Here is a 57,671-nt window from a genome sequence, read left to right on the forward strand (position 1 = left end):
AAGACCACATCACGCATTGAACATGCGCCCGCCAGTGCTTGAAACCTTATTAGAGAAAACGAAAATTACTGGTACTGAAATTGGGGGCTAGACAAGAGGTTCAAAAAGGGTCGCTCAAGAACAAACAATGAAAAATCGCTTGCGATATTCCAACGGCTGCACTCCGGACATTGCTGCCGCTCGTAACGTCAAGCCCTCAGTGAGACGTTTTTGCCTCAGCAACGGATCTATTCCTTTGGGACTATCGTGACTGAACACTCTTCATTTGTGTCGAGGCCAGCCCCTCGGCACTGCGGCTCGGTCAAGTTAAAGAAGAATACGTCCGACCCCTTGCCCCAAGGTCGGATATTCCTCTCAAACGGCTCTGATCCGTTCAGCATCACATTGGCAAGAAAAGCTCCTGTATGTTCTTGCAAGTGTTCTGGCCCCACAACGATATAGCGGGGCAGATTGGCCTGTTTGCGTAGAATTCTGGCTGAGAATGTTATCTTGCCTTGAGCCACGTATTCAACCCCCGTTTTGGTCTGCATATCTGCGTTAGCCTTCATAATGCTTACTTGCTAAGGCGCAGTCAATTGACCGGTCATGGGCTCGGAGATACCGTTCGGCGCTGACTTTTGCGTCCTTGCCCGCAAATAGATTCTTGTGCGCCTTTAACGCCTCTTTTGCGAATACCATCAAGGCTTTGACGCAGGCGGACTGCACAGGCTGGGTCGAAAACGGGCGACCTGGAGTGGATTAGGCCGGTGGGCGCTTCAAACCAATGGGAATGTAGGGCGCGGGACGTTTTTGTAGTCCAAGGACGCGTAATTCAGCGTGCAGAGAGCGCCACTATCGCAGACGATAATACGCCCGGCAATCGGGGTGAATGCAGCGCGGAAATGCTGCATGGATTTTAGTGCGACGACGGACTTCGATGCGGGATCGATTCCAAAGGTTTCAAATTGTCGCAAATCCAGCATCTGGTGCGCGATACTGACGATCAGAATATCGATCCCCGCGACGTTAAGGACGGCTGTGAGTCCAAAGCTACGCTCTAACCCACCCAGGATCGGACCGTTGCCGACAACGTGGCCATCTCCGGTCCATTTAACGGTGCCGGTCACGCTGAGTGGACCACCTCCATAGGTCGGCGCCGTCGCGCCACCGATGGAAATCGTGATCTCAGAACCTACCGCCAAGCCTTGAAGGGCCATTGCTGCCTTTGCGTCGATCAGCGGACCGAAACAGGCCTTTGTCACGCCGGCATCAAGCAAGGCTGCCAAAAGGTTCGTAGCATCGCCGTAAGCCCCGGACCCGGGATTATCGGCATAGTCGGCAATGATAAGCGGACCTGTTTCGCCGTTCCAGTTCACAGCAACGTCAGCGGCCTCAGAAACTGTCAGGTAGCTATTCAAAGATTCGTGCCGTCTTTCCCAGATGTCATCGGCCAATTCCTCGGCGATAGTCTGATGTGCGGCGAAATCCCCCTCGCAGGTGATCAGGACGGTCGGGCCTACCTCGGCAATATCGGCGCAGGGGAATGCGCCATTGATGCTGATCGCAAAAACGCTTTTGCGCGTCTCATAGGCGCGGGCAAGGGCGTGGCGGCCAATCATTGGCCCCAGGTCGGTGCGCCCGCCACTGGCCTCTTCCAGCATCGGGCGGTGCGCGCGCAGGGTCCTGGGCCGAATATCTCCCGTCATCGCGCGCTGCAACAACTCGGCCGCGCGGCGTCCGGTGGTGCGGATATCGACATGTGGGTATGTGGTGAAAGATACGAGGATTTGCGCCAGGTCGCACATCGCCGTGGTGACATTGGCATGCGGGTCTAGCGTAACTGCGATGGGTAGGTCTGGACCGATAACAGCCCGCAAACGACGTAATATCTCGCCTTCACCATCCTCGCAGAAATCGGTGACCATTGCGCCGTGCAATATCAGGAACACGCCATCCCACTGTGCGTCAGCGGCGGCGATCAGGGGCGCAGTCAATGTATCGAAGGCCTCGCGTGTCACAGGGCCGCCCGGGCCTGCAGCGGCACTCAGGACATGGGTGATCTCCCAGTCATAATCGCGCCCCGTATCCAGCAATCCGGCCAGTTCGGTATTCTTGTCGCCACGCATCGTGATCGCCTGATCACCCTCCATAAAGTAACGGTTGCGAAAGCTTTGCACTGTCGTTGGATGGATATTGAACGTGTTGGTTTCATGCGAAATTTCGGCGCTAAGGACTTTGAAGCTCAAGTAAGTGACCCTTCAGATCGGATGGCGACAAGTGTCACTAAAGTCGCCACGGGCCAACAACGCTGGCGTTTCAGACATGCATAGGGACGTAGCACGCGCGCATCTGTCGGTAAAGGCGTACCCTGACTGCAGATCGGGTAGGCTTGGCGGAGTTGCCAGACCAATCGAACCAGCCTCGGCCAGATCGGTTCGAACTCAGTGCCATTGCTGGTTCGTCGGTCTCTTAGGTCGCTTCCTCATAGGTCGGTTCGAGACGAATTGTCAGCCATCAAATGACTTGCATCAAGGAGTTAGGCTAGGAGCTACTATTAGTATAACTTGATTGCCTATGCTTTCGGGCGAGGCATCTTGTACTATAGCTCGTCTCTGCTTGCGGAGTTTCAAAAACTGAGAGGTCCCGATGAGCGACGACCCATATGCGGCCCTTGGCCTGAAAAAATCAGCCACTGCTGAGGATATCAAGAAGGCCTATCGAAAGATCGCCCGGACAAGTCATCCCGACTTGAATCCCGACGATCCCAAGGCCGAGGCCAAGTTCAAGGCAGCGTCACACGCCTATGATCTGCTAAAAGACCCCGAGACCCGCGCCCGGTTTGACCGTGGCGAGATTGACGCAAGCGGGGCCGAGCAACAGGAGCGAAGATTCTACAAGGAATATGCCGAAGCACCGGGCAATCCATATCGCTCTGGCCAGCGGTTTGAAGACTTTGGCGAGGCTTCCGACATATTCGCAGAGTTTATGCGCCAGAAGGGGTACAGAGACCGCCAGGAATCTGGGCAGCGCTTCAATGTTCGGGGACAGGACCAACGCTACGCGCTCGAGATACCTTTTCTCGAAGCGGTCAACGGTGGGACGACACGGATCACGATGCCAAACGGCTCTGCCCTCCAAGTCAAAATTCCCAAAGGAAGCGACGACGGCCAGACGATCCGGCTGCGGGGTAAGGGAGAGCCAGGATATGGTGAAGGTCCGCCTGGTGACGCGCTGATCACTCTGTCCGTGCGCCCGCATTCCCTGTTTCGCCGGGAGGGTAATGATATTTTGATAACACTGCCTGTCACGCTTGATGAGGCCATTTTGGGCGCACAAGTCGAAACACCGACGATTGATGGGAGTGTCAAGCTGTCAATCCCGAAAGGAGCCAGCAGCGGTCAGATACTGCGTCTACGCGGCCGTGGCGTCAAATCCATCGGTACCAAATCGCGCGGCGATCAGAAAGTTGAACTGCGTATCGTCGCACCGCCCGAAATTGATGACGCGCTGGCCGAATTCATGGAAAACTGGCGCAAGACCAACGCTTATGATCCGCGCAAGGGGATGAAGATATGATCGACCTCTATTCCGAAGAAGACGCCATCGCCACTGTTGCGCGCCTAACCCACACGCAGTTGCTTTCTTTCGTCAAAGCCCGGATTGTGACACCAATGCAATCCGAAAGCGGCCCGGTTTATCGCCAGATAGACCTCGTGAGGATGGAGCTGCTCTGTGAATTGTCCGAGCAATTTGAACTTGATGACGACGCGCTTGGGGTTGTCATCTCGCTGATTGACCAGCTTCATGGGGTTCGGGCCGAACTACGAGCCTTTGTTGATGCGATTGCGAGCGAGCCAGCCGACGTGCGTGAAAGGATCAGCGAGGCTGTGCGGGCGACACGATCTACCGGATAGGTCAAATGGGGGCTCAAAACGGCCATGTGCAGCTTTACGTTCGTGGTGGCATAACTCGACGCTGATATCCGGCACTAAGCGCGCTCCAAATCGGTGGCTTGCCTCAATGCTTCCGAATTGATCGGCTTATGCACTGCCTTCATCAGTAAACCGATAAGACTGATTGCAGTGACGAAAACTTTGCCCGAACCCGCCCTCCTAAGCATCCTTAGCTCAGCTGGATAGAGCGCCGCCCTTCGAAGTTGGAGAGGATGACTTACATTAAAAACATAATACATTGAATTTTAACATTGAATTTCGTCGCAAAACTTTAAAGAGAGCCGTTTTCAAGAGTTGCGGCTCAATAGACCCACTCCCCAAATTCGAACTTAAAGCCATCGGCCGAAAATCTGGGAACGCATCTCAAACACTTGTGTCGGTCTTTGTGGTGGATGGTCGCAAATCTGCAAACTTAAAATACAAAACTCAGTTTATGTTGCAAGCGACTGAATGCAGAGCTTATCATACGGAGCAGCACTATGGATCCACTCCTCCAACCCTTCCAGATCAAGCATCTGACGCTGCGCAATCGTATCATTAGCACAGCACATGCACCGTCTTATCAAGAAGGCGGGCATCCGCGCGAAAGGTATCGCCTTTATCACGAAGAAAAAGCGAAGGGAGGCATTGGGCTGACAATCATTGGGGGCTCCACCAATATCGCACCTGACAGCCCTTCGGTGTTTGGCCAACTTTATGCGGGCGATGACAGTATCATCCCGTGGTTCAGGGAACTGACGGATGGGGTGCGGTCGCATGGCGCGGCTGTGATGTGTCAGATCACCCACATGGGGCGACGCACTGCGTGGGACGATGGGCATTGGCTGCCGGTCGCAGGGCCTTCGGGCGTGCGGGAACGGGCGCATCGATCCTTTCCCAAGGTGATGGAACCCGAAGACATCACCCGGATCATCGCGGACTTTTCGGATGCGGCAAAGCGGTGCCAGGATGGTGGCTTTGACGGGATCGAGTTGCTGTCGCATTCGCATCTTTTAGGGCAGTTTTTGTCCCCCTTGGTGAACAACAGGGACGACGATTATGGCGGTTCCTTAGACAACCGGATGCGACTGACATTACAGGTCATCGAGGCGGTGCGCGATGCCGTTGGCTCCGATTTTATCTTGGGTATGCGCGTGACAGGGGATGAACTGGCAAAGGGCGGTTTGGAGGCGGAAGAATGTGTTGAAATTGCACAGAAGATCGAGGCCACAGGTGCCGTCGACTTTCTGAATGTTCTGGCCGGTGCACCTTACGATGATCTAGGACTGGCAGGCTGGGTCGCCCCAATGGGGATGCCCGCTGCACCACATTTGACTATCGCCGGTCGCATCCGCAGTGTTGTTGATCTGCCGATCTTCCATGCTGGCGGTGTTGCCGATATAGCAACGGCCCGTCACGCGGTCGCGAATGGGCTCGTTGATCTGATCGGTATGACGCGTGCACATTTGGCGGATCCTTATCTGGCACAAAAGCTAAGCCGCGGGGACGAAGAGCGTATTCGCCCCTGTGTCGGCCTTGGCTATTGTGTGGACCGTGTCAATCAGGGCAAGGCGGCTGTGTGCGGCCACAATGCGGCGACGGGGCGCGAAGCAAAGATGCCTCATATAATTCAAAAGGCACCAGAAGCACGCAAGGTTGTAATTGTTGGCGGTGGGCCCGGTGGGTTGGAGGCTGCGCGCATCTGTGCCGAACGGGGCCACAACGTAGTGCTGTTTGAGGCCAGTGACCGCTTGGGTGGGCAGATCAACCTTGCGGCTAAAGGTATGACCCGTCGTCAGATTTGGGGAACTGCCGACTGGCTAATCAATGAGGTGACGTATCTGGGTGTCGTTCAGCGCCTGAACTACTATGCAGAACCGGATGATATCACAGCTGAAAATCCCGACGTTGTCATTATCGCTACGGGCGGTTGGCCGGAAGCGTTGGATGTTCCCGGCAATCATCTAACGACCTCTAGCTGGGATGTATTGAGCGGTGAGTCGCGCCTAAACGGAGATATCTTGTTGTTCGACGAGGTCGGTGAGCAATCGGCGCTGGTCTGCGCCGACGTCATGGCCCGCGCCAACTGCTCGGTTGTTCTTGTCACACCGGATCGTATGGTCGCCCATGAATTGGGGCCGACAAACTCAGCAGTCGTTTTGCGTGATCTCGCGAAGCAAGGCGTGGCGTTCGAGTGTTTTTTCGACCTTGTTTCTGTCGAGATGGATGGCAACCGCAAACACGTGACATTACGCCATGTGCTAACCGGTGAAACCATCAATCGTGTTGTCGATCATGTTGTCGTGGAACATGGGGTTACGCCAATGGACGAGCTTTATCATGCACTGAAGCCAGGTGCGCGCAACAACGGGCAATTGGATTACACAGCGATGATCGCGGGAACGATTCCTTTTACCAATACCAACCCGGCCGGATCCTATGATTTGGCGCGTCTGGGCGACGCGGTCTCGAGCCGCAACATACATGCAGCAGTGTATGATGCGCTTCGAATCTGCAAGGATATCTGAGCGAATTGGTCACTTTAGTAAGGTTTATCGACACCTTATTTTGAAAGACTAGAGCGGCATTCAAAAAACAGCTTTACCTTGTAACAGGTCTCGGTGTTTCTCAAATGCCAAAGCGATGTGGTTCATGAAAGTACGCACACGGGCGTTTGACATCATATCACGGTGCACCAAAACCCAAATCCAATCGTTTGGTTCAGCTTCGGCTGTGGGAATACGGCGGATACCGGGGGCGACATCGCCGATGAAGCAAGGCAGGGATGCAATACCCATGTGATCTTGTATGGCGGTTAGCTGCAGGACGTCAGAATACATATTTCCGCGCACGGGGATGGATGGAAATTTCTTCTTTTGCGGCCATTTTAAATGGTTTTCGGCGTCCCCCCAGCCCAGCCAATGGCAATCAAGTGGCTCGTTTACGGGATTGTGGCTTTTTAGATATTGATGGCTGGCATAGGCTGACCGGTAAATCTGAATAACGCGTTTACCGGCCAAAGAATGCGGGGGGTTATCAACATGGCGTATGGCGATATCGGCGTCTCGCGCGGCAAGATCCCTAACGCGGTAGGTCATGTTTATGTCAAGGTTAACATCGGGGTAAAGTTGCATGAATTCATGGATTGCAGGCATAAGCAGATGGGTCGCAAAGCCGATAGGCAGGGTTATGCGGATGTCCCCCTCTAGGCGCGCGTCTTTGCCTGTCAGGTCCAGTTCTATATCATTGAATTCGTCGTAGATGATATCTGCCGAACGGGTCAGGCGTTGCCCTGCCTCGGTCAGACGATAGCCACTTGGCAGGCGGTTGAACAGTTTTGTTCCCAGATCGTTTTCCAGCATCTTTAATCGTCTGGCGCAAGACGTGTGATGCATATCGAGTTTGTCTGCAGCTTTCTTCAAGCCGCCGGTTTTAACGACTGCACGAAATATTTTCAGATCATCCCAGTTCATTGATGTGTCTCGTTCAAGGGTCGCATATTTGCGCCGTATAAATGTGATTTTGCGAACTGTGCAGTAAAATTGCATTCACGTACAAGCCTGCCATCCAAATGCTCAACCGAAAGAAAAAGAAATGACACGTAAAATATCGACCATCGGCAAGATGATACCAAAGCTGTCTTTTACGCGGCTTGCGGGGGTACTTAGTGCCGCTATTATTGCGTTAACCCTTGTAACAACACCAGTTTCAGCTCAATCACGCGAAGCCACGGTTCTGTTAAAGGCTGACACTGTGATCGAGGTTTCTTACGGCTCAATCGAAGGTGGTAAAGAAATGCAGTTAATGGGGGATTACCTGCCGAAGATTATGCCGATTGTAGAATCGTACGGTGGCAAAATGCTGGGCAACTTTCAGGTAACAGCCGTTACCGGCGGGGAAATAACACCACAGATGGTTGCTATCTTTGAATGGCCCAGCTTGGAAGCTCGCAATGAAATGCACGCGGACGAGGCAGCCAAAGAACTGTTCCCGCTGCGTGAAGACGCGATGACATTTTTCAAGCAGGCGTTTTATACGGTTGACGAAGATACGCCACTGACATTCCATGAAGATAAAACATATGAGTTTTTCACAGCGTGGTTAACCTTTGCTGCCAAAGCGTCATTGCCAGCGTACTTCGTAATGTCGGATGCGCCCAAACAAAATTATGGCCCACCACGCTTTATCGCCACACTGAAGCCGTTGGAAGATGGGCCAAACGGTAGCTATGTTCTGAACCCGGATATGGCTGGCATTGTTGAGTGGAACAATACTGCTACTTACTACGGTCTAGTCAATGATCCCGGCTTTAAGCTGGCCGCACCTTTGTTGTCTGCATCTGTGTCCCGCTTGGATATGGTGCATACAAGGTTCGCGTTTCCGCAATAAGGGACGCAAACCATTTTTTTAATGTAGTAACAGCCATCACCCGACGTAGAACGGGTGGTGGTATTTTTGGCTCGGGTACATGGCCATCGCATCCGCCAGAAATCGAGCACAAAATGACCCTAAAATTTTAACTGGACAACAATTCAAAACACGCTTCCATAGTGCAGAAAGAAACGTTCACGGTCTTACTTGAAAGGGGGGGGGCATGTTTCCGATTATCGCGCTTTGGTCACACCCGCGGTCCATGTCGACGGCGATGGAGCGTATCATGCGTGAACGCGGCGATATGCAGTGTTTTCACGAACCTTTCATGTATGACTACTACGTCAATCATAACAATCGCATGATGCCGCATTTCGACATCAATGAGGACCATCCCGTTACCTATCAGGACGTCCGCGACATGCTGCTGGAACAGGCCGCCAAAAGCCCGGTCTTTTTAAAGGACATGAGCTACTATGTCTTTCCACATATTCTTTCAGACAAAGAGTTTTGAAAACACCTGACCAATTGTTTTCTGATCCGCGATCCAATTGCGTCCATTCAATCATACTTCAAGATCGACCCCGGCATGTTATGCGAAGAAATCGGGCTGGAAGCACAATGGCGCCACTTCGACGCCCTGTGCGAGGAGACCGGAGATGCACCGGTCGTCATGAACGCCGAGGACATCAGGCGCAATGTCAAAGATTATGTCAGAGCGTTTTGGGACGCGATTGGTTTAAGCGACATTCCCGAAGCTTTTGAATGGGGCACAAAACCACCGGAAGACTGGCAACAGGTCGGCGCATGGCACGGCGATGTGACGACATCACGATCTATTCGCCCGCTGGACAAGGACGAGAATGAAACGAAGAAGAAAACTTTTGCCGAATTGGCCCAAAAGGCACCTGATATGCAGCGCTATCTGGAACACCACCAGCCGTTTTACGACCGCCTGATGGAACATAGGATTAGGGCATAAACCCTTCGGGTGACGTCATCAAAACCTCTATCCCTGTTAAGGTGAGTTTTCATTGCAAGAGCCGTTCGAACGATTAAAACTGCCGGAAAGACCAAGAACACGCCATGCACCAGATTGTCGATTTAGGGAAATACCCGCTTGATCACCTAGGGATGAACGAAAACAACAAACAAATTTAAACACAAAGTCTAAGCCGTGAAAGTCATGACTTATAACATCCTCTGTGGCGGGCTTGCGAAGGTAAACGGTGAGGAGCGCCTCAACAGCATTCTGGAAACCGTCCAGGATTGCGCCCCAGACATACTCGCCCTTCAGGAAGCAAATCATTTTGAAAGCCCTGAACTTGCTAAAAGATTTTCCAAGGCACTTTTACTACCCTACTATGCCTTGGCTGAGGCTGCCATTTACGAAGACGGTGAGCGTTACAATGTCATCGTCTTTTCACGCTACCCAATCAGCAAGGTCTACCGGTTCCCGGATTGTCAGTTTCAATCTGCGGCAATCTCTGTGATGCTGGAAACACCCGTTGGAAAGATTTCGATCTGCAATGCGCATCTGCATGCCTTTTCAGAAACACACCGTGTTAAAGAACTTGGATGCATTCTGGCATACCAATGCGGATTTCAGGATCAACTTTTTGTCGGCGATATGAATGCTATCAGCCGAAGTGACACTTACGCGGATGATGCGACAGAGTTTGAATTGCACTACGAGGTGACAGACATGCTGAACCGCGAGTTTACGGATGTCTTTGCGGCTACGTCCGGACCAGATCAGTGGACACACCCAAGCCGTATTAAGGCAGATCACACCCGCAAGGTTTTTCGGCGGATCGACTATGTTTTTGCCTCGCCCAGCCTAAGTCGGCGCGTTGTTCGGGCGAAGGTAATCACCTCTGAAAAAGCCCACCGCGCATCAGATCATTTTCCTTTGATTGTCGAATTCGAATAAACGTGCTTTCCTGACAGCTGGCTTATTCCGACCAAGCTACAAAACGGATATCAATACCAGGAACAATACCAGAGGGCGGGTCGTAGAAATGGACGCAAGCGTAACTTTGATGGGCGTGAAAGGCGGACCGGCAATCCGCCCAGGCTCAAACATGCCAACATCAATATTGTTGCGAATGGGGGGCAAGACCATTCTGGTTGATGCCGGACTTGGCGTCACAAGGGGCATTTGCGATCAGGGCGTTACGCTTACCGACATTGATATGATCTTCATAACGCATCTTCATTCAGACCATTACCTTGAACTTGGTCCGTTTTTTCATACGGCCTGGGTTGCGGGGCTGGCACGAAAAATCCCGGTAATAGCGCCAGCCGGTTTGGCGGAATATTGGCACGGTTTCCTGAGCTCCATGCAGTTTGATATTGATTTGCGCATCACGGACGAGGGGCGATGCGACCTTGAAAGCCTTGCAAAGCTTCAAACGCTCAAGGAAGGCGTCATCCACAGTCATGACGGGCTAAAGGTAACTGCAATGCGAAATATCCACCCGCCTATTGCAGAGAGCTATGCCTTACGTTTTGAAGCATCTGGCAAAAGCGTTGTTCTTTCGGGGGACACAGCGTTCATGGACGGCATGATCGAATTTGCCGACTGCGCAGATCTGCTGGTGCACGAGGCAATGCTCCTGCCCGGTGTCGAAGCCCTTTGTGCGCGTATGACGAATGGTGACGAACGCCTGCGAGCGCATATCCTGCGCAGTCACACAAGTGCCGAGGACGTTGGCCGTATTGCCCGAAACGCGCGTGTTAAGCATTTGGCCCTGAACCATTTTGTGCCGGACGGCGACCCCGATTTTAAGGAGTCTCATTGGGAAAACGCCGTGCGCGAAAACTGGGATGGCCCACTTACGCTTGGCAAAGACAGCATCACTCTCGTTTTGTAACAGAGGCAAGAACACTCGGTCGCCGCCGCGTTCTCACTACCTTTTGCGTTAGCAGTTTCTGTCATCATTTACATTCTACTAGGAGCCGACGCGCTAAGAGACTCGCTGAGTGACGTTGCCAACTTTTCATAAGCACCGATATCCCGGCACAGCAGCGCCACACCAGCAGCGTTCTGACCCCTCACCTCTGAACCCGGCACTTAGCCCGCTCCAATTCGGTGTTTTAACCCACGGCTTGCGAATTGATCGGCTTATGCATTACCTACATCAGTGAAGCCACAAACTGATTGCAGTGACGAAAACTTTGCCCTAAACCGCCCGCCTAGGCACCCGTAGCTCAGCTGGATAGAGCGCTGCCCTCCGAAGTTGGAGACGATGTCTTGCTTTCAAAATCTAGTTGTCTGAATTATTTAGATAATTTCGATGCGAAGCCACGAACAGAGTTGTATTTAAGAATTGAGGCTCAATAAAGCCACTCCCTAAATTCCTGCTCGAAACTATAGACCGAGAATGAGGAGACGCGCACCGCCTACTTTATAATACCTTGGTCTGAATTACACCAACTACAAGCATTCGCGACACATTCACCCGACTGCGGGTGTGCGAACAATGCGACCGTGGTTTTCTTCGAACTGACACAAAAGATCATCAGCAACACGCCATATCCGAATTAAACAGGTATCGTGCCCTCAATAACATTCCGGATTTGTGAAAAGGAACTGTAGAGATGCTCTATCAATGCACGAACCCGCGGGTTATGGCGAAGGTCTTGGTGGGTAAGAACCCATATCTGCAGATCGGCAATCAAGTCGAATTCTAGCAGGCGCCGTAAATCAGGGTCCTTTTCTCCTATAAAACATGGAAGCAGTCCAATCCCCTGACCGTGCCGCAACACGCTTGCGACGACAGATAAAGAGGGTGACAGAAAAGCGGGCCTAGCCGGAATATACGGCGCCAGTGTTGGTGCATAATCCAACGCAATCCACCGATCAAGAGAGGGACGGTTATCAAGATAAGACTGCGATGCGTATACAGCCAAGGGGCTTTCTGCAACTTTTCGACCGTAGGTATATTCAGGGGGGCTTTGAGTAAGGCGGATGACCACATCTGCTTCGCGGCGATTAAGGTTACTTAATTCCGCTGTCGTTATTAGCTCCAGTTTGATCATCGGGTGTTGTGTCATGAATTCGTCAATGTGATCATGCAAGGCAAACGTGTATAAATCCTCCAGCAATGACAGACGAAGGGGTCCGGCCAAACTGCCCCCCTGAGCAAACGAGAGCCGGTCTATCGCTGAGGTGTTATCAGCGACGGCATCAGCAAATGTCTGAATTTTGCGGCCAAATTCGGTCAGCTTGAAACCGTCTCTACCGCGCTCAAACAATGTGTTCCCGAGTTCTTCTTCTAGCGTGCGAACACGGCGCGAAACGGTGGCATGCGTTGTTTGTAAATCTGCTGCTGCTGCGCGGATGGAGCGAGCGCCAACCAAAGCACGAAAAAAGCGTAAATCATCCCAATTTTTCACGGATTAAAAACTATCCATTCTGTCTCACATTTGGACAATACCTATTCCATCGAAGACGACATATCAATCGTCCACCACGCCGAAAAGGAAACGATATGAATTATGAAGTGACTCTCGAAAGCGCCGATATCCGTGATACGATGGACGGGGAAATGCGGTTTGGGCTTTTACATAACAACAGCAAAGTTGCAGAAGTGTCTTACCATTGGGATGCCACGCATTTTACTGCTACATTTCACGGCCATGCCCCAAGCCTGCCGGAGCCAGCACATCCGACTGTGTTTATTCAACAGCCTATTGCAGCGATCCAAATGCTGAAAACCGAGCCAAATGTTCTGCCGACCGACGTCTTCAATAGCCATCGTGTGTTCATTAGTGGCGAGTCAAAAGGATAAATAATATGACTTATCTGAAGCCTATAGTCGTTTCCGGTATCATCCTGTTGTCGGCATCTACGGTTGAAGCTGCACCAATAGGTGTCGTCAGTTTGCTTAAAGACGGCGACACATTGGAAATGTCAGCAATCGAAAACCTCAAATGTTCTCTTGAGCGAGAAGGGAACATCATGATGCAGCAAGGCAATCTGGATTTGGAGTTACCCAACCGCTTCGCCATTTTATCGTGCGAGCAGCCCATATTGCAAATCAGCGGTAGCAGAGCACAACTGGCCGACCTGTATCCCGGAGCGCAAGAGATTGCCGTTTTCGAAGGCCGTTTGGTTTGGAATCCAGAGGACGACGCAAGTTCTTCAGTTGCTGACAGGCAATACATTCTGAAGCTTAGCCACTATAACAACACCGACCCGGATCAGCGGTATGGAGATCAGGTAGCGCTTAGCGCAGCCGGCTCAACCCGAGAAGATCACTGGGCAACAGAAGGGTTTTTAAGCGTCCACAGCGCGAGAGGAATTCCAACACCCGATGAAATTGTTGTTATCCACTATGACTCGCCGGAAGCAGGTGACAGGTTTCGTGACACCAATCAGGATATTCTCGAGCAGGTCGGTGCATTCAACAGGGCTCACCTTACTGAATTCACCTACTTGATAGGTTCGGCGAACCGGTGAAATGACAACGTTGTTAGCCAATATGGAATTTCGACCAACAATAAATTCTCTCCTTTGACGTTTGAAGCGAGCCAGCATGGCGGTCGCTGTCGGCGCCAAGACTGCCTACATCGGGCCAGGATCACCTTGGGAGAACGGTTGTTCCAAACCTGCATGTGTCACCGCGCTGTTAGTGCACAGCCCAATGCAGACCTTTGAAAAAAGCGAGATAAGAGCAGTCTTCTTGCGATCCGGACGCATGGTTTCTTCCGGAACCTTTGACCACAGAGTTCTCTTGGGGCAGTATCTAAATATGGGTTCATTGACTCAACTCGAGATTTTGCTGCCGGAATTATGCGCTTACGCACGCTATATCAGTTCGCATTCGAGCGATGCCGAGGATCTTGTCCAAGATGCAATCGAACGCACTCTCCGTGCAGATAGTCGCCCCGCTAAACTTCGGGATCTGCGGCCATGGATGTTTCGTGTCATCCGCAATCTTCATCTGGATGAATTGCGCCGCCGCAGGGTCCGGATGGAATATCAGAGCCGCGAGAAACGTTTCTCTAATGATATATGCGGTTCAACGGATGTGTCGCGGGATGTTCTAATCCGGATCGCATTCGAAAAATTGCCCCCGGAAAAACGTGAAATTCTTTTTCTGGTGGATATTAGCGGATTGACATATGCGGAAGCCGCAGAAGTAATCGGGGTCGCCCACGGCACGGTGATGAGCAGGGTCAGCCGAGCACGGAGTGCGCTGCGCAAAGTTGTTGGCGGATTCCGGGATGCGGAGAAAACTGTGGTTGATAAGGCGACTGAGAAATGAGTTTAAGCGATCACGATTGGCAGCTTTTGAATGCCCTCCACGACGGCGAACTTGACATGCCGGCAGTCCGTGCTTTGCAAGCGCGTTTGCGCGAGGAACCTGCATTGCAGGCTGCACTTGCAGATCTGCGCGAGATCTCGACCGCATTGAAGCCGCTTCGATCGGGAAACCCTGCGAAGAATGCCCTCCCTGTCAAGCAGGGGCATTGGCGTGTTGGTGCTCTGGCCGCCGTGCTTGCGATCATGGCTTTCGGGTTGGGTTTCACTCTGCTTGGCCAGGGCAAAGCGGAACAATCACCGCTCGACTGGCATCAAAGCTTCCTCGATCGTCAGTATTCGGTAGAACAGACTACGCACAAAATCCGCACCGTCGCTCAGTGGGTCGGACACCAGCCTGACCTTTCTTCTGCCAATCTCACCTTTGTTGATGTTGCAACGTCGCCTACAGGCGAGATCTACTTCCATTATAGCGGTGTAAATGGCTGCCGGCTTACGGTTGGCGCACATTCCAAAACACCAGATTTACAAATCATATCCAGCGAAATGCATGTCCATGTCTGGTCGTCCGGTGCGGCCCACTATTCAATGCTAGCGCAAGGAATGGACGCCGGAAAATTCGCAGCAATCTTACTGCTGCTCGAAGAATATACCCGCGAAGGAACAGAATCCGAGGAAATGATGGCCGTGGTCCGTTCTGCGACGCAAACCGCACTGCCCTGCGCCTGAGTAGTGCGCCCTTTAGGGGCGTGGAAAATTGGGCCGGTCAGTGTTGTAATGCTCGGCGAGGTAGTCGAGGATCGTGTTCCTGTCTGCTTCGGCAAGCTCCCCCATTCCCTGCTCCTCGACCATCCATTCCAGAAGTTCGTCCCAACCTTCGCGGGTTTTGCCCTGCTGGGCGACGATCATTTCGGAATGGCAGGCGGTGCAGGTGTAGAATGTCTCTTCCACCCCCTCTGCGATCACGAGCTGACCAAAATCCTCTGCCGGAACATCGGTTTCCCCTTCCGCTGCGTCGACACCCGCTTCACTGAACAGTCGTGGCTCATTGCTCATAGTGTTGAGAAAGGCGATAATGTTTGCTCTCTCGGCAATATCGGACAATCCGCGATAGCTCATGCGCGTTCCCAGTATCGCTTTGCGCGGGTTTTCAAGGAAGGCCGCTAAACGGTCCAACGACCATTCCCCACCAAAGTCGCGCAGAGCCGAGGAATAACGGAAACCTTCGGATGTCGCGACCGACCGGCCCAGAACACCGTAGAGGTTTGGTCCGACTCTATTTCTGCCGCCCTGATCGACCGTATGACAGCCCTTGCATTGCCTGAACAGGCGTTCGCCCACAGCCGGGTCTGCATTTGCTATCACTTCGGAAATTTCCTGACCTACGCTTGGAAATGCATAAACACCAAGGCACAAGGCCAGACCTGTTCCGATCGCCGTGATGCGCATCTTAAGGTTCCTCTTTCCGGGAATGTGCGCGGCGGTGAGAAACACCGCCGCCGATAAACTAGCTTACACGCAATCCAACCCGGTGCATGGTATTGTTGAGATAGCCCTTCGGGTTCCAGTTAATTGCAAAGGGCTGTGCTTCGCCCGCACTGTCGGTCGCGCGCGCCCAGACTTCGTAGTAACCAGCCTGTGGGAAGGTCACATTGGCCCGCCAGTTTTGCCATGCACCGCTGTTTACCGGTGCATCAAGGCTGGCGCTCTGCCAGGTCGCGCCGAAGTCAATCGAGATATCAAGGCTGTCAACCATGCGATCACCCGACCAGGCATGTCCGCGCACCTCGGTCTCTTTACCACTCTCGGCGCCATTTGCTGGGAAGGTGACCAGCGACTTCACTGGCATACGTTCTATGATCACGAAATCCTCTTTGGGAACATCGGTGCCCGGTGAGACCGGATAGGCCGGAACGCGATAAGCTTTTCCGGTCATCTTCGGCCCGTCATGGACCTGATCACGCAGCTCGATCCGGCGCAACCACTTCTGCGAACAAGAGCCCGGCCATCCCGGAACCACCAGCCGCAGTGGCGCGCCATTCATTGGATGCAGATCTTCTCCGTTCATGGCGAATGCGATCAGGATATTGTCGGTCATAGCTTTGGCAATCGGCATGCCGCGAGAAATCGGCAGTTTCCCTTCCTCTCCTGAAAGGTGGCTGTCTGCCCCGAAATGTGCCGTGTATACGACATTCGACTGAACACCAGCCTTGGCGAGCACGTCTTTCAACCGCACGCCGGTCCATTCGGAACAGGCCACAGCGCCAAGGGTCCACTGGTTTCCGCTTGCGGGCGGGTCAAAAAATGCCCGCCCGTTGCCGCCGCACTCAACGGTCAAAGCCATTGTAACGACTTCGAAATTGTCTTTCAGCGCAGCAATGCTCATCTCCATCGGATTGTCCACGAACCCATCAACGGTCAGTGTCCATCCTTCGGCACTCATGTCTTCCGGCGGCAGGCCATTGTTACGGATGAAGTGCCTGTTTGTTGGTGTGATTGCGTCATCGAGCAGCTCCGGCGGGGTTTCGGCATTGACCGGGCGATCATTGAGTAAGGTCAGACCATCTTTGCCCATAAGAACGTTTTCCTGCGCCATTGCGGCCGGAATGAAACCTTGAGGGATGTTACGATGGAACGGGATCACCATACCAACTGCGGCTGACATAGTTGCCAGTCCTGCACCACGCAAAAAACCTCGCCTGTCGTTGTTAACCGTGCACCCTTCTACAGCCATATCCGCTGTTTCGGGCTTCTCTGGGAATTGGGTGCGCTGGTTATTCTTGTTTTCGCCCTCAGTAGTCATTCCGAACTTCCTCCCTTGTTGCGGTGCAACATGTTGTCGCACCAACCTTCTTCACTAACGGGTAAGTCGCTGGGTTTATTCCTCATCTTTCAACAATATCTCCAAGGTCACTTTTGACTTAAGCAATCAACTAATATCGCGCCGTGCCGAAAGTCCGCTGTTTGCGCATAGAGACAGTCGGCTTCAGGAAACGAAAAAAGCCAGCTAAGGGTGCAGAGCGGTAGTTTGCTATGGCCTGTTCGAGCTACCCGATTGGGTCGATTGCTGACAATTGGAGTAACAAGTTCGCATTGTCAGCTCTGTGAAAGCACTGCCATGTGTTGAAACACGAAGTCTGCGAATACCCGTCGTTGGTTTCGTGTGCAGAGATTGTCGACTTTGGAAATCACAGAAGGTGTCGACACAATACAAAAGGTATGGGTGCAAGAGGCAGATAAACGGTTCCTTCATTTCTATCAAAGCAGTGCTGACGAAGTGCCAGACATTTATGGTTTATGAATCCTTTCGCACAAATTGTATTCCGGACCATCGCGCTTTTGAATGGGTGGCCATCCCCAAACTTTTCACCCCCGGCACGCCGCCACCACTCCCCGACAAGATTCAAACGTTCTGACCCCTCACCTCTGAACCCGGCACTTAGCCCGCTCCAATTCGGTGTTTTAACCCACGGCTTGCGAATTGATCGGCTTATGCATAACCTACATCAGTGAAGCCACAAACTGATTGCAGTGACGAAAACTTTGCCCTAAACCGCCCACCTAGGCACCCGTAGCTCAGCTGGATAGAGCGCTGCCCTCCGAAGGCAGAGGCCACTGGTTCGAATCCAGTCGGGTGCACCACCTTCTCCAACTCTAATGCAGCACTGTACAAAACCTTCGCATGTGTCTTGGGTTTTAGGTTGCGCAGTTTCAATTCCACGGCTGATATGGTTTAAACCAAGGAAATCGTGAACATATCTGGGCCGCTGTGTTCGAGTCCATCATCAGACGGGGTTGACGCATTATGCTCTTGAGTAACCGGCAGGACGAATTGCAGGAAATAGTAAGTTCAGTCACCAAACTTTGTAATACGTTTGGAGAGGACTATTGGCGCAGACTCGACAAAAAGGATGGATACCCAACTGAATTTGTAAACGCCCTGACGCAGGCCGGGTTCTTAACCGCACTCATCCCGGAGGAATACGGTGGTTCCGGGCTGGGCCTGCTTGAGGCTTGCACAATTCTGGAAACCGTTTCGCGCTGCGGCGCACATGCCGGCGCGTGCCATGCGCAGATGTACGTTATGGGTTCCGTACTTCGGCACGGTTCGGACGCACAGAAAGAAAAATGGCTTCCAAAGATTGCCAGCGGCGAGATACGTCTTCAAAGCTTTGGCGTGACAGAACCAACCTCTGGTACGGACACGACGTCTCTGCGCACACAGGCGAAGCGCGTAGATGAAGGCTGGTCGATAAATGGGCAAAAAGTCTGGATAAGTCGGGTTGAGCATTCCGATCTGATGGTGCTTTTGGCGCGTACGACTCCGCGTGACGAAGTCGCCCGGAAAACGGACGGGTTATCTGCGTTTCTTGTTGATCTGCGTGCAGCGCGAAGCAATGGTTTAGACGTCCGCCCGATAGACGCGATGATTAACCACCACGCGTGCGAATTGTTTTTCGACAATCTGATCATCCCGGCTGAGTGCCTGCTTGGGCAGGAAGGCGGCGGATGGCGTGTCATTCTGGACAGTATGAATGCCGAGCGTATCCTGATCGCAGCAGAATGTGTTGGCGACGCCAGATATTTCATCGATAAATCAACTGCCTATGCAAAAGACCGCGTTGTGTTTGACCGCCCGATAGGTGCGAACCAGGGTGTCGCATTTCCGATCGCGCGAAACTACGCTGAAACCGAAGCGGCCGCGCTGATGGTTGAGCGTGCAGCACTTTTGTATGATGCAGGCAAGCCCTGCGGGGCCGAGGCAAACATGGCCAAGATGCTGGCGTCCGAGGTAAGCTGGCGCGCGGGTGACACCGCCATGCAAACGCACGGGGGATACGCTTTTTCCCGAGAATACCACATTGAGCGAAAATTCAGGGAAACGCGGCTTTATCAGATCGCGCCAATTTCGACCAATCTGATCCTCAGTTTTCTGGCAGAGAAAGTGCTCGGCCTTCCGAGGAGCTTTTGATGCGCCCGCTCGATGGTCTTCTTGTTGTTTCAATTGAACAGGCGGTCGCAGCCCCGCTTTGCACGGCGCGATTGGTTGATGCCGGCGCCAGAGTTATCAAAATTGAACGTGACGTGGGTGATTTTGCCCGTGGTTACGACACCGCCGCCAAAGGCGACAGTTCTTATTTTCTCTGGACCAACCAGGGAAAAGAATCTGTCGTGCTCGACTTCAAAGACCCGGAAGATCATGCGCTGATCCTTTCGATGATCGCTAAGGCCGATGTTTTTGTCCAAAACCTTGCGCCAGGCGCCTTAGCACGTGCGGGTTTGGATTCTGAAACTTTACGCTTAAGGAATAAACGCCTGATTACTTGCGATATTTCCGGCTATGGGGATTCTCTGGAAATGCAGGGCATGAAAGCCTATGATCTTCTCGTGCAGGGTGAGACCGGCCTCGTTTCAGTTTCGGGTGGACCAAATGAATTAGGCCGGATCGGCGTTTCCGTATGCGATATTGGCGCAGGAATGACCGCGCACGCTGGTATTCTTGAAGCGCTTATAAAACGGGGGGTCACCGGGGAAGGCTCTGGTGTAAAACTGTCGTTGTTCGATGTTGCCGCAGAATGGATGACCGTGCCGTTGATCCACGCCGAATATGGTGCGGGGGCGCCAACACGTCAGGGGCTTCAACACCCCTCAATTGCGCCCTATGGGGCTTATGAAACTCTTGAAAAGGCGAAGACGATCATTTCCATTCAGAATGAGCGCGAATGGCAAAGGTTCTGTGAGGTCGTGTTAAAGACACCCTCGCTAGGATCTGACCCACAGTTTTCAAACAACACAAAACGCGTTGAAAACCGGGGTGTGCTGGACCAAGAGATCAATCAGGTATTATCAGCAATGACTGCTGCAGAATTGCGCAATCTTCTTACAGAAGCGTCAATTGCCTTTGGTGCCCTTAACACCGTCGAAGACCTGATGGCTCATAAAGCGCTGCGCCGACGCCATGTGCCAAACTCAATGGGCGAAACAGTTTCGATCCCTGCCCCACCGATCCAGTTTGCACGTGAATCAGAAGAGGCGAATGCAATGGCCGTTCCGACCCTTGGAAACTCTACCGCCGCAATTCGAAAAGAATTTTCCAAGAATTGACGTGTTGGGCTCTGTTCAAGAAGCAGGTTTTTAAAGTTACTGCTTTTCGAAAATACCTTCAGGCTGTTGCCGCTCCAGTGTTTTCCGCCAACTCGCCCGTTACCCAAGACATGGTCGAGCGATAAACGACATATAGAATCAATGGCGTTCCGACTATCAGACCTGCGTAAATTCCAACAAGACCCAAAAGCCCCATACCTTTGCCAACGGCCAGCACCTGAACTTGTAAAAAGATCGCTATGGGGAAGGTGAAAGCTGCCCAGACCGGGCTCCACCCACCCGCGACCATCCACGGCGTGATGAGGAGCAGGCCGAACGCCACGCATTCAACGATCCAGAAAAACAGCTGAAACGCCCAGTCAATTCCGAGTGAACCAAAACAAAGAGCAAACAGACAATTCGGCGCGAGAAAAATCGCCAGCGACGGGCGTAAGCGAACCGGCGGCAGGGTTCTTAGCATTCGCAGAGCGTAGCCAACCGTTATGATAGAGAATGGCACGAGTGCTGCCAGCGCCAGCAGAATACTCTCAGTCACATAGCCAAGCGGTATTCCAGCAACTGGCCCAACAACTGGTCCAACAAAGGTAAGGTACTGAAATGTTGTAAACTCTCTGATCTCAGGCGGATCGCACCAGATCGCATAGCATCCAATCGCGCTCGCTCCGATTTGCATGATAACCCCGGCCCACCAAATATAGGGGGCCGATATTCCAAAGGGTAGAAGCGCCGCTGCAAGCAGCATCATCGCCATGGCCGCCGCCGCCACCCCTGCCCGCGCTGGTGGGCTCTTCATATCTTCCAGCAGTACTCTGGGTCGCGTTGCAAACTTTCGAAGAAAAAAGGCTAGAAAATAAAGATAGTAGGCGCAGCTTAGCCCAAGCAGAATATCACCGATTTCATGCGCAATGGGCAGTACATCGGACGCGTTACGCCAACCAAGCCCGAGCCCCATGAAACCCAGACAAACAGGGAAAATCGCAGGGGGCGTTCTTCGCCATAAGGGGTCTTCTTTAATCATCTTGCACTTTCGAATGCCGACTATCCGGGCCTACCAGAAACAGTGTTCTGAACAGATAACAATCGAATTTCAATATGTGCAATCGGCTGCGATGTCTCAGCAACGCCAAGACATCTCAGGAAACTGGCCGATCATTTTACAGGGGGTGTAATTTTATCCAACAATAATTCGGCCCGTTTGATGTGCTCGCGTGCGATCAGCACCTTGCGCTTCAACCTGTCTTTCTTTGAATCTTTTTCGGTCGCTTCGATCTCTTGAACGAGCCCTTGCTCCTTTTTCTGAAGCTTAGAGATAACTTTCAGAACATGGCTGGGTTTAATCTTCTTTGCCTTCCCATCTTCCAGACGCGCGAAATATTCGTCGATCTTATTTGCATATTTTTCTAGGCCCATTTGTCGGTCACTCCCATTATCTTTGTGTTTCGCCCACCTTGCAGGCACCGCGCAACACTTTTGTAGCAAATCAAATTTCGCAGCGTTATTTTGCAACTGCGACGTCAGAAACAACTGCTTCAACTTCTTCTTCATCCAGCGTCAGAATACGCTCGACCTCTGCCATCGCACTGTCGGGCTGAATGTAATATGCACGCGCTGCACCAAGCAGATTACGCATGGCGCTGTAGGCGTATCCAGAATCATTCAGAAAAGACGTCGCTGCATCAGCGTCCATCTGACCTTCGCGGATCAGCTCTTCAACCACGCGCGTAGAATTGACCGAGTCACTTTCGACCTGTGCCGCTTCTTCGTCCAGCCAAAGTTGGCTTCTGTCTTCGGGTTCTGCGAGGTCAAGCCTTTGGATTTCCGCCAGAATACGCCCGATCTCTGTACGAAGCCCGTTATAAAGATCACTTGCCGCGCCTTTAGGCGTGGATGTATAAATCGTGGTATTTCGCCTCAGGTGTTTAACCGCTTTCACTGCCCGTACGATCTGACCGGCAACGTCGCGCAAAATATAAACCCGGTCCATTACGTCGTGTGGCAGGTTCTTGGAGCCCGCACGCGTCGAAAATTCAACGATCGCAGTATATAGGGTTTTGACCCTGTGTTCATATTTTTCATCAATGTCGAATTCGATCTGCGCACGGCTTTCCGCCACTGTTTTTGCGACGTCTTTGGTTGAAAAAAGATCGTGCCGATGAATGTTTAAACCGTGAGTGATTAGTTCAACGGCATTATCGTATAAGTGTTTCACCTCTTTCCTCAGAGCAATTTCAATCGTTTGTGGAAATTCATCAACAGCCTCGGAAAGATACTTTGGTTTACTCAGATCCAAAGCCGGCTCTTTGATGACGCGTTCCAGAAATCTGATCAGAGCCCGTAGTGTTGGCAGCATCAAAACAACGCCGAGCACATTGAAAATAGTGTGGAACACGGCAAGTTTTAGCGCAAAATCAGTATCTGAAATGCCGACATTCGCACTTACCCAGTCAACAGCATCCCGCAACGGGCTGATAAAAATCAAGGCAACGCCTGCGGTTAAAAGGTTGAAGATCAGATGTGCCAATGCCAGCCGCTTGCCCTGAAAATTTGCGGTTAGCGATCCGATGATAGCAGTAATCGTGGTGCCGATGTTTGCCCCGATTGCAAGTGCAAGCGCGTTTTCATATGAGATTTGACCGGCCGCCAGTGCGGTAATGATCAGAACCATAGTTGCGTGGCTTGATTGCATGACAACAGTCGCTGTCATTCCGACAGCCGTATAGACAACCAAACCCAGCAAGCCTGTCAGCGCAAAACGGGTAAGATCAAATTGGTCCTTGAAGGTTTCAAACCCTTCTTTCATGTGGTGAATGCCCAGAAAGAGAAACCCCAACCCCGCTAACGCAAAGCCTGCGCCACGCAGGTATTTTGATTTCTGAAAGACCAGTATAATACTGACCGCCAGCATTGGCATCGCATAGGCCGATATTTTAACCTTCAGACCAAATCCAGCTATAAGCCATGCACCCGTCGTCGTGCCTATGTTGGCACCAAATATGATACCAACCCCCGCCAGCAGACTGATAAGCCCCGCACTCAGAAACGAAATCGTAATTACCGATACCAGCGAGCTGGACTGCATAAAGGTTGTAGACACAATTCCAAAGGCTAGCGATCTCGGAACCGAACTGGTCGCTCGTTCAAGGATGTTTTCAAGAAAGCCACCACCGAACAGCTTGAAGCCGTCTTCCAGCATCAGCATGCCAAACAAAAAGATCGCAACACCCGCAGCGATCTGCTGGAAATCGGGGCTAAACCAGAACCCGATAACCAGAACACCAATTGCGACAGGAAGACTATATTTTTTCATGTGCTAAACCCCTGCAGCCTATGGCAACATCATTCCACGCAATGCGAAGTAGAACAATGCCGCTAGAACCGCAGACACCGGAAGGGTAATGATCCAAGCCGACGCGATTTTCAGCAACGACTTTCGGCTGACCAACTGTCGTTTCAAAGCCTTTTGCAATTCTTTGCGTTGCGCGGCTGAAATCACCGCTTCAGGACCCATTTTTTTCAGTTTTTCCAACAATTGTTGCTTGTCTTCCACAGGAGCATTCTGGAAATCCCTGAGCACGGCTTCGGCTTGCACGAAATCCGGCTGACCTTCATGAAGCGCCAGCACGTCTTCAACGACCTTCCCAAGCCGCTGGTCAAGGAATTCACGCAGGAAACCAACACCAAAAACACCACCCAGTGCGACATGTGTCGAACTGATAGGCATACCCAACTGGCTGGCGACAATCACCGTGATGGCTGCTGAAAGCGCGATGCAGAATGCGCGGGATCTATCCAGCTCTGTTATTTCAGAGCCAACCGTGCGGATCAGTTTTGGGCCGAACAGCGCCAGCCCCACCGAGATACCAAGTGCTCCGATGATCATCACCCAAAGCGGAATGGCAACTTTTCCGCCGCCGTCTCCGGCGCTCAGAACATCGACAATGCCCGCCAATGGCCCGACAGCATTTGCGACGTCATTCGCACCGTGCGCAAAGCTTAGCAGCGCGGCTGCAAAAATTAAGGGGATTGTGAACAATCGATTCACGCCATCCCTGTCGGCAGAAAGTCTTGGCGAAGCTTTCCTGATCATGGGACGCACGATAAGATAAGCGATCACGGCAACGATTACTCCCGCCGCGACAGCGGAAGGGAAAGAGACTTTGACAAGATGCTTGATACCTTTGAGCGCAATGTAAGTCGTAAAGGCCCAAGCCATGATCGCAATCATAACCGGTACAACCTTTTGTGCATGGTCCACCGGGTTCTTTTTGAAAAAGACGAGTTTTTTCAACGCGTACAAAAACCCAGCAGCGACGACCCCCCCGGTGACCGGCGATATGACCCAACTCAGGACGATATTGCTGACTGATCCCCAGTTAATGATATCCCAACCCGCTGCAGCGATTGAAGCTCCCATAACACCGCCAACAATCGAATGCGTTGTCGAAACCGGAGCTCCAAGCCATGTGGCGGCGTTTAACCAAATCGCCGCCCCCATAAGCGCGCCCATCATGACCCATACGTAAACATCCGTATTGGCAAGGTTCGCCGGGTCAATGATGCCGTTTTTAACTGTTTTAACGACGTCCCCGCCAGCAACGATGGCACCTAAAGCTTCAAATATGGCCGCGATCATAATAGCGCCCGTCAAAGTCAGGGCAAAGGAACCAACTGCCGGGCCAACGTTATTGGCGACGTCATTCGCACCAATATTCATCGCCATATACGCCCCGATCACCGCCGCAGCGACGAGCAGGTAAGACTGCTCAACATGCGCAAACTTTGAACCAGTGTAAATCATGACACCGACAACAAAAATTATTGCCGTGCCAAGACGACCAACCTCAGATCGGCTGATATTGGTTGCTTTCTCAATCTTTAGATAATCTTTAATTTGCATACTTCCCCCATTCAGGCTCAGTTTGGTCAGACACTGCGTTTACGCGCCAAACCATGTCCAAGCAGAGCTGGACATCTCAGCCCGTCCCGTCTTTTGTTTGTTTCGTTAAATGACTTGCAGAAATGCTAGCACCGAATTCAAAAACACAACATGAGCCAGATCAAGAAAAACCCTGGCAAGAACAACAATGTTGGCTATGACAAAAGTCATAATTCGCCGCAACGTTTCCGCCTGTCTGCGATACGTTAACATTAGAAATTATTAGTTTATCTTAAACCAATTTTGTGTGCTTCGAACTTGATCGAGCACAAAGTTCTTCTTCGGATTAGTTGTTACAAAGAGAGCTTATAAAATGAAAATACGCGCCGTCACAGGGTCTGTATTCAAGATGAATGGAGTTCGACTTGCTGAAAGATATTCCGCTTCAAAGCCGTCCAATCAACGAAGTCAAGGATGGGCTTAGGACATCTGACGACGGGCTTAGCACTGCCGAAGCCCAGGCTCGGCTAGCGCAATATGGGCGCAACGAACTTCAGGTTGGCAAATCCACACCTGAGATCGTCAAGTTCCTGTGGCAATTCAAAAATTTCTTCGCGCTTTTATTGCTCGCGGGCGGCGGGCTCGCGTTGACAGCCGAACGGCTCGATCCTGGACAGGGTAATCTTTACATCGCAATCGCGCTTATTGCTGTCGTGTTTTTAAACGCGACCTTTACCTACCTCCAAGAACATCAAAGCGAAAAAATAATGGACAGCTTCAAAAAAATGATGCCGTCCATTGTTACAACAATGCGCGATGGAGCCCCGTGCGAGCTGCCTGGTGCTGAATTGGTTCCGGGTGATGTGATTGTCCTGCATGAAGGCGACAAGGTGCCAGCCGACGGTCGTTTGCTGTCAGCAAGCCATTTCAAGGTAGATCTGTCCAGCCTGACAGGCGAAAGCGAACCGCAACTGCTAGACCCTGCCAAAAGCCATGAAAGTATCATGGAAAGCCCGAACATGGTGTTTTCCGGAACGCTGGTACAAAGCGGCGAAGGCCGTGTTGTTATTTGTGAAACGGGTATGACAACGCAGATCGGCAGCATTGTGGAACTGACCAAGGCGACCGATGCCGCTGAAACACCAATTCACCGTGAAATTAAACACTTCATCAAGATGATCAGCGCAATCGCAATCTTTCTGGGGGTGACCTTCTTTGCCGTCAGTGTCGCGATTGGCAATGGGGCAATCGCCAGCCTGATTTTTGCGATCGGCATTATAGTTGCGAATGTCCCGGAAGGGTTGTTGCCCACCGTGACGCTTTCTTTGACAATGGCCAGTCGACGCATGGCGCGTAAGAATGCCTTGATCAAAAACCTCGAAAGCGTTGAGACGCTTGGCAGTACCACCGTTATCTGTACTGACAAGACGGGAACGCTGACTCAGAACAGGCTTGGCGTGAACACGGTCGTTCTGGGTAGGCAAAGCTACAGGGTGGACGACCCGGCGCTAACTGCTGACCCCATTTCGAAACCGCTTTTGCGAACCATGGCAATTTGCAACAACGCCTACCTTACGGACGTCGGGTATTCAGGCGATGCTACTGATGGTGCCCTTTTGCTTTTTGCTAACGATAAAGCAGATGTACGATCGCTTATTGATGTAAATGAAATCTCTGAAGAACCTTTCAGCTCTGTCTCCAAACGCATGATCAGTATTGTAAGCGACAAGCAAAGTGATGCGACAACAGCCTATCTGAAGGGCGCCCCCGAAGTCGTGCTCGACATGTGCGACAGGGTTATGATCAATGGTGAAATCCTTGAACTTACCCCTTCGCGGCGTAGCCATGTCATTGATGACTATCGCACGCTGGCTGGTCGTGGTGAACGTGGTCTCGCCTTTGCATCACGCCTATCGGACGGCTCTGCGGTTCCGGAAGACGGGTACATCTTTATCGGGCTCGTTGGCATGATTGACCCGCCACGCCCCGAAGTGCCCGTCGCACTAGAACGCTGCCGCTCTGCTGGTATCCGCGTCGTTATGCTGACAGGAGATTATGGTCTGACGGCCGAAACCATTGGTCGGCAAATTGGGCTGTTCACAGGCATCGGGCGTGTTGTTCAGGGAGACGAGCTTAGCGCGATGAGCGACAGTGCTTTGCAAAACGTTCTGAAAACTGAACCTGAAATCATTTTTGCCCGTATTGCCCCTGCCCAGAAGCTGCAGGTGGTTCAGGCTTTGCAGGCCCTCGGTGAAACCGTGACCGTCACTGGTGACGGGGTAAATGACGCCCCTGCCCTTAAAAACGCCGACATGGGTGTTGCGATGGGCCTGATGGGAACGGACGTCGCCAAGGAAGCCAGCAACATGGTTCTGATGGACGATAATTTCGCCACCATCGTCAGTGCAATTGAAGAAGGTCGCACGATCTTTGACAACATCAAGAAATTCGTCGCCTACATCCTGACCAGCAACATCCCGGAAATCCTGCCGTTCATCGCTTTTGTATTGCTCGACATTCCGCTGCCGCTGACGGTGATCCTAATCCTGGGTATCGACCTTGGTACTGACATCGTCCCTGCGCTTGGTCTTGGCGCGGAACCGCCGGAAACCGATGTTATGAAACGCGGGCCACGCAAACGTTCGGAACGGCTTCTGACCCGAAACCTCTTGATCATGAGCTACGGGGTTGTCGGTATGATTCAGGCCGCGGCCGGGTTCTTCAGCTACTTTGTCATTCTATATGCCGGTGGCTGGGAATGGGGGCAAGATCTGGCAAACAGTGATCCGCTCTATCGTACCGCGATCACTGGTTTCTTTGCCTCTATCATTATCTGTCAGGTCTCAGACGTTCTGATTTGCCGGACACGGCGGCAAAGCATTTTTACGGTTGGCTGGTTCAGCAACAGGCTCGTCTGGCTTGGGATCGGGACAGAGCTTTTGCTACTTGCGCTGATCGCTTATGTTCCTGCCTTCAACGTATTCTTCGGAACCGCGCCGCTTGAAGCGTGGCATCTGATGCTAAGCGTGCCCTTTGCCATTTTGATCCTGATCGGGGACGAGTTGCGCCGCTACATGATCCGTCGCGACAATGCTTTCGTTCAGCGCTGGTTAATGTGGTAAATCGCAAGCCACCCCGGCTTAACAAGTTGCAAAAGCTATGGGGTGGCGATACGTCGGCCGTCCGCGCCGAAATGCATTTGGTCGCTGCTGTTCCAGAGAACGCCACAAGCATGGCCTTCCTCTGGCGCAGGCTCCATTCCGTTTTGGCGTACAGTAAAGGCTGCGTCTGAGGAAAGCCTCAGATGCACCAGCGTTTCAGAACCAAGCGCTTCGCTGTAGCTGACTTGCCCCTCTACAAGGCCGTGGTCCGGAGTTGTCAGCGTGGCATGTTCTGGCCGTACGCCCACGGTTGTCCCCGCAGGTGCGCCCGACACAAGGGCCGCTGGCAAGAAATTCGTCGCAGGAGACCCGATGAATCCAGCGACAAACTCCGTTTGCGGGTTTGCATAAACTTCAAGCGGCGCGCCAATCTGATCCGCGATACCTCCGTTCATCACAATCATCCGGTCCGCAAGCGTCATCGCCTCGACCTGATCATGCGTGACGTAAAGCGAGGTCACACCAAGTGAACGTTGCAATTGCTTGATCTCCAACCGCATCTGGACACGTAGTTTTGCATCAAGATTTGACAGGGGTTCATCAAACAAAAACACATCTGGCTTTCGCACAATCGCCCGACCCATAGCGACCCTCTGGCGTTGGCCGCCGGACAATTCGCGCGGTTTGCGCATCAGGTACTCTTCAAGCTGCAACAGTTTCGCGGCACTTTGAACCCGCTCTGCGATCTCTGCCTTTGGGGTTTTTGCAATTTTCAGCCCATAGGCCATGTTATCAAAGACCTTCATATGCGGATAAAGCGCGTAGTTCTGAAATACCATCGCGATGTTCCGGTCCATTGGCTCCATCTCATTCACGCCGGCGCCGTTAATCTGCACTTCGCCGCTTGTGACCGTCTCAAGGCCCGCGACCATACGCAAAAGCGTGGACTTCCCACATCCAGATGGGCCAACAATCACGATGAATTCCCCATCAGAAATATCGATATCGACGCCATGAATAACATCGGTCTTGCCGAAGCTTTTCTTGAGGTTGCTGAGTTTGACTGTTGCCATTGGTTACTTCTCGCTGTCCACAAGCCCGCGGATAAATAGTTTCTGCATTGAAATCACGACAATAATTGGCGGTAGCATCGCCAGAATGGATGTCGCCATGATGACCGGCCAATCGGCGATATCATCGCCAGACGGGAACATCTGCTTGATACCCATAACGATGGTGTTCATTGAAGGGTCAGTCGTGATCAGCAGCGGCCAGAGGTATTGGTTCCAGCCATAGATAAAGAGGATGACAAAAAGGGCCGCAATATTTGTGCGGCTCATTGGCAAAAGGATATCCCAAAAAAACCGCATGGGACGTGCGCCATCAACCCGCGCGGCCTCGGCCAGTTCGTCCGGTACCGTCATGAAAAATTGCCGGAACAGGAAAGTTGCTGTGGCAGACGCGATCAGCGGAAAGATCAGCCCTGAATAGCTGTTGAGCATGCCAAAGCCGGCAACAACTTCGTAGGTCGGCACAATGCGCACTTCAACGGGTAGCATCAGCGTCAGGAAAATCAGCCAGAAGAACACTTTGCGCCCCGGAAAGCGGAAATAAACAATCGCAAAGGCAGACAGCAGCGAGATCAGAATTTTACCAAGCGCAATCCCCATCGCCATGACGAAGGAATTCAGAAGCATCTTCGCGACCGGCGCATTCACACCGGAAACCAGCGCATCACGGTAATTGTTGAAAAACTGGTCGCCGGGCCAAAGTGGCATTGGCGGGTGCACGATTTCTGGCTGTGTCACGGTCGAGGCGACAAAAGCCAGCCAAATCGGAAAAAAGATAATCAGAACACCTATGATCAACCCAAGATGGGTGAACCAATGGCCCACGCCCCGTTTCTGCACCATGCCATGTTGTTCACGCCCCGCCATCAGTAATGCACCCTGCGTTCGATGAACTTGAACTGTATGACTGTAAGCAGACCGACCACGACCAGCAAAATAACCGACTGCGCAGCAGAAGAGCCGAGGTCCTGCCCGACAAAACCATCGGCGAACACCTTGTAGACTAGAATGGTCGTCGCCTGCTGCGGCCCGCCAGAGGTGATAGTGTGGATCACACCAAAGGTTTCAAAGAACGCATAGACGATGTTTACGACCAGCAGAAAAAACGTTGTCGGCGACAAGAGCGGGAAAACGATTGTGCGAAACCGCGTCCAGAACCGCGCGCCGTCAATTGCCGCAGCTTCGATCACCGATTTCGGGATCGCCTGAAGCCCCGCAAGGAAGAAAAGAAAGTTGTAACTCACCCTGCCCCAGGACGATGCGGCGACAACAAGACCCATGGCCTCAGCCTCGTTCAGGACATGGTTCCAGTCATATCCCAATATACCCAGATACCATGAAACCACGCCAACCCGCGTGTTGAACATGAAAAGCCAGAGCACCCCCGCCACCGCAGGTGCAACGGCATAGGGCCAGATCAGCAACGTTCTGTAAACGCCAGAGCCTTTGATCAGCCGATCTGCAAGAACCGCAAGAAACAGCGCCATCCCAAGCGAGGCAACCGTCACGAGAATTGAAAAAACCGCCGTCGTTGTGAAAGCCGCACGATAGTAGGGATCACCCAGCAGAAATTCAAAGTTTCCAAGACCAACAAACTGGGATTTAAGCCCAAACGGGTCCGGAATAAATAGCGACTGCCAGACCGCCTGCCCCGCCGGGTAAAAGAAAAACACAGCTGTAACGATCACCTGCGGAAGCAGAAGACATATTGGCAACAGCCAGCCTTTAAAGGTGACGCGTTTTTCCATACCAAGCAATCAGTGTGGCCCCAAATTCTGGGGCCACACCTAATTCACTATTGGTTCGCTTGCTCAAAGCGGCGCAACAGAACATTGCCACGTTCTACCGCGCTATCCAGAGCGGCTTGCGCTGTTTTATCGCCAGCCCAGACTGCCTCGAGTTCTTCGTCGATGATCCCGCGGATCTGGTCAAAAGACCCTAGGCGCAGACCTTTAGAGTTCGGGGTTGGCGCATTTGCAGTCATCTGCATACCCGCAATCTCGGTTCCCGGGTTTTCATCATAAAACCCTTCGGCCTTGGTCTGTTCAGCAGCGGCTATCGTGATGGGAAGATACCCGGTGTTCTGATGCCATTTCGACTGAATGTCAGAGGTCGACAGAAAGCTCAGGAATTCAGAAACGCCTTTGTATTCTTCTGACTCGTGGCCGGACAGAACCCAAAGCGAAGACCCACCGATGATCGTGTTTTGCGGTGCGCCGTCGACGCCATCCCAATACGGCAACGGACGAATTTCAAAGTCAAATTGCGCCTCAGCTTTCACACCGGCATAACCGGCTGAGGATTCGGTGAAAAGTGCGCATTCCCCGGCGCGGAAGTTTGCACCACCTTCATTGCGGCGACCCGCATAGATAAACCGGCCATCTGCCGCCCAATCGCCCATCATCTGAACATGCTGAACCTGAACCGGGCCGTTGAAGGCCAATTCGGTATCCAGCCCTGCGAAACCGTTGTCTTTTGTTGCAAACGGCACGTTATGATAGGCTGACATGTTTTCGAGATGCACCCAGCTTTGCCAGGCTGTTGTTAGCGGGCATGTGCTTCCGCCCTCTTTCAAAGCGGTAAGTGCCGCATCAACATTCTGCCATGTTGAAAGGTCCGTGTCCGGGTCAAGCCCCGCATCTGCAAAAGCGTTGCGGTTAACGTAAAGGACCGGCGTAGAAGAGTTGTAGGGCAGCGAAAGCATGTCGCCTTCGGTTGTGGTGTAATACCCTTTTACGGCCCCCATGTAGCCGTCAGAATCAAACGCGGCCCCGCCTTCGGCCATTACCTCGTAAACAGGTTTGATAGCACCGCCAGCAGCCATCATCGTTGCTGTGCCAACCTCGAACACCATCAGAATATGGGGCTGTTCACCCGCGCGAAATGCGGCAATTCCCGCGTTTAGCGTTTCAGAGTAGTTTCCCTTGTGAGAGGCAACAATTGTGTAATCATCCTGGCTTGTGTTAAATTGTTCAACCTGCTCGGCAAGCAAATCCCCCAAACGGCCCGTGAAAGCATGCCACCACTGTATTTCCGTTTGCGCGTAGGCCGTGCTTGTAAAAGCGATGGTCGACGCAAGCGCGAGACTAAGTGACTTAAATTTCATTGTATCCTCCCAGAACAACTATTTATTTTTTTTAAACGAACAGCTTAGGCTCATTTAGCTAGAATTGGCAAGCTTACACAAAGAAAATCACAACCTTAGGTTTTGTCCTTACCGGTTCAGAAATGGCGGCAGAAGCCGCCACACCATTGTTTTGCAATCGCCAAATCCGACCCGCCCAGTCTTGCATTGGAAAACCGGACTTTGCCACAGAGAGCCGTAGCGAATGAAGATCAACTTTTAGTGATAATCCTTAACTTGCAATCTCGGCTTTGCTCAGTTCCGCCAGATGACCCGTTTTAACGTAGATAAGGCAACCCTCTTCTGAATAGGGATGATGCTGCGACATATGTGGGCTGCGAAGCCATGTGCCAGCCGGATAATCGCCATGTTCATCCTGAAAAGTACCTTCCAGTACAAGGATCTCTTCCCCGCCCCAATGCGTGTGTGGCACAAACTTTGTTCCCGGTGCCCAACGAACGAGGGCGGCAGATTCAGTTCCATGCTGATGCAGCGGAAGAACGGTCAGCCCATCAACGCTCCCTTGCGAAAAGGTTGCGTTTTTTGTGTCTATCGAGAATTGCCGCTGATCATCCTCTGCGAATTGCTGCAGTTTCACAAATATTGTGCAGCCCTCTTTGCTGTGCGGCGTATGGCGCGTTCCGATAGGATTGCGCACATATGTGCCTGCGGGATAGTCGCCGCTTTCGTCAGAAAAGACGCCATCCAGAACAACAAACTCTTCTCCGCCCGTGTGTTCATGTTCTGAAAACTGCGAGTCAGGGGCGAAGCGAACAATCGTTGTTGCGCGCGCAACTTCGCCCCCGATCCGGTCAAGCATCATTCGGTCAACGCCATTTTTCGGCGAATTAACCCATTCTCTGTCGTCCGGGCGGATGACGACGCGTTCTGAAAAATCTGCGTTAACGTACATGATGATGATCCTTTTCGTCTATTATTGCCGTCCGGCGGTAACGCCGCCGTCTACAGATAGTACCTGCCCTGTGATCCACGATGCCTTGTCTGAGGCAAGAAACAGCAGTGAATCAGCGATATCGCCGGGTTGACCATTTCGTCCCAGTGGATGAAATGCATTAAAGGTTGGCAGTGTTTGTTCCACCTCTTCCCTTGTCAGGAAGGTGTTGTAAACTGGAGTTTCAACAACCGCGGGCGCAACTGCGTTGATCCGGATGTTATCACTGGCGAGTTCGATCGCAAGGTTTCGCACCATCGCATGAACGCCGGCATTCGCTGCGGAGTAAGCGGCAGATGGTGTTGCGCCAATTGCCTGGATGGCCCAAAGCGAACCCGTTTGCACGATTGCGCCACCGCCGCGTTTTTTCATGGCTTTGGCAGCGGCCTGCGCTGTGAAAAACTTTCCTTTCAGGATGGTATCAAGGAACCAGTCGTATTCGTCTTCTTCCAGTTCAAGAAAGGGTTTCGGGCGGAACACACCCGCATTGTTGAAAAGGACATCAACTCCGCCAAAGCGGCTAGTTGCTATCTCAACCAGTTCCGCTGACGTTGCTGGCTTTGCAATATCGCCCGCAACCGTCGCAATGTTTTGCCCTGTTGGGTCAATCTCTTTTGCCGCTGTTTCAAGCTTGGCCTGATCGCGGCCATTCACAACAACCTTGCCGCCTTCGGCAACAAACCGTTTTGCGACTTCTTTGCCTATGCCTGATCCGCCACCCGTTACGATTGCGATTTTTTCTTTGAACATTAGAATCACCTACCTATCAGTTGATAGCTGACATATAGCTTGCAATTTCAGTTTCGCAAGAGCTATCTATCAGTTGATAGGTTTTAGGTATAGAAAATGACTGAACGCGTAGATGCCATTCTGGATGCAGCAGAAAACAGGATACGAAGAGCCGGTTACAACGGCTTTAGTTTTCGTGAAATCGCAACCGATGTCGGGATCAAAAGTGCAAGCGTACACTACCATTTCCCTACCAAAGCGGATCTCGCCGCTGCAGTTGCTAAACGCTACCGCGAGCGGTTTGAAGAAGCAGTTGCAAAAAACGAAGCTGCTGGTGCGGGACGTGTGGAAACCTGGAAAACGCTGTTTCGGGACTCTCTGGCAGAAGATAACCGCATGTGTTTGTGCGGCATACTGGCAGCCGAAAAAGAAGGTGTTCCCGAGGTTGTCGCAGACGAGGCCCGGCAGTTTTTCGAGATGGGTGTAAGCTCTATCGCCGAAGTGTCCAAAGATAATGCTGAAAATTCGTTAGCCTACGGTCTGAACATCCTAGCAACGCTTGAGGGTGCAATGCTTTTGGCGCAGTCAATGGGCGACAACACACTGTTCGACCTAGCAACCGCAAATCTGAAATAAGACAGCTTGGCACACATCTACAGGTGAATGTCCAAAAGTGATGCAGCAGCGCGTTTCGCGTCATGCGCTGCATTTTTATTGACCCCCATCATCGCCAAAACGATAGACCCCTCTTTCAGAACCATAAGCTGACGCGCCAATCCTTCCGGGTCTTTCATTTTCGCCCGTTTGGCCACGCCGGTGAAATAGTCATAGAGCATGCGCTTGTGTTCTGCGGCCTGTGCGTAAATCGGATGGCTGCTTTCCTGAAACTCGGCACTTGCCTTGATAAACATACATCCACGAAAAGCGGGGAGTTGAAACCATTCATCCATCGCGTCAAACAACGCGAGAAGCTGGCCCTGAGGCGTATCAGATATTTCCTCAATTCGCCGATATAGCCAATTTCGAAAATTCTCGTCCCTCAGCCGCAACACAGCAAGCATCAGTTCATCTTTGTTGCGAAAGTGTTTGTACATGGAGGTCTTGGAAACGCCCGTCTCCCTTACCAGCATATCCATTCCGGTCGCATGGAATCCATTGCGATAAAACACGTCCAGAGCCTTGCGAACCAGTTCATCTCTTTTATTAGGGCGCATATTTTTTCCGAAATTATGTACTGATCTGCAAATAGTTAAACTACGCTAAAATAGCAAGAAGACGTGACAAATTAAGTAATTAACTGCCTTTTACCTTGAGTATTCGATTCCTAAATCTCTCAAATCAAGAATTTTTTTGTTGACTAAGTTTACCGATTGGTACACCTTGACCCGAAAGATGTACAGATCGGTAAACTAAAGAAATTGATACAGACTGGAGATTGATATGAAACGCCTGCTACCATTTCACGTTCCTATAGAGGTCATTATTCTGACAATTCTTTACGGCTACACACTGCAACTCGGGTCTTCGTAAGAATCGCCCCATGTCGGAACGGCAGCCCTGTTAAACGAAATGCTTTTGGCTGCTCCCCATTCTAATTTTATCGCCTGTTAGAAACTTGAAATATGTTGGTCAGTTTCGCTGACTGGATTAATCACGGGATACAAAATGACTCGCCCTCCTCTGCCCCCCTTCACAGATGAAACCGCACGCCTGAAGGTGCGCACTGCCGAAAACGCCTGGAACACCCGCAACCCTGACATCGTCACCCCCGCTTACACGGACGACAGCGTCTGGCGAAACCGCAATGAATTTGCGACCGGACACGCGGAAATCCATGCGTTGCTGACCCGCAAATGGACGCGCGAACACGAGTATCGTCTGGCCAAAGAACTCTGGACCTTCGCGGGCAACCGGATCGCGGTTCGGTTTGCCTATGAATGGCACGACGGTTCGGAAAACTGGTTTCGCGGGTATGGCAATGAAAACTGGGAATTCGCATCCGACGGCAGAATGGCCAGGCGCCATGCAAGCATCAACGACCTTGCGATAACGGAAGCAGACCGTCTGTTCCGCTGGCCTCTGGGCCAACGCCCCGACGACCACCCTGACCTGAGCGACCTGCTACTTTAGACGCGTTCAAGTATTACTTGCAAATTTAAGATGTTATGCTCCGCGGTTTCGCTGAAACTGCGGGAATGAATTCATGGCGGCCCGACGTTCGTCCGCAAAGTATTTGGCGTGAAAACGGGTACCGTTCCTTGACATCCGAACTTATAGGTGTATATACACTTGATCTTAGTTGTGTTGGTTAAAAAATGAAACTTGAGAAACATTCAAACTGTACATGCTTCAATCTGCGAAAAGCGACGCGGGTTATTACACAGTTGTACGATGAAGCGCTAAAGCCAAGCGGTATACGCTCTACTCAATTTACTTTGCTCTCCACCGTTCAAAGCAAAGGGCCAATTGGCATTGCAGAATTGGCCAAGCTGTTGGCAACCGACCGCACCACCCTAACACGGAATCTGAAACCGCTTTTAGACCGTGACCTTCTTAAAACCGTAAGTGGATCGGATGCGCGGCGGCGGCCTGTTGCCCTGACACCCAAAGGCGCAGAAACGCTACGCCAAGTTGTTCCACTTTGGGAGGCGGTGCAGGCTGAGGTTACGCATAAGTTTGGCCAACCCCGCTGGGAGAACATGATCCGCGACCTCAATCAGATCGTGTCTCAAATTCAGGAGGCATAATTTTTTAACATATTTTTACGTGTATATACACGTTAATCAACAAGAACTGCTCAGGCAAACTTAAAGCTCCGGAGACGACCAATGGAAACACCCCCAAATGCAAAATCCGCCGCAAACATAAACCCAGCTAAAACGATCCGCGCCAACGATTGGTTTAGCGCAGGAAAACGAGTGTTTTACGACACGAAGAACAAGAAATTCCTGCTAAATGGCGAAAACGGTGAAGCGAAAAAAATCGTTCAAATCCACACCCGCATCGACAAAGACGAAACACAAACTGACGGCTCTGTCTGGGCATCGTTTATGCCGGGTTGGCCGGATGGCTCCTACGGTTGGTCACGCGTCAACCAGCATTTGTCCGGACAAAACATCGGCCACAGGCTGTTCTTTGATTATGTCGGCCTGGGCGACTCTGACAAGCCAGAAGATTACCCCTACAGCACCATAGAACGCGCCGATATGATGGAAGCGTTGTGGAAAGCAAACGGAATCAAATCCACATTCATCTTCAGCTTTGATTACTCGTCGCTCGTCACGCTTGAACTTCTTTGCCGTCAGGAAGACCTCATTAAAGCGGGTATCGAACCTGAGACCCGGATCGAAGGTGTATTGCTGATGAATGGCGGTCTTTATGCAGATGGTCATTCGCATCCATGGTTCACAACGCCAATCCTGAAATCCTGGATGGGCGGCTTTGTCACCTCGCTCGCACAACGATCAAAAACCATCTTTGCCGAGCTTATGAAACCCTTGTGGTCAAAAGATTACAAAGTCACGGCCGAGGAAATAGAACAACTTTTCGATGCAATCGGGCGTCGCAAAGGCATCTACGCCATGAGCAAATCCGCCGATTTCGTGAGCTACCACAAAAAGAATGCCGAAAGAATGGATCTGAGCCGCCTCTACAGGAGTATGCGAGACGCCGTTTCATTCCATGTGGTCGGCAGCGAGCAAGACCCATTTGAAGGCCGGCAAGCGTATCTCGCTAAGGAACGGTTGGGCGCAGAGGGTCTTGACGTTCGGATTTTGCCAGGCGGCCATCTTACAACATCCGAACACCCCGACCTTATCGCCGATATCATCTTGGATGTTGGTCCAAGTAGTGAAAAATTCAAGACGGCAAAATCGGCCAGAGAAAAACCCCTGCGTGAAACAACGCGTAAGCTGAAAGTATCGTGATGCAAAAACAAACGAACAATACCTTCACGCAGGTTATCGCGGCGGCTTCGCCACCCTCGGTGTTCAAGGGTGTCCTTCTTCGTGCAGCGATCATCTCATTGATAATTGGTAGCATTCTTACGCTTGTGAACCAGTGGTTGGCGCTATTCGGAGAAGAACAAATTCAGTATCTTCCGCTCACTCTTGTTTATCTGACGCCATTCTTCGTAGTCGCCATTTCACAAGTAATCGCCATTCGAAAAGCGGTAAAGGATATGTTGAAAACTCAGAATTCTACCTTTCAGAAAGAACCGTTCATCCAGACGGCATTGCAACACGGCATTCCTGTACGCGCAGTGTCGCTTGGCCTGATCGTTGGCAGTCTAAACACGGTGATTGTAGCCACAGTTGTTCTTTCAAGCGGTGGCAGCGTCTCGGACTTGCCTGTAAAGCTCCTCGCGCAAAGTTATGCCTTGCCAGTTCTCTTTGGGTTGGTTTCGCAATCTATTTCATATCGACGTGCTGCCGCAGCCTTAAGCGCTGCGCATCAGGCAGCGCCCGGGATCTGAACACTCCGCCCACCTTCCTGAAAATCGTCAAGCGACAAAGGCCAAACGGTGCCCGGCCAGCGAATTTCCATCTGGCGTTTTCGCGGCCGGTAGACCGCCGTGTAAAGCGTTCCAAAACCCGCAGAAAACGCGATCGAATAGAGCGGTGGCTTCAAGAATGCCTTGATGAACTTTTCTTCCGGGTCTCGATGCAGTGTAAGGCGTTGCAGTAAGTAGCGTTCTCTTTCAACGGTCGCAGTAAACCGGGCGTGGCTGACCCATTCCACGGTTTCCTGGTGGTTTGTAGCAACCGCTGCGCGCGTCACCAACGCAGGCTTGTCGGGCGACATCATCACCGTAAGGTAACGTCGCTTCGCATCCAGAACGGTGACGTTATAGCTCATATGGGTCGGAAGCCGCTCTAGCGCTGCCCCCGCCTCTTCTGTGGTGGTGCAGGTTTGTAAAACATATCGCAGGATAAGCGGCACACCGAACCCTTCGCCCACGACACGACGGCCACCAAATGTGAGCGATAATGCAAGCCCTGCATCGTTCATCCCGTCAACCATACCCCAAAGCCCGTCGCTGGTGCCAAGCACGCGCCGACCTTGCCAGCTGGTGTGCAATATCAAACTGTCAAAGGCGGTCGGGCTATAGTCATAGTTGCGCACAAGAACCGGCTCTTTACCCGGCCAAATCGCCTGACTGCAGCCAGCCAGATAAGGTGGAGGACAGTAAAAGCTTAAGAATCGCGCGGCCTGATCGCCCCCGCCAGCAAGTTCACACAGCTGATCATAAAGCGGTACGATTTCCGGCATATGCTTGACCAGCGCGCGGCGGCTTTCGCCATAGCTTGGACGGGCGCTGTCGCCTTCCTTCAGCCACCAGCGTTTGTAATCAGGCCAGTATTCCTGAAACAGCCCGGCCCATTTTGGCCCGGGCTCTGCCTCGGATATTGCGCGCCACATCATTGGCTATCGCCTTTTGTCAGAGGATTTTGAAGGCTGGGTCCGCCAAGGATGGGCTTGCTTCGACCGTTGGTAAGGGCCTTGCCGCGACGGACTGTTTTATGCCGTGAATCCATCGTTTCGCTCTTTCGTTAAGCTGAAAGTTTTTCGTCATCGAGCGACCACGAGTCACAAGAATGCCAATGTCAGCACCTTCATACCGATAATCACCCGGCTGCAGAATACGCAAGAAGAAAGCTTCGTTTTCGCTCTCTACCGCGCGGCGGTGATAGTCAAACCTGTCAAAGATCACACTTCCGTCAGAAAGCATTTTGTAAATGCCGGTTTCCGGAACTTCGGTACAAATGTCTACACTGTCATCGGTATGTTTGATAACCATCTGCGACCAACTGTCGATCATTGACGGGTCGGCCCAGCGGTTATTTAGTTCATTTACATCCAGATCGAATTTCTTTTTCGAGAATTCGAGCAGATGGAACAGGAACAACGGCGCGTCCGCATGGGCAAAGGCCGCGTGGTTCGTCATTGACGACGCCCCGGTGATCCTTGGGTTAAGTTCACCAAGCCAAAGGTCGCCCGTTTTTTTGTCGATCAGAAAGTCGAGTTCAAAGTAGCCGCGGTAGCCTTCTTTTCTGAGTTGTTCACCAAATTTGAACGTCAGTTCCCTTGCCCGTTGCCGTACTTTGGGTGGAAAGGCAGTCGACAAAATCTCGTTTCCACACCAGCCACCGCGATAGGGTGTCAGGTCCTTGAAGCCAACGAGTTCCGTCATTAGCGGACCAACAATGGTCCCCTCTTTTGTGGCACATGCCTCGATCGCAGAACCTCGACAATCGATCCGCTTCATGATCTTGATCTCGCCCTCGCCCACGATTTCATGTTCGTGGCGGCGAAAGTCGGCCTCGGATTTAATAAAGAACGTCGTGTGACCTGAATCCCCAAAAGCAGACTGAAGCACAAGGTCATGACCAATCCCGGCTTTTTCGCAGGTCTTCTTCAGGTCTGCGTAATCTTTGACATCCGCCAAAACATTCGGCACCGAAGGAACGCCTGCTTTGTTGCCGATGCGGACGGTCTCGATTTTGTTGTCCATATTTGTCCGCAGCTTCGCCTTTGGAAACCAGACTTCCGCACCAAGTTCTTTTGAAAGACGCTCTGTTTCTTCGTCAAACATCAGGAATACAAACTTGGGCTTGCCACCACGCCGTTTGATAAAGTCGATAACTTCCTTGTGCTGCAACAGATAGTTATTGATATCCTCGATCGATTGGAATTCCGCGTGCGGTTGTTCCGATGGGCAGAAGACATTCGGGTGTTTGCCGCCGTAACAATCGATGTAGCAGATATATTTGAAATTCTTGACCCACTCATCAAGGCCCAACAGATTAAAGTTGGTTGCCGAAATAAAATAGATGGGGTCCTCGTTCCGGTGAAAAAACCGACGGATTTCCGAGATATTTTTAAGCACTGTTGCTGGCATAATATTTCCTCTTCTTATTCGGCTGCAGTGGGAAGTTTTAATTTAATCTGAGACGCTAAAGCTTCGGGCGTAAACACCCGCAGACCCAGATCGGCGCGATAACCGTGAATTTCGTTCACGTCCAGGGCGCGCATAAAGGCAAGGATTTCCTTGCTGACGACCTGCCCTGGCACAAGGATCGGGAAACCCGGTGGATAAGGTATTATGAAAGAGGCTGATACAACCTCTTGCCCGCTATCCATTGCCGCTTTTACGGACCCGTCGAGTTCCAGGTAGTCACAGTTATTCTCGTCGTAACTTAGGAAAAAGGCGCTGCGGATATCTCCTTCAGACGTCACATTGTCTTTCCGGAAAGCATCGTGAAAACGGCTGAAATCTGGCAACGGAGGCAAATCTTCCATCAGATTTTTAACACGCCGGTCGAACGACAACCGTTCCATGCGCGACGCATCATCAAGAAGGTCGTCCAGCCCTTTGGCAATTTCGACCAGAACCTCGATAAGATAGGCAACAGACGAACGTGTTGTCCCGATGTTCGTCATAAACAAAACCGTATTGCGCGAGGTTTTATTGATCTGAATACCGTATTGATCCATCAGAATATCAGTTTTGAACGTATCCCCATCCCAACCGGTGCCACCAACGGCAAGGGTTACGCGCGTCGCATCCAGAACGAATTCGTCCTTTTCCCAACAATCCCAGATATCTGTCCAACCCTGTTCAGAGTCGTAATAGCTCGTCACACCGCTTTCGCGATGCTTCTCAGGAATCATGTCACCCGCGGTCAGGACTTTGAAGTATTTCTGAAGCAACGGGTGCGTTGAAATAGCACGCCGCATCGACATGGCGGCCTCGACCTGACGCTGAACAAATTCGAAACCCTCCAGTTCGACCTGACGGCGACCGACATCAAGCGACGCGATGATCTGATAGTTGGGCGATGTCGATGTGTGGGTCATGTAGGCTTCGTGAAAAGACTGTTCGACCTCACCTTTGAAATCCTGATCGTTCACATGGATCATGGAGCCCTGTCGCAAGCTAGTAAGGGTTTTATGCGTTGATTGCGTCGCATAGGTCCTGACCCGCGCATTGGGCGGCGGGATAAGCCGTGTGTTCAGCAGGGTTTCCGTATCCGCATCCTTTAACTTTTCCTGCTGTTTTTCATACGCTTTGAGATGGCTCTCACTTCTGAACTTCTCTCGAAGTACATTGGCGGCATTCATCGCGGTACGCTGACGATATGTCGGGCCAAAACGCGCAAACGCAAACCAGGCCTCATCCCAAAGGAAAATAAGATCTGGCTTAATCGCCAGACATTCCTCCATCACGCGCTCGACGTTGTAGACAATACCGTCAAACGTACAGTTGGTCAGCAAAAGCATCCGAACGCGGTCAAGCTTGCCCGCAGCCTTAAGCGCAAGCAATTGGTGCTTGATATCCCTTAACGGAACCGCGCCATACATCGAGTATTCATTAAGGGGGTAGCTGTCGAGGTACACAACCTGCGCACCGCTCAGCACCATACCGTAGTGATGCGATTTGTGGCAATCGCGGTCGACCAGCACGATATCTCCTGGACGAACAAGGGCTTGCACGACGATCTTATTGCATGTCGAGGTGCCGTTTGTTGCAAAAAAGGTCTGTTTTGACCCGAAGGCACGGCTGGCCAGTTCCTGCGCTTCTTTGATGGGACCATGCGGTTCCAGCAAACTGTCAAGCCCACCCGAGGTGGCAGAAGTTTCCGCAAGAAAAATATTCGGGCCGTAAAAAGCCCCCATATCCTGTATCCAGTGACTTCGCGAAATGGATTTTCCGCGGCTGATCGGCATCGCGTGAAAGACGCCTGTAGGCTGCTTTGAATATTCAACCAGTGCGGTGAAAAACGGTGTTTTTTGGCGCGCTTGCACCCCTCTCAGAATGTTAAGGTGCAGTTCCATGAAATCTTCTTGGTTATAGAAAACACGGCGACATATGCCTAAATCCAAACCTGCGATATCTTCGACAGAGCGTTCTGTAACAAGATAAGCGTCTAGTTCTGGTCGCACCCTTGCAATCAGGCGGCACAATTCCGGACCATAGTCTTCGGGCCGCAAAGCTTCCAGTTCTTCCTGCCCACCAGCGCGGTTCAGGTACCGTGCAAGTGTTGGCTGATCAAGTTTTGACTTCAGGACAAGCCCAGGCCGGACAACAATGGCCTGAATATTATGATTAAACAGGATGGCAATTAGCGCATCCTCTAGGCTTGGCACAACCACGGCTTCGAAAAGGTAAGGGTCTTCAGGCCGCCGCATACGTAAAACATTGCTTTTCAACCAACGTTCCTGATGCTCGTTCACCTCGTCAACGATCAGTACCTCGAAATAGGGTTTGCTCATGGCACGCGCTTCCGGGGAAAGCATGGCCTCGTCGTCATGTTCCTCTTTGTCGACTGAATCCCGCTCAAGAGGTATATGGCGCCTACGATAGGCACCTGTTGTAAGTGCGCGAGTCACACGATGTACGGAAAACGCAAGATCTTCATATTTGCGATGCTCAAACTGGCGCCGCATGTGATCAAAGGCTGACATCCCGGGGAAGGCCCAGTACGGCTCTATCAACGCGAGAGAGTTGAACAACTCCTCTATCTTTTTGTGCAGTTCTCCGGATTTCTTGCATTGCGGATCATTAGAAAGCGACCTTGTCACTTCGCGCAATGCGCTCCAGCGATCTGAACGGAGCTGGATCGCAGAATAGTAGTCATTCACAGATTGCATCAGTCGTTCTCCACTTTTTTAAGCGAACGACCAATGCAATTCCAAGAACGTTTTTCGTGAACTGTCTGGTCGCTTAGCCGCTAGATATCTTGCCCAGAAAGGATGAAATCCCATGAGCCCGGTTTCTGGTTTCTTTTACTGGCTGATCGTCTGTCGGAACATCAACGCGCAGCCCTGCGCGCGAGCCTTGTTGGGGAATTTCAAGAGGTCCAAGCGTATGCAAAAAAGCATCCGTCCCGCTGTTACGGTCGTAGACAGAAAAGTCGACAGACCGGTCGCGGAAACTTTTCAAGACTTGCCCCAAACCCTTCATACCGGTTTCACGCTGGCGCCGAACCATGCTCAAGTCAATCTCGATGGGGAACATGTCTTCCTGCCCGCCGGATTGGTGCAGTACGGTCGAGGCCGGATCAATTACGCAAGACTTACCGACACCCCCGGCACCTAAGCCATTGACATCAAAGACATAGCACTGAAATTGCGCTGCTGTTGCGCGCGCGATAGCAAGCTCTGCGTCACGGTCTGTTGTACCCGTAAGAACGGGATGCAAAAGAACCTCAACACCCTGGCTTGTCAGTTGTCTGGTGGTCTCCGGGAACCAGATGTCATAGCAAATCGACAGTCCAAAACGCCCAACTTCGGGGACATCAAAAACGCAGAAATCGGTTCCGGCTGTGATCCCCGCCTCATAGGGGCGAAATGGGAACATTTTACTGTAACGCGCCACGATATCCCCGTCCGGGTTAATCACGACTGAGCTATTAAACACACGCCCGTCTTCTGCTTTTTCAAACATCGATCCGGGAATGAGCCAGACCTTGTGACGACGAGCCGCCTCGCGAAACCGGTCAACAACGTCATTTTCTCTCGGCAGAGCAAACCGATCCAACGGGCCAAATGGTGCCAGCTCGCTGAACAGGACCATTTGCGTCCACGGGAACCGCAGCATCACAATATCCAACCGCTGGATCATGTAGTCGACATTTGATTGTAGCGCGTTCACATACATCTGAACGCCGGCGATTGCGAAAGGGGTCATACAGAAAAGTCTCCATAAGCGCAGACAGCTCCATCTGGAACAAAACCGTAAGAATCTGCGTTGCGCACCTCTTACCCCCTAATACCTAGAACCGAAATAGCAGAATGTCGCTTAATAAAAACAACGCCACAAGCGTTGTAAAGAACCTTCAAACTGCGTTGTTCGCTGCACATCATATTCAGTAAAGACGTCCCATTCCGCACTTAATTCCATGACTAATTATGAGCTTTATCTTAATTTTACCTGTCTATGGACTTACCACAATCTGTTACTTCTGAGTTTTGTCAACAGATATATTCAAATTGAATCACCAGATGTACTGTTTATTATTCTAATCACTTGTTTCTTGAGCAAGTAAAATGTGCCTGGCAAAAAAATCTTGAGAAGCCAACAAGCGCGATGTCTTTTGCATTAATTTTTTGTTGCGATAATGTTGCCCAAAAGGTGGCACGTAAAACAGCACCCCAAATTAGGGACGGGAGAAATGGTTAATGTCGAAACTCATATCATTGGAGCGCTACGCGGTGTTTTTAGGCGTCGCCCTTTTGACGGTTCTGTCTCTTGTTGCAGCATATTGGTTTGCTTGGATGCTGGTACCAGCCTTGTTTTTCGCAGCCCTCACCGCCCTTGGGGTTCATGATGTCACCCAGCCCCGCCATTCTATTTTGCGAAATTACCCGGTGCTGGGGCATATGCGGTTCCTTTTTGAGGGTGTTCGCCCGGAAATCCGCCAATACCTGATCGAAAGCGATCAGGATGAAGAACCCTTTAGCCGCGATGACCGTTCGCTTGTATACCAGCGCGCCAAAGGTGTGGAAGACAAACGTCCTTTTGGCACCCGTAAACGCGTTTATGACGCCGGATACGCATGGCTCACGCATTCGATACAGCCCGTTCACCTGACAGATACAGATTTTCGGGTCAGAATTGGGAATGACGCCTGTAAAAAGCCTTATGATGCGTCGCTTTATAATATTTCCGCGATGAGTTTTGGTGCCCTTTCAGCGAATGCAATTCTGGCTTTGAACACCGGTGCGAAAATAGGCGGCTTCGCCCATGACACGGGCGAAGGTGGGGTCAGCAGATACCACCGTGAAGGTGGCGGCGATCTGATTTATGAAGTTGGTTCAGGATATTTCGGGTGTCGCGCAGATGATGGAAGCTTTAACGCAGACAGGTTTGCAGAACAATCTGCAAGTGATCAGATTAAGATGATTGAAGTCAAACTCAGCCAGGGCGCTAAGCCCGGGCATGGGGGCATGTTGCCCGCCTCAAAAATCTCGCCCGAAATTGCCGAAGCGCGTGGGGTGCCGATGGGGCAGGACTGTGTCTCGCCAGCGTCGCACAGTGCTTTTTCCACACCGATAGAAATGATGGAGTTTCTGGATCTTTTGCGCGAAAGATCAGGTGGCAAACCCGTCGGATTCAAACTTTGTATCGGGCACCGGCGCGAATTCATGTGCATCGTTAAAAGCGATGCTGAAAACCGGCGTCGTGCCAGATTTCATTGTCGTTGATGGCACCGAAGGTGGCACGGGTGCTGCCCCTGTAGAATTTGCAAACCACGTCGGAATGCCGATGACCGAAGGGCTGACTTTCGTTCACAACACGCTACGTGGTGCGGGATTGCGTGATCAGGTAAAAATTGGTGCTGCGGGCAAGCTGATCACCGCGTTCGACATTGCACGCGCATTGGCCCTTGGCGCAGATTGGGTGAATTCAGCGCGCGGCTTCATGTTCGCGATCGGCTGTATCCAGGCGCAGGCCTGCCATACCAACCACTGCCCGGTTGGTGTCGCAACCCAAGACCCGCTTCGTCAGCACGCGCTTGACGTGAACAACAAAAGCCAGCGTGTTGCCCGGTTTCATGACAACACACTTAAAGCGCTTGGAGAGATGGCAGGCGCCGCTGGCCTGTCAGATCCACGGCACTTCCTGCCGCATCATTTTATGACGCGCCAAAGCGATGCACAGATGGTCACAGGCGATGAAGCCTACCCCTATTTACCCGAAGGGTTCTTGCTGAAAAAAGGTGCAGACCAATCTGGCTACAAAGAGCGTTGGAACCGAGCGCGCGCAGAAAGTTTTCAGCCCGTTCAATAAGAAAAAGGCGCATAGAACGCTATGCGCCTTTTATCAGAGAAGTTGCTTTTCAGGGGCGGTTTATTGCTCTGCAACGGCTGCAGTCAGCGCCTCTTCAAAGATACTCAAACCTTCTTCGATAATCTCATCAGACGCGGTCAATGGCACCATGATGCGAACCGCATTTCCGTGCATGCCACAAGACAGCAGGATCAGACCGCGTTTCAGCGCATGCGCACAAACCGATTTGGTCAGAGCAGCGTCTGGAGTTGCGGTTTCAAAATCCGTTACGAACTCAACGGCAAGCATTGCGCCCAAACCGCGGATGTCCCACATCCGGTAGGGGGCAGCACGGGCACCAATTTCTGCAAAACGGCTGCGGAAATGTTCCCCAAGTGCTGTCGAGCGGGCCAAAAGCCCCTCTTCCTCGATTGCCTGAATCGCGGCAAGCGCGGCTGCACAGGCAACAGGGTTGCCACCGTAGGTTCCGCCAAGGCCACCGGGCGCCAGCGCGTCCATAACGTCGGCACGGCCAATGACACCAGCGATCGGATAGCCGCCCGCCATACTTTTGGCGACGGTGATAAGGTCAGGAACAACACCGGAATGCTCGATAGCGAACCATGTGCCGGTACGGCCGAACCCTGCCTGAACTTCATCAGCAATAAGCAGAATACCGTGTTTGTCGCAAATTCCGCGCAGGGCCTGCATCAGTTCGGTCGGGACAGGGTAGTACCCGCCCTCGCCCAGCACCGGCTCCAGAATAATTGCTGCAATACGATCTGGCTGCGCATCTGTCAGGAAAAGATTTTCCAGCGCCGTCAAAGCATCAGCAACTGTAATGTCGTTGCGCTTGCTTGGGAACGGAGCACGGAAGACATCGGCAGGGAACGGGCCAACGTCCTTCTTATAAGGCGAAATCTTCCCGGTCATACCCAAGGTCAGCAGCGTGCGGCCATGATAGGCGCCGGTGAAGGCAATAACACCTGTACGACCAGTTGCAGCACGCGCAATTTTGACCGCGTTCTCGACAGCTTCGGCACCTGTGGTCACCAGCAGCGTTTTCTTGGCAAAATCGCCGGGTGCGAGTGCATTCAGCTTTTCAGCAAGTGCAACATAAGGCTCGTAAGGTACAACCTGAAAGCTGGTGTGCGTGTAGTGATCTTCCTGGGCTTTCGCCGCCTCAACCACCTTCGGATGGCGATGACCCGTGTTCAAAACCGCAATGCCGCCAGCAAAGTCGATGTAGCGGTTGCCTTCAACATCCCATAGCTCTGCGTTTTCTGCGTGGCTTGCAAAAACAGGTGCCGCTGATGCAACCCCATGTGGTACCGCCGCCTGACGGCGCGCCAAAAGCGAAGCATTGGTTTTAGCGTCTGGCGTCGCGCTTGAAACAACCTCGATTTTGGCTTTTTTCTTCGCACGCGCTCTCGCGGGTTTCTCTTTCACAACATTTGCCATAATAAACTTTCCTTCATAACGTGACGGCTTGAACTGTTTAGTATTTCAATACGGTGTTTATTTTAATTGTCAATCATGCGAAATACTAAAATAAATCGCGATTCAAAACACTAAAAATACTCTGTTTTGCTTTCCGCTTTGTCATTGTGATGCGGCAACGATAAATAATGCATTGAACAATATAAGAATTCAGGGTGTGATCCACAAAAGGCCAGTCAATTGGATATCGGAAAAAAGCTACAATCTGTAAGAAAACAGCGCGGATTGTCTCAGCGGGAACTTGCTAGTCGGGCCGGTTTGACGAATGGCACAATCTCGTTGATTGAGAAGAACAAGACCAGCCCTTCCATCGCATCGCTTAAAAGCCTGCTCGACGCCATTCCCATGAGCATGTCGGAATTCTTTTCTTCATTTGACGATGAAAACACGCCGAAGTATTTTTTCACCGCCAGCGAGTTCACCGAGATTGCGCCGCAAGTTTCAGGCGACAGCCCGGGGGCATCTGCACAGGTGTCTTTGAGGCAGATCGGCGGCTCATCCCATCACGCGCTACTGATGCTGTACGAAACCTACCCGCCTGAATCCGATACCGGTGTCGAACTTCTTTCGCATGAGGCGGAGGAAGCGGGTGTTGTCATAAGCGGTTCGATTGAAATCACCGTCAGCGATCAGGTTCGTGTTCTAAGCGCGGGGGATGGTTATATCTTTGACAGTCGCCTGCCGCACAGGTTTCGTAACACAGGCCAGCAGGAGTGCGTGATCGTAAGCGCCAGCACCCCTCCAACCTTCTAATCCGGCTTTAAGACACCCACCGATGTTTGTTTTCATAGGGCATGGTCTGCATGGGTTTTCCTGCAACACGCGTGATCGCCAGTTGAAAAATACGATCAGGGCTCTTTGAAAAACTAAGATGTGGCTTCAACGGATCACCCATTGAAACGCTGACGACTGCTGGGGTTCCGTTGTCATAGCTCAGCTGCTTACTTTGAATAAGTTGCTGGGTATGCTGCTCCAGCAACTCGTGGCTTTCACGGCCCGAATTCTGGAAAATACAAACAAAGACGCCTTTTCCAACGTAGGACATCAGGAAAAAGCCCCTGGACATCAGTGTTTCGGATATAGCGCAGCCAACTTCTTTCACGAGACGCAAGAATTCCGAAGAGCTGCCCTGCGTGTGAATAATTTCGGCCTGATCGACCTTCACGGCAAAGATCGTTGAATTGTAGAGCCGCGACTTGGAAAGTTGATTTAGGTAATTTGAAAGCACGTCATATTCGACCGCGCCCTCTATCATTTCCAGACTATTTGCATCCGAAAACTCCACTTTTGCGTCAGTTGAACCATCGGCTTGGCATGTTGGTTCGGAAAACTGACGAGTCCAGTTTTCTTTTTGCTCTGCAATCAGGTTTTCCGCCGCCAGAATTTTTTCTCCAATTGCCATAACATCGAAGGGTTTTGTGACATAATCGGTAGCACCAGCAGCGAAGGCCTGATCGATGTAAGATTTGTCGTTCATTGCCGTCAGCATGAAGATTGGCGTTGTGCGATATCCGGGCAATGCACGGATTTTTCCACAAAGTTCGATCCCGCTCATTCCAGGCATCTGGATATCGAGAAACAGGCAGTCAAATCTGTCGTCTTCGTTTGCGATTGTCGTCAGTGCCTCTTCAGCAGACATGCTGATCGAAACGTCGTGATCCCCGCAATTCGACAAAAGCAACGGTACTAGCTCTGCAATGAACTCGTCATCATCTACTGCCAGAACTTTCATCCCTAAACTCCATAGTTGCATGCGCTGCATTTGGATTCAGCCTAGGGAACAGTGCATAAATATTTATGGAGATATTGTGGCCTAATCGTGTTTTTGCCCGCCAATTCAAGGGTAAATACCGCTTTTCTAACCCTTTTTGATACGAGTTACACATTTTTCAGAACAAATCTCTGGCTCAGCATTTTGTCTGAACTTCAGGCTTTAGCAACAAAACAGCTAACGCTGGCGCCACGCTTCTGAACGCTTCAGAATAGCGCGCGATCCCACGGCATGCAGTAATCTGGCCGCTGCGTTCGTGTAAAATATCATCATGCCCATAGCGGCGGCTGGTGCGATATCGCCTGCGTCATCCATGTTCAGAACCGCGATAGACGCAAGTGCTGTATCGGTTGAATACAGGAACACCACAGCAGAAACCGTCGTCATCGCGTTCACAAACAGATAGATCGAGATGTTCAGTATTGCAGGCATACAGACCGGCACTGTGACTCGCGCAAAGAGCTTGTAAAATGGCTGCTTGAGTGACGAGGCCACGCTCTCGAATTCCGTATCCATCTGCTTAAGGGCCGTCACCGCAGTCAGGTGAGAAACCGTGTAAAAGTGGGTCACTGTCGACACGACCAATATCGCCATCGTCCCGTAGATGAAATTCAAAGGGTTCGCTGGGTTATTAAAGAAGAAGATGTAGGCAAGACCCAGAACCATGCCCGGAATGGCCATGGGCATCATCGCGAGCATCTGGAATCCTGATCTGCCCTTGGTGAAATCGCTGGTTTTCTCGACCATGTAAGCCCCGAGGAAAACCACAACCGTTCCGACAAATGCAGTGAGAAGCCCCAGCTTGATCGAGTTTTTGTAGGCGGCCCACCCGCCCCCATCCATCCGGTCAAAGGCGTAGTTGTTCAGCGAAAGGCTCATATCATAGGGCCAGAACTTGATGAGCGCGGCCATTTGGCAAATTCCGATGATACCCAGAATGAAAACTGCAACAAGGCTGCAGTAAAACAGCCAGCCGGTGTCTGCCTTGCGGTCTGGTTTTGGCTCGAACACGACCGAGCGCGCAGTCAGACCCGCGACTTGTTTTTTCTGCACTTGCCGGTCAATTGCAAAGGCAAGCAAGGCTGGCAGCAAAAGCACAACAGACACAACCGCGCCCATTTCAAAGTTCTGCTGCCCGATCACCTGCTTGTAGATATCAACAGCCAGAACATTGAACTGCCCGCCGATAACCTTTGGCAGACCAAAATCGGTGATCACAAGGTTGAAGACAACAAAGGCCGCCGAGATCAGCCCATACCGCGCCCCGGGAATTGTGACGGTCCAGAACGTACGCCACCTGCTGGCCCGCAAGGATACCGCCGCTTCATAAAGTCGTGCATCAGAGATCGACAAGGCCGTGCCAATGATGAGCATTGCATGGGGAAATGTGAAGAAGACCGAACCAATCACAATTCCGATAGGGCCATAGATGCTCTGCCCCATGAGCAATCCTTTCAGGATGCCCTGATTGCCGAACAAATAGACAAGCGCAATACCCGGCAAAAGGGATGGCACAAGAATGGGTGCCATCGCAACCAGCCTGAAGAAGCCTTTGTATTTCATGCAACTGCGGCTCAACGCGTAGGCAAACCAAAATGCAAGCGTCACTGTTATGATCGTTGAAACCGTCGCAATGAAAACCGAGTTTCCGATCGAACGGAACAATGCAGGGGTCGAAAAATAGCGCGTGAAGTTTGACATACCGCGGCTTTTGACCGGCCTTACAACGACCTTGCGAAAGGTGTTGCTGTCGACCTCCACGCTTTCGGTACCGACGTGCCGTTCTGATCCGACGAGAAAGACAGACTTTTCATCTGTTCCGGCAACACGGTACATCACCGGACTTCTGAAACTAAAGTCCGGAAAAAACTGCGTCAAACTCAGGCGGCCATCTCCCTTGGCCGCCATATCAGAATCGCCCAGCAAACCAAGTTCAGCGTTCAAATCTAATAATGTGACCGGGCCTGTTGTGAAATTGCCTTCCTCATCGCTCGCCTGAACGCTGAACTGGCTAAGATCGTAATTATACACCTCAAACGCTTTGGACAGCATCGCATAAAGCGGAAAAGCAAGGGTGATAATCAGGTAAAGCGCGATGACAACGATAAACCCACGTTGGATCAGCGCGTCCGTGCCAACCTTTTTACGTATCTTTGGACCCGGTATGGATTCGACAGAACTCATTGTTCCGCCCCCGAGGTTTCAGAAAAGGCTTTCAGGCGATCAGCCGGAAGCTCAACTGTAATTTTTTCACCTACTGCCAAAGACAGCCGCCGAACCGCATTGATTGAAAAATCCGCCGTCAGATCCAGACCTTCGGCCTCTTCATCGGATACCGATGTGCGCCAGAAAGACCCCAGAAATTCCATTTCCTTTATCACCACGTCAAATGTGTTTTGCAGCGTTTCAATCACATCAGGCGTACCCGGCAATCGCACGTCTTTGTCATGCGGAATAACGTCTTCGGGGCGAAGCGCGGCAATCACTTTGCTACCGGGTGCGAAATCACCCGTCCGGCACAGCAATGTCCTGTTTCCGACCCTGACTTCACCCTCTTTCGTCACTTCCGCGGGAACCTGGTTCATCTCGCCAATGAAATCCGCAACAAACAGCGACACCGGATCGGTATAAATTTCGGTGGGGGTGCCCACCTGTTCGATCACGCCGTGGTTCATCACGACGATCCTGTCTGCCATTGAGAGCGCTTCTTCCTGATCGTGGGTCACCATGACAGTTGTAACTTTGAGCTTTCTCTGCAGCTCTGTCATTTCGTGACGCAGGTGCACCCTTACTTTGGCATCTAGCGCTGAAAGTGGCTCATCCAATAGCAAAAGCCCCGGTGAGGTCGCGATTGCGCGGGCAAGCGCAATCCGTTGTTGTTGCCCCCCGGAAAGCTGTGCTGGGTATTTGTCACGTTGCTCGGGCAAGCCAATCAGTTGCAGCAACTCGTCGACCCGCTTTTTAACCTCTGCCTTGTTTTTTCCAGCGTTCTCGAGGCCAAAGGAGATATTCTCGCTGATCGTCAGGTTCGGGAAAAGTGCGTAGGACTGAAACACAATCCCAAAATCGCGCTCTGCTGGTGGAAGGTTCGAAACATCTTTTCCAGCCTGATGAATGGTACCTGCAGTCTGAATATCAAGTCCGGCAATTGCCCTTAGCAGCGTGGTCTTGCCGCACCCTGATGGCCCGAGAAAACAAAGGAATTCACCTTCTATGACATCCAGAGAAATATCTCTGAGCGCGACGAATTGCCCAAAGGATTTCCATAAATCCCGGATTTTCAAGAATGTAGTCATTGCAGTTCCTGTTGCTAAGCCACCGCAGAAATTTTTCATGCGATCAAAATGCGTTAAAGCTAAAGCGTGCTGGTTTTAGCGTTGGAGAGATCGGCAAAAACCGATCTCTCCTGGTTTTCAAATCTCTTATTTTGGATCTGATTTTCCGTCATAACGGCTTTGCCATTCTTCAAGAATAGCGGAGCGGTTGTTTGCAGCGAATTCAAAATCATTATCGATCATCATTTCTGCAAGGTTCTCTGGGAAATGCTCGACTGGTTGTGCAACGCCGGGATAAGCAACAACAGCATAGCCTGTGTTGTACATTTCGTTGGCAGCGCGCGTAATGCTCCAGTCAACCAAAGTCTGTGCAGCTTCAAGACTGTCAGTACCTGCAACAATTGCGGTTGCTTCCATGTCCCAACCTACACCTTCAGTTGGCACGATGATTTCGATCGGCGCGCCTGCTGCTTTGGATTTTGCGCCGCGGAAGGCAAAGGAAATACCAATTGGTATTTCACCAGACGCTGCAAGCTTGCAAGGCGCGGAGCCGGAATGGGTGTAGCGTGCAATGTTGTTGTGCAGCCCATCCATATATTCCCAGCCGCCTTCTTCACCAAAGATTTGCAGCCAACTGGACACATCCAGAAAACCGGTTCCCGAAGAATTCGGGTTCGGCATAATCAAATGCCCTTCATAGACAGGGTCAAGCAAGTCTTGCCAGCTTGTCGGGACGGGTAAATCGAGCGCACCTGCTTCGACAGTATTGTAACAAATCGCAGCGACCCAGGCGTCCATGCCAACCCATTGGGGAGGGTCGCTTTGGTCTACGAACTTTGGATCAAGCAGCTCAACGCCCTCAGGCGCATAGGGCTCCAGCATGCCTTCAGATTTGAACAGCAGCAATGAGGTCGCAGCTAAGCCCCAAATCACGTCTGCTTGTGGGTTGTCTTTTTCAGCCAGCAGCTTGGCCGTAATGACACCCGTTGAATCACGCACCCAGTTGATCTGAATATCCGGGTGATCCGCATTAAACATTTCGGCGTATCGCGCAAGGTCTTCGGCTTCGACAGCCGTGTAGACCGTGAGCTCTTCGGCCAGCGCACCAGATGCGAGGCCAACAGCCAGTGCTGACGTTAATAGCCATTTTTTTGAATTGGTCATCTCTCACTCCTTGAAGAACGATTCCGATGGGTGAATCCCACCTTGGTATTGTATTTTGATTATTGTGACAGCTTTACGATAACTAAAATCTATTATTCTTATCGTTCCATCAGCTGAACACATAAGTCAGATTGACGTTGCCATCAAAATGACGCCTGCCAGAACAATCCCTGCAGCTAGAATTCTGGGTTTCCAAGGCCGCTCTCCCAGGAAAAGCACCCCGATCAGCGCTGCAAAGATGACGCTTGTCTCTCGCAGAGTGGACACCAAACCCAATAAGGTCAATGATTTTGCGTAGATCACCAGTCCATAAGCAACCGCTGAAACCAGCCCCCCAACCATTCCCGTGGCCCAGACTGACCGCTTCACAAACAGCATTTCACGCCCCCGTCGCCAGAAAATGAAACCGACGACGAAAATTTCCGAAACAAACAGCCATCCTATATACCCAATTGCGCCCTCCGCAACACGCACACCCATACCGTCAGCAATCGAATACGCCGCAATGCAGGTCCCGGTCGCAAGGGCTGCTCCGGTCGCCTTGGTCGCCGCTGCAGACATAAGTGCGCGTCTGGACAGCAACAGGATGCCTGCACTTACCATCAAGATGCCGGCCCACGCCCCGGCAGGCAGAACCTCACCCACCGCAAACTGTGCCCCTAACGCAACCAGAACTGGCGCTATTCCGCGTGCTATCGGGTAAACCTGCGACAGGTCGCCCAACCTGTAAGAGTGATACAAAAGAAAATAGTAAGCCCAATGGATCAGGGTTGATCCAGCAATGAACGGCCAGCTTGCAACCGCTGGCAGAGGCGCAAGCAAAACCAGCACCAGTCCGAATACAACATGGCCCAGTGAGATCAGCGCCAGCACAATGGCCCTGTCCTCTGACGCCTTGACCAACCCGTTCCAGACAGCATGCAGAACAGCCGCCAGCAGAACAATTGCAAAAGCTGTCGTGCTCACCCCGGGATCATTTCGGAAATCGCCGTTTCCACAATATCAAGGGCGCGATCAAGATCGGCCTTGGCAATGGTAAGCGGCGGGGAAAGGGTCAGCACACACCCTTGGCTGATTTTGAAACTCAGCCCTGCGTCCAGACATTTGTAGTAAATCTGTTCAGCAATATCCTTGCCCGCAGATTTGCTGGCCTTGTCCGTGACAATCTCGACCCCAAACATCAAACCCCGCCCGCGCACATCGCCAACGATTGGGCAATTTTTGCCAAATTCAGATAGTCTGTTCAACGCGTAAAGCCCAAGCTTTGCCGAGCGTTCGACAAGACCCTCTTCTTCGATGATTTCAATCGTTGTCAGGGCAGCACGTGCTGTAACCGGGTTTTTTTCATGCGTGTAATGCCCAATGGCAAAGTCACCACAAACATCCAGGTCTTCATGCGCGATACAGGCGGCAATTGGAAGTATCCCGCCACCCAGCGCCTTACCCAAAACCGCAATATCCGGAACGATATCGTCGTGTTCAAAGGCAAAGAACTTTCCGGTTTTACCAAGGCCCGTTGGAATTTCGTCCATGATCAGCAAGGCACCATGGGCGTTACAGGCCTCGCGCACCACCTTCCAGAATCCTGGTGGTGGTACATAGGGCACGGCGCGCATAGGCTCGGCAATAACGGCGGCGACGTCGCCTTCGCGTTCCAACACAAATTTAACCATTTCAGCACAGGCAAGACCGCAGACATCAGGCCCCGCGTGGTTATAGGGGCAGCGGTAGCACGCGAAAGGTGCCACATGCTCTGTACCCGAAAGCAAAGGGCCGGCGATATGCGAGCGGAAGGTTGCTTCACCACCAACGGACGCAGCCCCAAGCCCTGCCCCATGAAAGGAATCCCAGAACGATATTGTCTTGAACCGCCCAGTCGCAGCCCGGGCAATTTTCAGAGCGACTTCATTGGCATCTGACCCACCTGTCGTAAACAGCGTTTTGTTCAGTTTGCCCGGCGCAATGTCTGCAAGCTTCTCAGCCAGTGCAACTGCGGGCTCATTCGTGAACCTGCGGGGGGCGAAAGGCAAATCATCAAGCTGCGCTTTGATCGCTGCGACAAGTTTTGGATGGCCATATCCGATATGGTGCACCGAATTGCCGTGAAAATCCATGTAACGGCGCCCATCCAGATCTTCAATCCAGATGCCTTCGGCGCGTTTTATTGTGCTCACGCAGGGACTTGAAAGGCTTTGATGAAGAAAGGCATCAGAATCTCGTTTCAGCAATGGTGCAGAATTTGGGCCGATCGATTTTTCGAGCCATTTTTGCCGCGCTTCAGAAGTATTCGACTCCCCTTCCGTGTGGCTGAAACGTTCAAATGTTTTCTTCATGCAGTCCCCCGGAAAAAAGCAAGGCCCGAAGGCCTTGCAGCCATTTCATTGAATTTCTTCAAGTCCACGGGAGGGAGAAAGTCTTGACATTGGTGAAGCTTTTCATGGCTTCGATAACGCCTTCTTTGTAGCCGTTTCCGCTATCCTTGATGCCGCCAAACGGTGACATTTCAATGCGGTAGCCGGGAACTTCCCAGATGTTCACGGTGCCAACGACCAGTCCGGTGATGTAGCGCTGCATCCGGTGGAAATCATTGGTGCAGACACCAGCAGACAGGCCAAAGGCGGTGGAGTTAGAGATTTCCATTGTCTCGTCGTCGTTATCAGGAACACGCACGATCGG

49 protein-coding genes, 1 tRNA gene and 1 pseudogene (1 of these 51 running past the window's edge) are annotated in these 57,671 nt (G+C 51.8%); 23 read left to right on the top strand and 28 right to left on the bottom strand.

Features of this window, described 5'->3' with window-relative positions; genetic code table 11:
• Window positions 1-755: 755 nt before the first annotated feature.
• A complete protein-coding gene (locus tag MWU63_RS04395) occupies window positions 756-2,225 on the bottom strand; it encodes a M81 family metallopeptidase (protein WP_213888165.1) in 1,470 nt (489 codons plus the stop codon).
• A 400-nt stretch (window positions 2,226-2,625) separates the two neighbouring features.
• Here MWU63_RS04395 and MWU63_RS04400 point away from each other — a divergent pair, with 400 nt between their 5' ends.
• The 3 genes from MWU63_RS04400 (at window position 2,626) to MWU63_RS04410 (ending at window position 6,439) form a co-directional block, all read left to right on the top strand.
• A complete protein-coding gene (locus MWU63_RS04400; RefSeq protein WP_213888166.1) occupies window positions 2,626-3,555 on the top strand; it encodes a DnaJ C-terminal domain-containing protein in 930 nt (309 codons plus the stop codon).
• Window positions 3,552-3,893 carry a hypothetical protein gene (locus MWU63_RS04405; RefSeq protein ID WP_247077063.1) on the top strand — a complete coding sequence of 114 codons (342 nt, stop codon included), beginning with the start codon at window positions 3,552-3,554 and terminating at the stop codon, window positions 3,891-3,893. Before MWU63_RS04400 ends, MWU63_RS04405 begins: the two co-directional genes overlap by 4 nt.
• A 518-nt stretch (window positions 3,894-4,411) precedes the next feature.
• On the top strand, window positions 4,412-6,439 hold the full coding sequence (locus MWU63_RS04410) for an NADH:flavin oxidoreductase (protein WP_213888168.1): 2,028 nt from the start codon (window positions 4,412-4,414) through the stop codon (window positions 6,437-6,439).
• 60 nt (window positions 6,440-6,499) lie between these two features.
• On the opposite strand, the gene MWU63_RS04415 is transcribed toward MWU63_RS04410, so the two are convergent.
• A complete protein-coding gene (locus MWU63_RS04415; protein WP_247077065.1) occupies window positions 6,500-7,384 on the bottom strand; it encodes a LysR family transcriptional regulator in 885 nt (294 codons plus the stop codon).
• Window positions 7,385-7,505: 121 nt separating this feature from the next.
• Here MWU63_RS04415 and MWU63_RS04420 point away from each other — a divergent pair, with 121 nt between their 5' ends.
• The 5 genes from MWU63_RS04420 to MWU63_RS04440 all read left to right on the top strand — a co-directional run bounded on the left by MWU63_RS04420 (window position 7,506) and on the right by MWU63_RS04440 (window position 11,158).
• Window positions 7,506-8,300 carry a DUF1330 domain-containing protein gene (locus tag MWU63_RS04420; protein ID WP_247077067.1) on the top strand — a complete coding sequence of 265 codons (795 nt, stop codon included), beginning with the start codon at window positions 7,506-7,508 and terminating at the stop codon, window positions 8,298-8,300.
• A 205-nt stretch (window positions 8,301-8,505) separates the two neighbouring features.
• The gene (locus MWU63_RS04425; protein WP_247077069.1) at window positions 8,506-8,796 is read left to right on the top strand and encodes a hypothetical protein; all 291 of its coding nucleotides are present in this window, start codon (window positions 8,506-8,508) and stop codon (window positions 8,794-8,796) included.
• Window positions 8,797-8,871: 75 nt separating this feature from the next.
• Window positions 8,872-9,264 carry a hypothetical protein gene (locus tag MWU63_RS04430; protein WP_247077070.1) on the top strand — a complete coding sequence of 131 codons (393 nt, stop codon included), beginning with the start codon at window positions 8,872-8,874 and terminating at the stop codon, window positions 9,262-9,264.
• 204 nt (window positions 9,265-9,468) lie between these two features.
• Window positions 9,469-10,215: an endonuclease/exonuclease/phosphatase family protein gene (locus MWU63_RS04435; protein WP_247077072.1), complete on the top strand. Its 747-nt coding sequence runs from the start codon at window positions 9,469-9,471 to the stop codon at window positions 10,213-10,215.
• A gap of 88 nt (window positions 10,216-10,303) precedes the next feature.
• Entirely contained in the window at window positions 10,304-11,158 is an 855-nt protein-coding gene (locus tag MWU63_RS04440; protein WP_247077074.1) for an MBL fold metallo-hydrolase, read from the top strand.
• Window positions 11,159-11,828: 670 nt separating this feature from the next.
• Here the strand turns inward: MWU63_RS04440 and MWU63_RS04445 are convergent.
• Entirely contained in the window at window positions 11,829-12,683 is an 855-nt protein-coding gene (locus MWU63_RS04445; protein WP_213888174.1) for a LysR family transcriptional regulator, read from the bottom strand.
• Window positions 12,684-12,778: 95 nt separating this feature from the next.
• Here MWU63_RS04445 and MWU63_RS04450 point away from each other — a divergent pair, with 95 nt between their 5' ends.
• From MWU63_RS04450 to MWU63_RS04465, 4 genes are all read left to right on the top strand, one after another.
• On the top strand, window positions 12,779-13,078 hold the full coding sequence (locus MWU63_RS04450; protein ID WP_213888175.1) for a hypothetical protein: 300 nt from the start codon (window positions 12,779-12,781) through the stop codon (window positions 13,076-13,078).
• A gap of 5 nt (window positions 13,079-13,083) precedes the next feature.
• Window positions 13,084-13,749, top strand: coding sequence for a hypothetical protein (locus tag MWU63_RS04455; RefSeq protein WP_213888176.1), 666 nt, complete (start codon window positions 13,084-13,086; stop codon window positions 13,747-13,749).
• A gap of 76 nt (window positions 13,750-13,825) precedes the next feature.
• The gene (locus MWU63_RS04460) at window positions 13,826-14,557 is read left to right on the top strand and encodes an RNA polymerase sigma factor (RefSeq protein ID WP_246531639.1); all 732 of its coding nucleotides are present in this window, start codon (window positions 13,826-13,828) and stop codon (window positions 14,555-14,557) included.
• The gene (locus MWU63_RS04465) at window positions 14,554-15,282 is read left to right on the top strand and encodes a hypothetical protein (protein WP_247077076.1); all 729 of its coding nucleotides are present in this window, start codon (window positions 14,554-14,556) and stop codon (window positions 15,280-15,282) included. The genes MWU63_RS04460 and MWU63_RS04465 overlap by 4 nt, the downstream gene beginning before the upstream one ends.
• Before the next feature lie 12 nt (window positions 15,283-15,294).
• Here the strand turns inward: MWU63_RS04465 and MWU63_RS04470 are convergent, their stop codons facing one another.
• Window positions 15,295-16,002, bottom strand: coding sequence for a cytochrome c family protein (locus MWU63_RS04470; RefSeq protein ID WP_247077077.1), 708 nt, complete (start codon window positions 16,000-16,002; stop codon window positions 15,295-15,297).
• A gap of 58 nt (window positions 16,003-16,060) precedes the next feature.
• A complete protein-coding gene (locus MWU63_RS04475) occupies window positions 16,061-17,356 on the bottom strand; it encodes a sulfite oxidase (RefSeq protein ID WP_348646213.1) in 1,296 nt (431 codons plus the stop codon).
• Window positions 17,357-18,118: 762 nt separating this feature from the next.
• Here MWU63_RS04475 and MWU63_RS04480 point away from each other — a divergent pair.
• The 3 genes from MWU63_RS04480 to MWU63_RS04490 all read left to right on the top strand — a co-directional run bounded on the left by MWU63_RS04480 (window position 18,119) and on the right by MWU63_RS04490 (window position 20,658).
• A tRNA-Arg gene (locus tag MWU63_RS04480) sits at window positions 18,119-18,195 on the top strand.
• A 163-nt stretch (window positions 18,196-18,358) separates the two neighbouring features.
• Complete coding sequence (locus MWU63_RS04485) at window positions 18,359-19,525, top strand: acyl-CoA dehydrogenase family protein (protein ID WP_213888180.1); 1,167 nt, start codon at window positions 18,359-18,361, stop codon at window positions 19,523-19,525.
• A complete protein-coding gene (locus tag MWU63_RS04490) occupies window positions 19,525-20,658 on the top strand; it encodes a CaiB/BaiF CoA-transferase family protein (protein ID WP_247077079.1) in 1,134 nt (377 codons plus the stop codon). The genes MWU63_RS04485 and MWU63_RS04490 overlap by 1 nt, the downstream gene beginning before the upstream one ends.
• Window positions 20,659-20,716: 58 nt before the next feature.
• Here the strand turns inward: MWU63_RS04490 and MWU63_RS04495 are convergent, their stop codons facing one another.
• From MWU63_RS04495 to MWU63_RS04510, 4 genes are all read right to left on the bottom strand, one after another.
• On the bottom strand, window positions 20,717-21,676 hold the full coding sequence (locus MWU63_RS04495; RefSeq protein WP_213888182.1) for a hypothetical protein: 960 nt from the start codon (window positions 21,674-21,676) through the stop codon (window positions 20,717-20,719).
• A 131-nt stretch (window positions 21,677-21,807) separates the two neighbouring features.
• A complete protein-coding gene (locus MWU63_RS04500) occupies window positions 21,808-22,068 on the bottom strand; it encodes a hypothetical protein (RefSeq protein WP_247077081.1) in 261 nt (86 codons plus the stop codon).
• Window positions 22,069-22,153: 85 nt separating this feature from the next.
• On the bottom strand, window positions 22,154-23,965 hold the full coding sequence (locus tag MWU63_RS04505; RefSeq protein WP_213888184.1) for a Na/Pi symporter: 1,812 nt from the start codon (window positions 23,963-23,965) through the stop codon (window positions 22,154-22,156).
• Window positions 23,966-23,983: 18 nt separating this feature from the next.
• A complete protein-coding gene (locus MWU63_RS04510) occupies window positions 23,984-25,555 on the bottom strand; it encodes an inorganic phosphate transporter (RefSeq protein WP_213888185.1) in 1,572 nt (523 codons plus the stop codon).
• A gap of 404 nt (window positions 25,556-25,959) precedes the next feature.
• Between MWU63_RS04510 and MWU63_RS04515 the strand changes: the two genes are divergently transcribed.
• Complete coding sequence (locus MWU63_RS04515) at window positions 25,960-28,656, top strand: HAD-IC family P-type ATPase (RefSeq protein WP_247077083.1); 2,697 nt, start codon at window positions 25,960-25,962, stop codon at window positions 28,654-28,656.
• A 35-nt stretch (window positions 28,657-28,691) separates the two neighbouring features.
• Here the strand turns inward: MWU63_RS04515 and ugpC are convergent, their stop codons facing one another.
• The 6 genes from ugpC to MWU63_RS04545 all read right to left on the bottom strand — a co-directional run bounded on the left by ugpC (window position 28,692) and on the right by MWU63_RS04545 (window position 34,531).
• Complete coding sequence (gene ugpC / locus MWU63_RS04520) at window positions 28,692-29,708, bottom strand: sn-glycerol-3-phosphate ABC transporter ATP-binding protein UgpC (protein ID WP_213888187.1); 1,017 nt, start codon at window positions 29,706-29,708, stop codon at window positions 28,692-28,694.
• 3 nt (window positions 29,709-29,711) lie between these two features.
• Complete coding sequence (gene ugpE, locus MWU63_RS04525; protein WP_213888451.1) at window positions 29,712-30,548, bottom strand: sn-glycerol-3-phosphate ABC transporter permease UgpE; 837 nt, start codon at window positions 30,546-30,548, stop codon at window positions 29,712-29,714.
• Between the two features lie 23 nt (window positions 30,549-30,571).
• Window positions 30,572-31,453 carry a sn-glycerol-3-phosphate ABC transporter permease UgpA gene (gene ugpA / locus MWU63_RS04530; protein WP_213888188.1) on the bottom strand — a complete coding sequence of 294 codons (882 nt, stop codon included), beginning with the start codon at window positions 31,451-31,453 and terminating at the stop codon, window positions 30,572-30,574.
• Between the two features lie 47 nt (window positions 31,454-31,500).
• Entirely contained in the window at window positions 31,501-32,811 is a 1,311-nt protein-coding gene (gene ugpB / locus MWU63_RS04535; protein WP_213888189.1) for a sn-glycerol-3-phosphate ABC transporter substrate-binding protein UgpB, read from the bottom strand.
• Window positions 32,812-33,061: 250 nt separating this feature from the next.
• Window positions 33,062-33,742: a cupin domain-containing protein gene (locus MWU63_RS04540; protein WP_213888190.1), complete on the bottom strand. Its 681-nt coding sequence runs from the start codon at window positions 33,740-33,742 to the stop codon at window positions 33,062-33,064.
• Window positions 33,743-33,763: 21 nt separating this feature from the next.
• A complete protein-coding gene (locus tag MWU63_RS04545; RefSeq protein WP_213888191.1) occupies window positions 33,764-34,531 on the bottom strand; it encodes a glucose 1-dehydrogenase in 768 nt (255 codons plus the stop codon).
• 96 nt (window positions 34,532-34,627) lie between these two features.
• On the opposite strand from MWU63_RS04545, the gene MWU63_RS04550 reads away from it, so the two are divergent.
• A complete protein-coding gene (locus MWU63_RS04550; RefSeq protein ID WP_213888192.1) occupies window positions 34,628-35,146 on the top strand; it encodes a TetR/AcrR family transcriptional regulator in 519 nt (172 codons plus the stop codon).
• Window positions 35,147-35,163: 17 nt separating this feature from the next.
• On the opposite strand, the gene MWU63_RS04555 is transcribed toward MWU63_RS04550, so the two are convergent.
• Entirely contained in the window at window positions 35,164-35,724 is a 561-nt protein-coding gene (locus tag MWU63_RS04555) for a TetR/AcrR family transcriptional regulator (protein WP_213888193.1), read from the bottom strand.
• A 451-nt stretch (window positions 35,725-36,175) separates the two neighbouring features.
• Between MWU63_RS04555 and MWU63_RS04560 the strand changes: the two genes are divergently transcribed.
• The 4 genes from MWU63_RS04560 (at window position 36,176) to MWU63_RS04575 (ending at window position 38,984) form a co-directional block, all read left to right on the top strand.
• Entirely contained in the window at window positions 36,176-36,640 is a 465-nt protein-coding gene (locus MWU63_RS04560; protein ID WP_213888194.1) for a nuclear transport factor 2 family protein, read from the top strand.
• Between the two features lie 185 nt (window positions 36,641-36,825).
• The gene (locus MWU63_RS04565) at window positions 36,826-37,257 is read left to right on the top strand and encodes a MarR family winged helix-turn-helix transcriptional regulator (protein ID WP_247077085.1); all 432 of its coding nucleotides are present in this window, start codon (window positions 36,826-36,828) and stop codon (window positions 37,255-37,257) included.
• 81 nt (window positions 37,258-37,338) lie between these two features.
• A complete protein-coding gene (locus MWU63_RS04570) occupies window positions 37,339-38,436 on the top strand; it encodes an alpha/beta hydrolase (protein WP_247077086.1) in 1,098 nt (365 codons plus the stop codon).
• A complete protein-coding gene (locus MWU63_RS04575) occupies window positions 38,436-38,984 on the top strand; it encodes a hypothetical protein (RefSeq protein WP_247077088.1) in 549 nt (182 codons plus the stop codon). The genes MWU63_RS04570 and MWU63_RS04575 overlap by 1 nt, the downstream gene beginning before the upstream one ends.
• Here the strand turns inward: MWU63_RS04575 and MWU63_RS04580 are convergent.
• From MWU63_RS04580 to MWU63_RS04595, 4 genes are all read right to left on the bottom strand, one after another.
• A complete protein-coding gene (locus MWU63_RS04580; protein WP_213888198.1) occupies window positions 38,963-39,934 on the bottom strand; it encodes a C45 family peptidase in 972 nt (323 codons plus the stop codon). The genes MWU63_RS04575 and MWU63_RS04580 overlap by 22 nt on opposite strands.
• Window positions 39,935-39,950: 16 nt before the next feature.
• Entirely contained in the window at window positions 39,951-41,411 is a 1,461-nt protein-coding gene (locus MWU63_RS04585) for a biotin carboxylase (RefSeq protein WP_213888199.1), read from the bottom strand.
• Between the two features lie 14 nt (window positions 41,412-41,425).
• Window positions 41,426-44,164 carry an ornithine decarboxylase gene (locus MWU63_RS04590; protein ID WP_213888200.1) on the bottom strand — a complete coding sequence of 913 codons (2,739 nt, stop codon included), beginning with the start codon at window positions 44,162-44,164 and terminating at the stop codon, window positions 41,426-41,428.
• Between the two features lie 73 nt (window positions 44,165-44,237).
• Complete coding sequence (locus MWU63_RS04595) at window positions 44,238-45,203, bottom strand: carbon-nitrogen hydrolase family protein (RefSeq protein WP_213888201.1); 966 nt, start codon at window positions 45,201-45,203, stop codon at window positions 44,238-44,240.
• A gap of 491 nt (window positions 45,204-45,694) precedes the next feature.
• On the opposite strand from MWU63_RS04595, the pseudogene MWU63_RS04600 reads away from it, so the two are divergent.
• A pseudogene (locus tag MWU63_RS04600) lies at window positions 45,695-47,306 on the top strand (FMN-binding glutamate synthase family protein).
• Between the two features lie 60 nt (window positions 47,307-47,366).
• Here MWU63_RS04600 and gabT read toward each other — a convergent pair.
• Complete coding sequence (gene gabT / locus MWU63_RS04605) at window positions 47,367-48,746, bottom strand: 4-aminobutyrate--2-oxoglutarate transaminase (RefSeq protein WP_213888203.1); 1,380 nt, start codon at window positions 48,744-48,746, stop codon at window positions 47,367-47,369.
• A 219-nt stretch (window positions 48,747-48,965) separates the two neighbouring features.
• On the opposite strand from gabT, the gene MWU63_RS04610 reads away from it, so the two are divergent.
• Window positions 48,966-49,538, top strand: a complete 573-nt coding sequence (locus MWU63_RS04610) for a cupin domain-containing protein (RefSeq protein WP_213888204.1) — start codon at window positions 48,966-48,968, stop codon at window positions 49,536-49,538.
• Between the two features lie 7 nt (window positions 49,539-49,545).
• Here MWU63_RS04610 and MWU63_RS04615 read toward each other — a convergent pair whose 3' ends face one another.
• The 7 genes from MWU63_RS04615 to phnY form a co-directional block, all read right to left on the bottom strand.
• Window positions 49,546-50,517, bottom strand: coding sequence for a response regulator (locus MWU63_RS04615; protein WP_213888205.1), 972 nt, complete (start codon window positions 50,515-50,517; stop codon window positions 49,546-49,548).
• A 216-nt stretch (window positions 50,518-50,733) separates the two neighbouring features.
• On the bottom strand, window positions 50,734-52,740 hold the full coding sequence (locus MWU63_RS04620; RefSeq protein WP_213888206.1) for a putative 2-aminoethylphosphonate ABC transporter permease subunit: 2,007 nt from the start codon (window positions 52,738-52,740) through the stop codon (window positions 50,734-50,736).
• On the bottom strand, window positions 52,737-53,852 hold the full coding sequence (locus MWU63_RS04625; RefSeq protein ID WP_213888207.1) for a putative 2-aminoethylphosphonate ABC transporter ATP-binding protein: 1,116 nt from the start codon (window positions 53,850-53,852) through the stop codon (window positions 52,737-52,739). Before MWU63_RS04625 ends, MWU63_RS04620 begins: the two co-directional genes overlap by 4 nt.
• A gap of 126 nt (window positions 53,853-53,978) precedes the next feature.
• Window positions 53,979-54,995: a putative 2-aminoethylphosphonate ABC transporter substrate-binding protein gene (locus tag MWU63_RS04630; protein WP_213888208.1), complete on the bottom strand. Its 1,017-nt coding sequence runs from the start codon at window positions 54,993-54,995 to the stop codon at window positions 53,979-53,981.
• A 126-nt stretch (window positions 54,996-55,121) separates the two neighbouring features.
• Entirely contained in the window at window positions 55,122-55,961 is an 840-nt protein-coding gene (locus MWU63_RS04635; RefSeq protein WP_213888209.1) for an EamA family transporter, read from the bottom strand.
• On the bottom strand, window positions 55,958-57,328 hold the full coding sequence (locus MWU63_RS04640) for an aspartate aminotransferase family protein (RefSeq protein ID WP_213888210.1): 1,371 nt from the start codon (window positions 57,326-57,328) through the stop codon (window positions 55,958-55,960). The genes MWU63_RS04635 and MWU63_RS04640 overlap by 4 nt, the downstream gene beginning before the upstream one ends.
• 58 nt (window positions 57,329-57,386) lie before the next feature.
• Window positions 57,387-57,671 carry the end of a phosphonoacetaldehyde dehydrogenase gene (gene phnY / locus MWU63_RS04645; RefSeq protein ID WP_213888211.1) on the bottom strand. The gene runs 1,167 nt beyond the window's last position, so only the last 285 of its 1,452 coding nucleotides appear in the window; its start codon lies beyond the right edge, outside the window — the gene reads right to left on this strand; its stop codon occupies window positions 57,387-57,389.

The sequence above is a fragment of the Pseudohalocynthiibacter sp. F2068 genome, from assembly GCF_023015645.1.
Classification (GTDB): domain Bacteria; phylum Pseudomonadota; class Alphaproteobacteria; order Rhodobacterales; family Rhodobacteraceae; genus Pseudohalocynthiibacter; species Pseudohalocynthiibacter aestuariivivens.

What these genes read in the sequence shown, in the direction of transcription:
- MWU63_RS04500 (WP_247077081.1), bottom strand. Translation starts at nt 22,068, where the DNA reads ATGGGCCTAGAAAAATATGCAAATAAGATCGACGAATATTTCGCGCGT.
- MWU63_RS04560 (WP_213888194.1), top strand. Translation starts at nt 36,176, where the DNA reads ATGACTCGCCCTCCTCTGCCCCCCTTCACAGATGAAACCGCACGCCTG.
- MWU63_RS04475 (WP_348646213.1), bottom strand. Translation starts at nt 17,356, where the DNA reads ATGACTACTGAGGGCGAAAACAAGAATAACCAGCGCACCCAATTCCCA.
- MWU63_RS04585 (WP_213888199.1), bottom strand. Translation starts at nt 41,411, where the DNA reads ATGCCAGCAACAGTGCTTAAAAATATCTCGGAAATCCGTCGGTTTTTT.
- MWU63_RS04430 (WP_247077070.1), top strand. Translation starts at nt 8,872, where the DNA reads ATGTTATGCGAAGAAATCGGGCTGGAAGCACAATGGCGCCACTTCGAC.
- MWU63_RS04490 (WP_247077079.1), top strand. Translation starts at nt 19,525, where the DNA reads ATGCGCCCGCTCGATGGTCTTCTTGTTGTTTCAATTGAACAGGCGGTC.
- MWU63_RS04465 (WP_247077076.1), top strand. Translation starts at nt 14,554, where the DNA reads ATGAGTTTAAGCGATCACGATTGGCAGCTTTTGAATGCCCTCCACGAC.
- MWU63_RS04575 (WP_247077088.1), top strand. Translation starts at nt 38,436, where the DNA reads ATGCAAAAACAAACGAACAATACCTTCACGCAGGTTATCGCGGCGGCT.
- MWU63_RS04625 (WP_213888207.1), bottom strand. Translation starts at nt 53,852, where the DNA reads ATGACTACATTCTTGAAAATCCGGGATTTATGGAAATCCTTTGGGCAA.
- MWU63_RS04460 (WP_246531639.1), top strand. Translation starts at nt 13,826, where the DNA reads ATGGCGGTCGCTGTCGGCGCCAAGACTGCCTACATCGGGCCAGGATCA.
- MWU63_RS04510 (WP_213888185.1), bottom strand. Translation starts at nt 25,555, where the DNA reads ATGCAAATTAAAGATTATCTAAAGATTGAGAAAGCAACCAATATCAGC.
- MWU63_RS04485 (WP_213888180.1), top strand. Translation starts at nt 18,359, where the DNA reads ATGCTCTTGAGTAACCGGCAGGACGAATTGCAGGAAATAGTAAGTTCA.
- MWU63_RS04450 (WP_213888175.1), top strand. Translation starts at nt 12,779, where the DNA reads ATGAATTATGAAGTGACTCTCGAAAGCGCCGATATCCGTGATACGATG.
- MWU63_RS04615 (WP_213888205.1), bottom strand. Translation starts at nt 50,517, where the DNA reads ATGAAAGTTCTGGCAGTAGATGATGACGAGTTCATTGCAGAGCTAGTA.
- MWU63_RS04440 (WP_247077074.1), top strand. Translation starts at nt 10,304, where the DNA reads ATGGACGCAAGCGTAACTTTGATGGGCGTGAAAGGCGGACCGGCAATC.
- MWU63_RS04550 (WP_213888192.1), top strand. Translation starts at nt 34,628, where the DNA reads ATGACTGAACGCGTAGATGCCATTCTGGATGCAGCAGAAAACAGGATA.
- MWU63_RS04455 (WP_213888176.1), top strand. Translation starts at nt 13,084, where the DNA reads ATGACTTATCTGAAGCCTATAGTCGTTTCCGGTATCATCCTGTTGTCG.
- MWU63_RS04555 (WP_213888193.1), bottom strand. Translation starts at nt 35,724, where the DNA reads ATGCGCCCTAATAAAAGAGATGAACTGGTTCGCAAGGCTCTGGACGTG.
- ugpC (WP_213888187.1), bottom strand. Translation starts at nt 29,708, where the DNA reads ATGGCAACAGTCAAACTCAGCAACCTCAAGAAAAGCTTCGGCAAGACC.
- MWU63_RS04415 (WP_247077065.1), bottom strand. Translation starts at nt 7,384, where the DNA reads ATGAACTGGGATGATCTGAAAATATTTCGTGCAGTCGTTAAAACCGGC.
- MWU63_RS04565 (WP_247077085.1), top strand. Translation starts at nt 36,826, where the DNA reads ATGAAACTTGAGAAACATTCAAACTGTACATGCTTCAATCTGCGAAAA.
- gabT (WP_213888203.1), bottom strand. Translation starts at nt 48,746, where the DNA reads ATGGCAAATGTTGTGAAAGAGAAACCCGCGAGAGCGCGTGCGAAGAAA.
- MWU63_RS04540 (WP_213888190.1), bottom strand. Translation starts at nt 33,742, where the DNA reads ATGTACGTTAACGCAGATTTTTCAGAACGCGTCGTCATCCGCCCGGAC.
- ugpB (WP_213888189.1), bottom strand. Translation starts at nt 32,811, where the DNA reads ATGAAATTTAAGTCACTTAGTCTCGCGCTTGCGTCGACCATCGCTTTT.
- MWU63_RS04425 (WP_247077069.1), top strand. Translation starts at nt 8,506, where the DNA reads ATGTTTCCGATTATCGCGCTTTGGTCACACCCGCGGTCCATGTCGACG.
- MWU63_RS04580 (WP_213888198.1), bottom strand. Translation starts at nt 39,934, where the DNA reads ATGATGTGGCGCGCAATATCCGAGGCAGAGCCCGGGCCAAAATGGGCC.
- MWU63_RS04405 (WP_247077063.1), top strand. Translation starts at nt 3,552, where the DNA reads ATGATCGACCTCTATTCCGAAGAAGACGCCATCGCCACTGTTGCGCGC.
- MWU63_RS04420 (WP_247077067.1), top strand. Translation starts at nt 7,506, where the DNA reads ATGACACGTAAAATATCGACCATCGGCAAGATGATACCAAAGCTGTCT.
- MWU63_RS04505 (WP_213888184.1), bottom strand. Translation starts at nt 23,965, where the DNA reads ATGAAAAAATATAGTCTTCCTGTCGCAATTGGTGTTCTGGTTATCGGG.
- MWU63_RS04470 (WP_247077077.1), bottom strand. Translation starts at nt 16,002, where the DNA reads ATGCGCATCACGGCGATCGGAACAGGTCTGGCCTTGTGCCTTGGTGTT.
- ugpE (WP_213888451.1), bottom strand. Translation starts at nt 30,548, where the DNA reads ATGGTGCAGAAACGGGGCGTGGGCCATTGGTTCACCCATCTTGGGTTG.
- MWU63_RS04630 (WP_213888208.1), bottom strand. Translation starts at nt 54,995, where the DNA reads ATGACCAATTCAAAAAAATGGCTATTAACGTCAGCACTGGCTGTTGGC.
- MWU63_RS04410 (WP_213888168.1), top strand. Translation starts at nt 4,412, where the DNA reads ATGGATCCACTCCTCCAACCCTTCCAGATCAAGCATCTGACGCTGCGC.
- MWU63_RS04570 (WP_247077086.1), top strand. Translation starts at nt 37,339, where the DNA reads ATGGAAACACCCCCAAATGCAAAATCCGCCGCAAACATAAACCCAGCT.
- MWU63_RS04435 (WP_247077072.1), top strand. Translation starts at nt 9,469, where the DNA reads ATGACTTATAACATCCTCTGTGGCGGGCTTGCGAAGGTAAACGGTGAG.
- MWU63_RS04495 (WP_213888182.1), bottom strand. Translation starts at nt 21,676, where the DNA reads ATGATTAAAGAAGACCCCTTATGGCGAAGAACGCCCCCTGCGATTTTC.
- MWU63_RS04640 (WP_213888210.1), bottom strand. Translation starts at nt 57,328, where the DNA reads ATGAAGAAAACATTTGAACGTTTCAGCCACACGGAAGGGGAGTCGAAT.
- MWU63_RS04400 (WP_213888166.1), top strand. Translation starts at nt 2,626, where the DNA reads ATGAGCGACGACCCATATGCGGCCCTTGGCCTGAAAAAATCAGCCACT.
- MWU63_RS04545 (WP_213888191.1), bottom strand. Translation starts at nt 34,531, where the DNA reads ATGTTCAAAGAAAAAATCGCAATCGTAACGGGTGGCGGATCAGGCATA.
- MWU63_RS04590 (WP_213888200.1), bottom strand. Translation starts at nt 44,164, where the DNA reads ATGCAATCTGTGAATGACTACTATTCTGCGATCCAGCTCCGTTCAGAT.
- MWU63_RS04620 (WP_213888206.1), bottom strand. Translation starts at nt 52,740, where the DNA reads ATGAGTTCTGTCGAATCCATACCGGGTCCAAAGATACGTAAAAAGGTT.
- MWU63_RS04595 (WP_213888201.1), bottom strand. Translation starts at nt 45,203, where the DNA reads ATGACCCCTTTCGCAATCGCCGGCGTTCAGATGTATGTGAACGCGCTA.
- ugpA (WP_213888188.1), bottom strand. Translation starts at nt 31,453, where the DNA reads ATGGAAAAACGCGTCACCTTTAAAGGCTGGCTGTTGCCAATATGTCTT.